62 protein-coding genes, 1 pseudogene and 1 other annotated feature (1 of these 64 only partly in view) are annotated in these 57,671 nt (G+C 30.4%); of the genes and pseudogenes, 60 read left to right on the top strand and 3 right to left on the bottom strand.

Annotated features, from left to right (window positions below; all coding sequences use genetic code 11):
- The 50 genes and pseudogenes from KQI42_RS13970 to KQI42_RS14215 all read left to right on the top strand — a co-directional run.
- Positions 1 to 682, top strand: partial view of a hypothetical protein gene (locus KQI42_RS13970; RefSeq protein ID WP_216520828.1) — the 3' portion only. Its footprint begins 80 nt before the window's first position; the window shows 682 of its 762 coding nt (coding positions 81-762); its start codon lies beyond the left edge, outside the window; the stop codon is at positions 680 to 682.
- A gap of 314 nt (positions 683 to 996) precedes the next feature.
- Positions 997 to 1,533: a GNAT family N-acetyltransferase gene (locus tag KQI42_RS13975; protein WP_216520829.1), complete on the top strand. Its 537-nt coding sequence runs from the start codon at positions 997 to 999 to the stop codon at positions 1,531 to 1,533.
- 284 nt (positions 1,534 to 1,817) lie between these two features.
- Positions 1,818 to 2,255, top strand: coding sequence for an NUDIX hydrolase (locus tag KQI42_RS13980; protein WP_216520830.1), 438 nt, complete (start codon positions 1,818 to 1,820; stop codon positions 2,253 to 2,255).
- 400 nt (positions 2,256 to 2,655) lie between these two features.
- Complete coding sequence (locus KQI42_RS13985; RefSeq protein WP_216520831.1) at positions 2,656 to 4,422, top strand: S41 family peptidase; 1,767 nt, start codon at positions 2,656 to 2,658, stop codon at positions 4,420 to 4,422.
- A 227-nt stretch (positions 4,423 to 4,649) separates the two neighbouring features.
- Positions 4,650 to 5,231 (top strand): DJ-1/PfpI family protein, encoded by a 582-nt coding sequence (locus KQI42_RS13990; RefSeq protein WP_216520832.1) that lies wholly within the window; start codon positions 4,650 to 4,652, stop codon positions 5,229 to 5,231.
- Between the two features lie 300 nt (positions 5,232 to 5,531).
- On the top strand, positions 5,532 to 6,080 hold the full coding sequence (locus tag KQI42_RS13995) for a GNAT family N-acetyltransferase (RefSeq protein ID WP_216520833.1): 549 nt from the start codon (positions 5,532 to 5,534) through the stop codon (positions 6,078 to 6,080).
- A 249-nt stretch (positions 6,081 to 6,329) separates the two neighbouring features.
- Positions 6,330 to 7,154, top strand: a complete 825-nt coding sequence (locus tag KQI42_RS14000; protein WP_216520834.1) for a GNAT family N-acetyltransferase — start codon at positions 6,330 to 6,332, stop codon at positions 7,152 to 7,154.
- A 795-nt stretch (positions 7,155 to 7,949) separates the two neighbouring features.
- Positions 7,950 to 8,744, top strand: a complete 795-nt coding sequence (locus KQI42_RS14005; RefSeq protein ID WP_216520835.1) for an alpha/beta fold hydrolase — start codon at positions 7,950 to 7,952, stop codon at positions 8,742 to 8,744.
- A gap of 323 nt (positions 8,745 to 9,067) precedes the next feature.
- Positions 9,068 to 9,352: a hypothetical protein gene (locus KQI42_RS14010; protein WP_216520836.1), complete on the top strand. Its 285-nt coding sequence runs from the start codon at positions 9,068 to 9,070 to the stop codon at positions 9,350 to 9,352.
- Positions 9,353 to 9,368: 16 nt separating this feature from the next.
- On the top strand, positions 9,369 to 9,668 hold the full coding sequence (locus KQI42_RS14015; protein ID WP_216520837.1) for a hypothetical protein: 300 nt from the start codon (positions 9,369 to 9,371) through the stop codon (positions 9,666 to 9,668).
- Positions 9,669 to 9,844: 176 nt separating this feature from the next.
- Positions 9,845 to 10,834, top strand: coding sequence for a hypothetical protein (locus tag KQI42_RS14020; RefSeq protein WP_216520838.1), 990 nt, complete (start codon positions 9,845 to 9,847; stop codon positions 10,832 to 10,834).
- Positions 10,835 to 11,046: 212 nt separating this feature from the next.
- Entirely contained in the window at positions 11,047 to 11,529 is a 483-nt protein-coding gene (locus tag KQI42_RS14025) for a GNAT family N-acetyltransferase (protein WP_216520839.1), read from the top strand.
- 195 nt (positions 11,530 to 11,724) lie between these two features.
- Positions 11,725 to 12,540, top strand: a complete 816-nt coding sequence (locus tag KQI42_RS14030; protein WP_216520840.1) for a hypothetical protein — start codon at positions 11,725 to 11,727, stop codon at positions 12,538 to 12,540.
- A 424-nt stretch (positions 12,541 to 12,964) separates the two neighbouring features.
- The gene (locus KQI42_RS14035; RefSeq protein WP_216520841.1) at positions 12,965 to 14,047 is read left to right on the top strand and encodes a hypothetical protein; all 1,083 of its coding nucleotides are present in this window, start codon (positions 12,965 to 12,967) and stop codon (positions 14,045 to 14,047) included.
- 362 nt (positions 14,048 to 14,409) lie between these two features.
- The gene (locus KQI42_RS14040; RefSeq protein ID WP_216520842.1) at positions 14,410 to 14,874 is read left to right on the top strand and encodes a hypothetical protein; all 465 of its coding nucleotides are present in this window, start codon (positions 14,410 to 14,412) and stop codon (positions 14,872 to 14,874) included.
- 222 nt (positions 14,875 to 15,096) lie between these two features.
- Positions 15,097 to 15,993 (top strand): GNAT family N-acetyltransferase, encoded by an 897-nt coding sequence (locus KQI42_RS14045; RefSeq protein WP_216520843.1) that lies wholly within the window; start codon positions 15,097 to 15,099, stop codon positions 15,991 to 15,993.
- Positions 15,994 to 16,325: 332 nt separating this feature from the next.
- Positions 16,326 to 16,769, top strand: a complete 444-nt coding sequence (locus KQI42_RS14050; RefSeq protein WP_216520844.1) for a GNAT family N-acetyltransferase — start codon at positions 16,326 to 16,328, stop codon at positions 16,767 to 16,769.
- Between the two features lie 310 nt (positions 16,770 to 17,079).
- A complete protein-coding gene (locus tag KQI42_RS14055) occupies positions 17,080 to 17,517 on the top strand; it encodes a GNAT family N-acetyltransferase (RefSeq protein ID WP_216520845.1) in 438 nt (145 codons plus the stop codon).
- Positions 17,518 to 17,723: 206 nt separating this feature from the next.
- Positions 17,724 to 18,677: a phosphotransferase enzyme family protein gene (locus tag KQI42_RS14060; protein WP_216520926.1), complete on the top strand. Its 954-nt coding sequence runs from the start codon at positions 17,724 to 17,726 to the stop codon at positions 18,675 to 18,677.
- A gap of 262 nt (positions 18,678 to 18,939) precedes the next feature.
- Positions 18,940 to 19,623, top strand: coding sequence for an HAD family hydrolase (locus KQI42_RS14065; RefSeq protein ID WP_216520846.1), 684 nt, complete (start codon positions 18,940 to 18,942; stop codon positions 19,621 to 19,623).
- A 107-nt stretch (positions 19,624 to 19,730) separates the two neighbouring features.
- On the top strand, positions 19,731 to 20,012 hold the full coding sequence (locus KQI42_RS14070; RefSeq protein ID WP_216520847.1) for a hypothetical protein: 282 nt from the start codon (positions 19,731 to 19,733) through the stop codon (positions 20,010 to 20,012).
- A 24-nt stretch (positions 20,013 to 20,036) separates the two neighbouring features.
- A complete protein-coding gene (locus KQI42_RS14075; RefSeq protein ID WP_216520848.1) occupies positions 20,037 to 20,543 on the top strand; it encodes a GNAT family N-acetyltransferase in 507 nt (168 codons plus the stop codon).
- A gap of 117 nt (positions 20,544 to 20,660) precedes the next feature.
- The gene (locus KQI42_RS14080) at positions 20,661 to 20,879 is read left to right on the top strand and encodes an NUDIX domain-containing protein (protein ID WP_216520849.1); all 219 of its coding nucleotides are present in this window, start codon (positions 20,661 to 20,663) and stop codon (positions 20,877 to 20,879) included.
- Between the two features lie 375 nt (positions 20,880 to 21,254).
- Positions 21,255 to 21,800 carry a DUF6144 family protein gene (locus tag KQI42_RS14085; RefSeq protein ID WP_216520850.1) on the top strand — a complete coding sequence of 182 codons (546 nt, stop codon included), beginning with the start codon at positions 21,255 to 21,257 and terminating at the stop codon, positions 21,798 to 21,800.
- 303 nt (positions 21,801 to 22,103) lie between these two features.
- Positions 22,104 to 22,580 (top strand): NUDIX hydrolase, encoded by a 477-nt coding sequence (locus KQI42_RS14090; protein ID WP_216520851.1) that lies wholly within the window; start codon positions 22,104 to 22,106, stop codon positions 22,578 to 22,580.
- A 317-nt stretch (positions 22,581 to 22,897) separates the two neighbouring features.
- Positions 22,898 to 23,752, top strand: coding sequence for a DUF2268 domain-containing putative Zn-dependent protease (locus KQI42_RS14095; protein WP_216520852.1), 855 nt, complete (start codon positions 22,898 to 22,900; stop codon positions 23,750 to 23,752).
- Between the two features lie 302 nt (positions 23,753 to 24,054).
- On the top strand, positions 24,055 to 24,576 hold the full coding sequence (locus KQI42_RS14100; protein ID WP_216520853.1) for a cyclase family protein: 522 nt from the start codon (positions 24,055 to 24,057) through the stop codon (positions 24,574 to 24,576).
- 54 nt (positions 24,577 to 24,630) lie between these two features.
- Positions 24,631 to 24,795, top strand: a complete 165-nt coding sequence (locus KQI42_RS14105; protein ID WP_216520854.1) for a hypothetical protein — start codon at positions 24,631 to 24,633, stop codon at positions 24,793 to 24,795.
- A 283-nt stretch (positions 24,796 to 25,078) separates the two neighbouring features.
- Entirely contained in the window at positions 25,079 to 25,537 is a 459-nt protein-coding gene (locus tag KQI42_RS14110; RefSeq protein WP_216520855.1) for an NUDIX hydrolase, read from the top strand.
- 51 nt (positions 25,538 to 25,588) lie between these two features.
- A complete protein-coding gene (locus KQI42_RS14115; RefSeq protein WP_216520856.1) occupies positions 25,589 to 26,533 on the top strand; it encodes an amidohydrolase family protein in 945 nt (314 codons plus the stop codon).
- Positions 26,534 to 26,816: 283 nt separating this feature from the next.
- Entirely contained in the window at positions 26,817 to 27,476 is a 660-nt protein-coding gene (locus KQI42_RS14120) for a CPBP family intramembrane glutamic endopeptidase (RefSeq protein WP_216520857.1), read from the top strand.
- 192 nt (positions 27,477 to 27,668) lie between these two features.
- Positions 27,669 to 28,226: a GNAT family N-acetyltransferase gene (locus KQI42_RS14125; protein ID WP_216520858.1), complete on the top strand. Its 558-nt coding sequence runs from the start codon at positions 27,669 to 27,671 to the stop codon at positions 28,224 to 28,226.
- Between the two features lie 341 nt (positions 28,227 to 28,567).
- On the top strand, positions 28,568 to 29,392 hold the full coding sequence (locus KQI42_RS14130) for a GNAT family N-acetyltransferase (protein ID WP_216520859.1): 825 nt from the start codon (positions 28,568 to 28,570) through the stop codon (positions 29,390 to 29,392).
- Between the two features lie 123 nt (positions 29,393 to 29,515).
- Positions 29,516 to 30,076, top strand: coding sequence for a YdcF family protein (locus tag KQI42_RS14135; RefSeq protein ID WP_216520860.1), 561 nt, complete (start codon positions 29,516 to 29,518; stop codon positions 30,074 to 30,076).
- A gap of 132 nt (positions 30,077 to 30,208) precedes the next feature.
- The gene (locus tag KQI42_RS14140; protein WP_216520861.1) at positions 30,209 to 31,201 is read left to right on the top strand and encodes a MerR family transcriptional regulator; all 993 of its coding nucleotides are present in this window, start codon (positions 30,209 to 30,211) and stop codon (positions 31,199 to 31,201) included.
- Positions 31,202 to 31,271: 70 nt separating this feature from the next.
- The gene (locus KQI42_RS14145) at positions 31,272 to 31,955 is read left to right on the top strand and encodes a DUF1905 domain-containing protein (RefSeq protein ID WP_216520862.1); all 684 of its coding nucleotides are present in this window, start codon (positions 31,272 to 31,274) and stop codon (positions 31,953 to 31,955) included.
- 233 nt (positions 31,956 to 32,188) lie between these two features.
- Positions 32,189 to 32,332, top strand: a pseudogene (locus KQI42_RS14150) (IS982 family transposase); the annotation flags it as partial.
- Positions 32,333 to 32,739: 407 nt separating this feature from the next.
- On the top strand, positions 32,740 to 33,450 hold the full coding sequence (locus tag KQI42_RS14155; RefSeq protein WP_216520864.1) for a hypothetical protein: 711 nt from the start codon (positions 32,740 to 32,742) through the stop codon (positions 33,448 to 33,450).
- 27 nt (positions 33,451 to 33,477) lie between these two features.
- A complete protein-coding gene (locus KQI42_RS14160) occupies positions 33,478 to 34,233 on the top strand; it encodes a hypothetical protein (RefSeq protein WP_216520865.1) in 756 nt (251 codons plus the stop codon).
- A 58-nt stretch (positions 34,234 to 34,291) separates the two neighbouring features.
- Complete coding sequence (locus KQI42_RS14165) at positions 34,292 to 35,644, top strand: SMI1/KNR4 family protein (protein ID WP_216520866.1); 1,353 nt, start codon at positions 34,292 to 34,294, stop codon at positions 35,642 to 35,644.
- Between the two features lie 301 nt (positions 35,645 to 35,945).
- Positions 35,946 to 36,593, top strand: coding sequence for a VanZ family protein (locus KQI42_RS14170; RefSeq protein WP_216520867.1), 648 nt, complete (start codon positions 35,946 to 35,948; stop codon positions 36,591 to 36,593).
- A 55-nt stretch (positions 36,594 to 36,648) separates the two neighbouring features.
- A complete protein-coding gene (locus tag KQI42_RS14175; RefSeq protein WP_216520868.1) occupies positions 36,649 to 37,494 on the top strand; it encodes a DUF5655 domain-containing protein in 846 nt (281 codons plus the stop codon).
- Between the two features lie 315 nt (positions 37,495 to 37,809).
- A complete protein-coding gene (locus KQI42_RS14180) occupies positions 37,810 to 38,277 on the top strand; it encodes an HD domain-containing protein (RefSeq protein ID WP_216520869.1) in 468 nt (155 codons plus the stop codon).
- 101 nt (positions 38,278 to 38,378) lie between these two features.
- Complete coding sequence (locus KQI42_RS14185; RefSeq protein WP_216520870.1) at positions 38,379 to 38,846, top strand: NUDIX hydrolase; 468 nt, start codon at positions 38,379 to 38,381, stop codon at positions 38,844 to 38,846.
- A 156-nt stretch (positions 38,847 to 39,002) separates the two neighbouring features.
- On the top strand, positions 39,003 to 39,443 hold the full coding sequence (locus KQI42_RS21835; RefSeq protein WP_281420465.1) for a J domain-containing protein: 441 nt from the start codon (positions 39,003 to 39,005) through the stop codon (positions 39,441 to 39,443).
- Positions 39,444 to 39,519: 76 nt separating this feature from the next.
- Positions 39,520 to 39,684 carry a hypothetical protein gene (locus KQI42_RS14195; RefSeq protein ID WP_216520871.1) on the top strand — a complete coding sequence of 55 codons (165 nt, stop codon included), beginning with the start codon at positions 39,520 to 39,522 and terminating at the stop codon, positions 39,682 to 39,684.
- The gene (locus tag KQI42_RS14200; protein WP_216520872.1) at positions 39,653 to 40,627 is read left to right on the top strand and encodes a phosphotransferase enzyme family protein; all 975 of its coding nucleotides are present in this window, start codon (positions 39,653 to 39,655) and stop codon (positions 40,625 to 40,627) included. The genes KQI42_RS14195 and KQI42_RS14200 overlap by 32 nt, the downstream gene beginning before the upstream one ends.
- A gap of 520 nt (positions 40,628 to 41,147) precedes the next feature.
- Positions 41,148 to 41,897, top strand: coding sequence for a phosphotransferase family protein (locus tag KQI42_RS14205; RefSeq protein WP_216520873.1), 750 nt, complete (start codon positions 41,148 to 41,150; stop codon positions 41,895 to 41,897).
- Positions 41,898 to 42,607: 710 nt separating this feature from the next.
- Entirely contained in the window at positions 42,608 to 43,174 is a 567-nt protein-coding gene (locus KQI42_RS14210) for a GNAT family N-acetyltransferase (RefSeq protein ID WP_216520874.1), read from the top strand.
- Positions 43,175 to 43,244: 70 nt separating this feature from the next.
- The gene (locus tag KQI42_RS14215) at positions 43,245 to 44,543 is read left to right on the top strand and encodes a B12-binding domain-containing radical SAM protein (protein ID WP_216520875.1); all 1,299 of its coding nucleotides are present in this window, start codon (positions 43,245 to 43,247) and stop codon (positions 44,541 to 44,543) included.
- A gap of 219 nt (positions 44,544 to 44,762) precedes the next feature.
- Here KQI42_RS14215 and KQI42_RS14220 read toward each other — a convergent pair whose 3' ends face one another.
- From KQI42_RS14220 to KQI42_RS14230, 3 genes are read right to left on the bottom strand one after another with little or no spacing between them, the layout of a single operon-like run.
- Positions 44,763 to 45,527, bottom strand: coding sequence for an ABC transporter ATP-binding protein (locus tag KQI42_RS14220; RefSeq protein ID WP_216520876.1), 765 nt, complete (start codon positions 45,525 to 45,527; stop codon positions 44,763 to 44,765).
- A complete protein-coding gene (locus KQI42_RS14225; RefSeq protein ID WP_216520877.1) occupies positions 45,493 to 46,392 on the bottom strand; it encodes an ABC transporter permease in 900 nt (299 codons plus the stop codon). Before KQI42_RS14225 ends, KQI42_RS14220 begins: the two co-directional genes overlap by 35 nt.
- A gap of 37 nt (positions 46,393 to 46,429) precedes the next feature.
- A complete protein-coding gene (locus KQI42_RS14230; RefSeq protein ID WP_216520878.1) occupies positions 46,430 to 47,422 on the bottom strand; it encodes an ABC transporter substrate-binding protein in 993 nt (330 codons plus the stop codon).
- A gap of 90 nt (positions 47,423 to 47,512) precedes the next feature.
- Positions 47,513 to 47,751, bottom strand: a binding site (T-box leader).
- 334 nt (positions 47,752 to 48,085) lie between these two features.
- Here KQI42_RS14230 and KQI42_RS14235 point away from each other — a divergent pair.
- The 10 genes from KQI42_RS14235 to KQI42_RS14280 all read left to right on the top strand — a co-directional run bounded on the left by KQI42_RS14235 (position 48,086) and on the right by KQI42_RS14280 (position 57,654).
- Positions 48,086 to 48,637, top strand: a complete 552-nt coding sequence (locus tag KQI42_RS14235) for a GNAT family N-acetyltransferase (protein ID WP_216520879.1) — start codon at positions 48,086 to 48,088, stop codon at positions 48,635 to 48,637.
- Positions 48,638 to 48,915: 278 nt separating this feature from the next.
- On the top strand, positions 48,916 to 49,380 hold the full coding sequence (locus KQI42_RS14240) for a GNAT family N-acetyltransferase (protein ID WP_216520880.1): 465 nt from the start codon (positions 48,916 to 48,918) through the stop codon (positions 49,378 to 49,380).
- A gap of 225 nt (positions 49,381 to 49,605) precedes the next feature.
- A complete protein-coding gene (locus KQI42_RS14245) occupies positions 49,606 to 50,238 on the top strand; it encodes an MBL fold metallo-hydrolase (protein WP_216520881.1) in 633 nt (210 codons plus the stop codon).
- A gap of 427 nt (positions 50,239 to 50,665) precedes the next feature.
- Positions 50,666 to 51,277 carry an NUDIX hydrolase gene (locus tag KQI42_RS14250; protein WP_216520882.1) on the top strand — a complete coding sequence of 204 codons (612 nt, stop codon included), beginning with the start codon at positions 50,666 to 50,668 and terminating at the stop codon, positions 51,275 to 51,277.
- 144 nt (positions 51,278 to 51,421) lie between these two features.
- Positions 51,422 to 52,666 (top strand): S8/S53 family peptidase, encoded by a 1,245-nt coding sequence (locus KQI42_RS14255; protein ID WP_216520883.1) that lies wholly within the window; start codon positions 51,422 to 51,424, stop codon positions 52,664 to 52,666.
- Positions 52,667 to 52,762: 96 nt separating this feature from the next.
- A complete protein-coding gene (locus KQI42_RS14260) occupies positions 52,763 to 53,227 on the top strand; it encodes a class I SAM-dependent methyltransferase (protein ID WP_216520884.1) in 465 nt (154 codons plus the stop codon).
- 200 nt (positions 53,228 to 53,427) lie between these two features.
- Positions 53,428 to 53,919: an HXXEE domain-containing protein gene (locus KQI42_RS14265; RefSeq protein ID WP_246566604.1), complete on the top strand. Its 492-nt coding sequence runs from the start codon at positions 53,428 to 53,430 to the stop codon at positions 53,917 to 53,919.
- A 525-nt stretch (positions 53,920 to 54,444) separates the two neighbouring features.
- A complete protein-coding gene (locus KQI42_RS14270; protein ID WP_216520885.1) occupies positions 54,445 to 54,612 on the top strand; it encodes a hypothetical protein in 168 nt (55 codons plus the stop codon).
- A 711-nt stretch (positions 54,613 to 55,323) separates the two neighbouring features.
- Entirely contained in the window at positions 55,324 to 56,685 is a 1,362-nt protein-coding gene (locus tag KQI42_RS14275) for a YjiH family protein (RefSeq protein ID WP_216520886.1), read from the top strand.
- Positions 56,686 to 56,697: 12 nt separating this feature from the next.
- Positions 56,698 to 57,654, top strand: a complete 957-nt coding sequence (locus tag KQI42_RS14280) for a threonine ammonia-lyase (RefSeq protein WP_216520887.1) — start codon at positions 56,698 to 56,700, stop codon at positions 57,652 to 57,654.
- The last annotated feature ends 17 nt before the right edge of the window (positions 57,655 to 57,671 follow it).

Raw genomic sequence — 57,671 nt, forward strand, 5'->3', positions numbered from 1 at the left:
GAGTGAACCAATTTTTCATTTCTTTCCCGAATTGCTAAAATTCAAAGGCTCGTTTGATAAGAGTAGTGATAATAAGGATATTGTTGAAGAGATCTCAGGAACAGTTTTTGAATTGTATAAATCAAGAGAAAAAGAAATACAAATTAAAGTTATCTCATATCAAGAAAATTGGAATCGTTACGAAAAACTAATTAATGAGCGTTTCTCTTCAATATTTCAATTTGATACTGGTGAGGTTTTCAATAATCTAGTATGTAATATAACATTGAATCCCATTAGTCCTAGATACTTAAAGAAGCATATTTTTGATGTGTTTTATATGAATAGTGATGAGGGTTCAATAGGTTCTGCATTACATGAGATTGCTCATTATCTATGGTTTTATTTATGGAATCAAAAGTATAAGGATTCATATGAACAATATGAAGCTCCTAGTCTAATTTGGATTTTAAGTGAGGCTGTAGTAGAACAGATTCTAAGTGATGAAGAGTTTAATAGAATTAACCCTTATCATCAAAGTGGAAATGCCTATCCTTACTTTTACAATATGATTATTACCGGCAGACCATTATATGATTATCTAGATGAAATATATAAAAACAATTCCATAGATAAATTTATGGATAAGAGCTATCAATTTATGGTTGAAAACGAAGAAGAAATAAGAAGTCAAATACTATAAAATCAATTTATAGTATTGAGGTTAATTCATAATATTTATATTATGTGCAATAAAGAAATGAGATAGTGTTGGGGCATCACTTAACACAGCATGATCGTTTGTGCTAGTGGGACAAGCTCTGGAGTAGGGCTAGCACACACGCTTTTGTTATGACGATAGATATGGGGGCGGCGTGTCGGTCATTCAAAAACGTTAGAGTACAGATAGTGCATTACCGTGCATTCATGCGGGAATTTGATAGGGATAAACTATATTGTATTTCTATTTCGTATATGTAAGATTTTGAGAACTTTATATAAAACGGAGGATAATTTATGAAAGATTTATTTTTAATTGAACCTAATATAAAATATGAAAAGAGTTTTCAAAATTATGCTCTAACATACAAAAAAATAAATGATGAACATTATTTTAATAAATATAAAAAAGCATTAGAAAATTTCCGGGATTATTTAAACGACTTGCACAACTATTCTAAGGGAAATGACTTATATCAAGGGGAGGTTATAACTTCAACATTCTGGTTAATTGATAAAAAAGAAGTTGTAGGAGTAGTGAGAATTAGACACCAAGAGATAGAATGTGCTGGTCATATAGGCTATGATATATCACCAGATTGTAGAAATAGAGGTTATGGTTTTCAAATTTTAAAACTGGCATTGGAAAAGGCTATAAAGATAGGAATAGAAGAAGTAATTTTAACTTGTAATATAGACAATATAGCCTCAAAGAAAATCATAGAAAAGAACAACGGTAAATTATTAGGAACTATTTTTGATGAAGAGGAAAATGAATATCTGTACAAATTTAGTATTACATTAACAACTAACTTTCTTTCACTTTATTCTTAAAATGGGTAATAGATATAGAAAAGTACTATTCATAGTGGGATGGTTAATTTGAATAAATGAAAATAGGGTGGAGACGGAACTGCAACTAACAAAGCATTCAAGTTCGCTTTGGCTAAAATAGGGTTAAGCCTACGAAGAGGCCAAAGCACACCTATTGAATGCATAGACGTTAGTTGAAAGAATATGCTAAAAAGTTATCATTACGTTATAAAGTCTGTTTAAAGGGATATTTTTTATGAATGTAAGGAGGAGAATATGTTAGATTACATTAAAATTTAAGGAGTTTGGTAGGGAATATACCATTAATTCTTTGTCCAGCCGGGGTTATAATACTAGATAATGAAAAGAGGGTATTACTACAACATAGAACTGATAATAATACTTGGGGTATTCCAGGTGGATGTATCGAGCCAGGTGAAACAGTAGAGGAAGCAGCTAAAAGAGAAGTATACGAGGAAACAGGAATAACTGTAGATGAAATTGAGCTATTCAATATTTATTCAGGGGAAGAACAACATTATACTTATCCTAATGGGGATGAAGTATATTTCATTAACATTGTGTTTATTACAAAAAGGTTTCAAGGAGATATATGTTTAGATGAAATAGAAAGTAAAGATGTAAGATTTTTTCAAATAGATGATATACCTAAAGAAATTACTCCCGCCTGTATACCTGTTTTACGTGATTTAAGGTGTAAAATTGATACATATTTTAATTGAAAGAAATAAGTAAGATAATATATATAAGAATAAATTAAGCTTAATGGAGCGATATTGAGTATCATTTCCTTAGAAGTAAAGCAAATAACTAGAAAAAATGGTGATATATTTCGCAAAGACCGAGGGTAGCATATTCCATCAACTAACAGGGCACTCGAGTTCGTTTTGGCATTAAAAAGACTGCGAAAGTACATTCCTTCACCAAGCTAGGTTTGGCTAAGGTTAAGGAACGTTTTGAGTGCAAGACGTTATAAGAAATGGCGATAACGGAGTTGTTATTTGAGGGCTGATTGGATGAAAAATAAGATATCACACATTTGTAGATTTATGTGTTATTAGATGGGTAGTCGCCTGACTGTACAGATTATTATTGGATACTTGAGGGGGAGGGGGAGTAAAATTGAAAGAAGAAAAAAAGAAGTATTGGAAATCAATAGTATTATTTAGTTTATTTTTTATTTGCTTTATCATTAGGGGATGTTCACCATCAAAAGATATTCATCAAATTGAGAGAGATAAGGACCAAGAATTTGACAAAGGAAGTGGGATATATTTTTCGAGCATTTCTGAAAAAAAGACCATGGATCTTGCTAAGCTCTGTAAGGTATGGGGAGTTGTGAAATATTATCATCCTGAGGTTATATCTGGAGATGTTAATTGGGATTATGAACTTTTTCGTGTTATGCCTTATATTCTAGAAGAAGATTCAGATGTTAATTTAATTCTCTATGAGTGGGTTCATTCTTTAGATAGCAAAACCCTTTTTGGAGATATAGATCAGCAATACCAATTTCCGGAAGATTACATACAGCTCAGTCCATCTACAGATTGGTGCAAAGACGAGAAATATCTAGGAAAGGATTTGAGTCTTGAATTATCGAGTCTTTTAGATTCTAATATTTCAGAACGAGAAAATGCATATGTTAGTTTTAAGGATGATTCACCCTATCCGTTTATGGAAAATGAAAATTCATATCCTAGTATGAAATTTGATGACACTGGCTACAGGCTACTTAGTTTATTTCGTTATTGGAATATTATAGAGTATTATTATCCTTATAAAGCTGTTATTGGAGAGGATTGGGATCAAGTACTTCTGGAATTTATTCCTAAATTTATACATGGATCAGATTATGAATCCTATCTACTGACAATAGCAGAATTGACAACTAGAATACATGATTCTCATGCTTATTTGATGGGTAAAAATGGGAATGTCATTTCTAATTATTTTGGAATGTATAGGATTCCTGTAAACTTTGTTGAAATTGACAATCAAATTGTTATAAGTAAAATAATCTATAAATGTGGACTTGAAATTGGAGACATTGTACTAAAAGTTGGCGACAAAGATATAGATGAAATATTAGAGAATAGAAGAAAATATATATCTCAGTCACGAGAGGATACTGGAAGTTTACTTTTTCTTGATTTATTTAGAACTCATGAAAAGAATACTGATGTTACTGTAATTCGAAAGGGAAAAACAATTGATGTAAATGTAAAAGGTAGTCAAAAAGATATTAATGTCGGTGTGGATACTAAATCACAGGAGATAGAAGACGGCAAAATCTATTATATAAATGCTGGACTATTGAAAAAAGGCGAGATTGACAAGATTATGAAGAAATGGTGGAATACTAAAGGTTTAATTGTAGATCTTAGAAACTACCCTTCTAGCCCACTTACTTATGAATTAGTAAAATATCTAATACCTTACGAAAAAGAGTTTGTCAGGATGTCATTTCCTAATCGTGCAAAACCAGGTGAATTTTATTATCTTGATCCTTTTGTCTCAGGGAAGCCAAAAGAAACAAACAATGAGATTTTAGATGATGAGGTCTATAAGGGTAAATTAGTGATTCTAATAAATGAACATACTATTAGTCAAGGAGAGTTTGCAACTATGTCTCTCAGAAATACAGAAAATTCAATAGTTCTTGGTAGGCCTTCAGCAGGGGCTGATGGTGATGTGCGTCTCTTTACTCTTCCAGGAAATATAAGGTCTACCATAAGTGGATTTGGTGTATACTATCCAGATAAAAAACCTACCCAAAGAATAGGAGTACAACCAGATATTTATATGGTTCCTACTATAGAAGGAGTTAGGGAAGGTAGAGACGAGTTTATTGAAAGAGCTATCGAAATAATTAAAGAAAGTTTTTAATAAGACGTATCATTTATCTTATGTGAAGGATTATAGCGGAAAAGATGTTGTCACTTCTTATAACAGAGGCTTATCGACATTGGAAAGTAATTATCATAGGGAAATTTCGACATCAATAAGCCTCAAAACGTTATGTGACATTAAACACTAGTTTTTAAAGAAGAAATTATTTATATATTGAAGTATTTGGGGACTTCAATAAAACATCTATTTTGGAGGTGAAAACTATGAAAAAAACAGCTATTCTTATTTATAGCCAGTTTTGTAATTTTGAATTTAGTGTTGCATTAGAGATGCTTGCAATGGCAGGTAAGTCTATTACTATATTTGCAAAATCATTAAGTCCATTGAGAAGTGAAGAAGGCTTAACTGTAATTCCAGATAAAACAATTAGTGAAATAAATATAGAAGAATATGATTCATTGTTGTTGACTGGCTCAGCAGACATAAGAGAGGCAATAGAGGATGAAACTATTTTAGCATTCATTAAGAAATTTGATGGTGAAAATTTTATTATTGGAGCAATATCTATCGCACCACTTTTGTTAGTCAAAACAGGAATGCTTAATGGCAAAAAGTTTATGGCAGGCATAAACAAAGAAGAAATTTATGAGGAGGGTTTTTCAGAAGAAGATTTAAAACAGATGATTGGATGGGATGACAATATAGAAAATCCAGTACCCGAAGGATATATAAGAGAAGGAAATATAATCACATCAATATCCTATAATTTTATAAAGTGGGCAATCGCTTTTGGTAATGCAGTTGGAATAGAAGTATATCCAGACTCTTTTGGGGTAAGTATTTAGATTTTGGCATAATCTTATAGCTCTTGGTAACTTTCGTATGCAACATCATATAACACGGTATTTGCGTAAAGGTGCACTAGGTGCAATCTTAGAGTGTTGAGCACCACATCCATTCATCAGGAGCAAAACTCCACCAAGGGGTAATGATCTAGGGTTCAGCCCAGAGATGTCGCAAATACGAGGGCATTATAGGAAATAGTGATATCGGAGCTATTCTCTGATGTCTATAAAAAAATAAGGTGATACGTAATAGTAAAATGTTGAATGAAAGAATGATTTTATTTTGTGAGGTGAGTAAATATGGAGTTGACTTTAAAAACTGATAGATTGTTATTACATCAAATCACTGAAGAGGATTTTGAGTTTCTTATTAAGTTAGAAACACGACCTGAAAATAAAAAGTATGAGATGGAGGGGATTCCTCAAAAAGATAGTATTATTAAAAGATGTAAAGGGTTTATCGAAAGTACAAGAGGGTTACCTGAAGAAGGTGCAATAAGATATATTGTTTACAATGAAAAAAATGAAATGATTGGTGATGTTTCTTTAACTTGTAATTGGGAAAAAACAAAAGAATGGGAAATCGGATATGCATTTCTTAGTGAGTATTGGGGTAACGGCTACGCCACAGAAGCGGTCAGAAGCGTGATTAATTTTGCTTTTAAAGAACTGCGTATTCATAAGTTAATGGCTTTTATTAATTCCGAAAATACAAGAAGTGTAGCTTTAGCAAAACGTATAGGTATGGTGCAAGAAGGACATATGCGTGAAGCAAGACTTATTGATGGAAAGTGGAATGATGAATTTGTGTTTACTTTATTAGAAACAGATCTAGAGCCTGAAGCATAGTTAGTATAACCTGTAAGCTGCAATCTTTTTCGTATTCTTTATTTTATGCGAAGGATCATAGGAATAAAAGACATCATTACTTCCTAATAACATGGTATTTGTATAAAGGTGTACTAAGAGGGGTGATGTGCACTACATCCCTTCAGCGGCAGCAAAGGAGTATTCCTTTTGTGGGCTAGTTCAGGGACGTCGCAAATACTAGACGTTAGACGCAATTATTTTAGCTTTGATTGGAGGCATAGCATTAATATGAAAAAGATAGATAGCATTACAGATGATTTAAAGAAAAAAATATTAGAATTCCTGTATCATGATGAAATGTATAATGCTATATTGATTGAATTAATTCAAAATAATACGGATAATTTAGGTGAATTATATGTTAATGAAGCCAAAGAAGGAATAGCTGATATTTTACATATAAAGAATGATGGAAATTCAAATTTTACCAACTTTTCATATACATCGAAAAATGGGTTAAAAGATATTGCATGTAAAATTAAGGGATTAAATTACAAGAAAATTTTATTGGCAGGAAAGTTGGAAGATGTAAATAGTTTATTGAAAATATTAGAGTATAAAAGATCTATAACTCCTAACCTTTTTTATAAATTAGACATTGAAAAATATAATAATATACATGTGCAATATCAAGGTGAAATTAGACTTGCTAGTTTGAGTAGTGAAGATTTGGAAAGAGTAAAATATTTTACATCACGGTTCTTAGAGGCAGAAACAGAAGAAGAGATTAAAGCAATAACTAGCACTGAAAAAATATTAGCGAAAATTAAAGCAGGGGTTTATATACTAGATTATAAAAATAACGCTATAGGAATGGCAAGATTTATAGGAAAAACTGATAATTTTACAGAAATCACAAGTGTTTATGTTGATAAGGCTTATAGAAACAAAGGATTTGGGAGAGAGTTAATTGGACATATGATAGAGCTTACCATTCGAGAACAAAAAGCTCCAGTATTAGTAACATCAGCATTAAACGTTTCTGCAATGAAAACATATGAATCCATGGGATTTGAAAGACAAGGAGAATATGCATATGAGTTTCTAGATTAAAGCAACTGCGTCTAACAAAAGATTAGCAGACATCTCTTCATTAGGTACGAAGCACCGACTACGAAAAAAAGCTCTGAAGGTTCAGTTCAGAGACATAACTAATCCGAGACGTTAACTGAAAACAATACAAGAGGGTCAGTGTTACTACTGGCTGTTAGCAATATTGTAATTGAGTGTCATCTTATATAAATAAATAATATTCAATTATATATTTAACTAATAAGAAAAGTGGGAATAAAATGGTTTATGACAACATAAATAAAACTATTACTATTGTGAGGCTATTTTTAAGGATATTCAAAAAATCGGATGCTGAAACTGTTACCAAACTATGTAATAACTACAATATATAAAAGTACACTCACACTACCGTATCCATATACAATTGATTGTACTTTGCCATGAACAGAACATCATATTTATAACTTTAATGCTGATAAGTCATATGAATTTGCTATTTGTGATAGGCAAACAGGGACTTTATACGGTGCGATAGCATTATCTAATAATCAACGTTTTGAAAATGGTGAAATAGATTATTGGATTGATGTATTCTTATTAAGTCATGCTCACCATATTTCTTCATCAGTGCAAGCGCGCCAAGGAGAAAGATTTTAAGGGGCTAGTTCAGGAACATCGTAGATGCGGGGCCGTTATAGGTGATGCTTTTGAGCGTCTTATTTAATAAAAAGAGGGGTTGTAAAGATAGATAATATATTCTAGAAGTTATTTATGGGTGTATTTGTGTTAGAATGTGTAATAAAGAAAAGTTATTATTTACTGAGGAGGTAAATCATGATTCATAAAATCTTTCAGTCAAAAAGAGGAGAAGTGCATTACTGGATTAATCTACCTCAGACGAATACTAATTGTATTGTATTTTTACATGGTATGACAGCAGATCATTCTATGTTTGATAATCAAGTTAAATATTTTAATACTATGGCTAAAACATTAGTTCTTGATTTACCATTACATGGAAATTCCAGACCATATGATGATTTTTCTTATAAAAATTTAGCAGAAGATTTATATGAAATTCTCGAAATGGAAAATGAAGATAATATTATTATTGTTGGGCAATCTATGGGTGGTTATTTAGCTCAAGAATACGGGATATTATTTCCAGATAAAGTGAAAGGGATGGTTTTAGTAGATACAAATCCTTATGGACATCAGTATTATTCTAAATTGGAACGTTATCTTCTCTCAATGATGGGAATATTATCTAAGCCGTTTCCATATCAGATGTTGTTAAAAAGTATAGCAAAGAGGTCTACGACGACAAAAGAAGCTTACGAAAACATGCATCAAGCTATTTCAAAGCTTAATAAGAAAGAAATTATTAATATTATGAATCAGGCGTATAGGGATTTTTTGAAGAAAACAGATACTGTCACTTTTAATTTTCCTGTTTTGCTTGTTGTTGGAGACAAAGATACTACAGGTAATGTAATTAAATATAATAAAATGTGGGCTAAGAATAATAATTATTCATTAAAGTATATAAAGAACGCAGCTCATAATTCTAATGTGGATAATCCAAAGGAATTTAACAAAATATTAGAGTCTTTTCTTCACAAATTATAAGCATTAGTTTATTAGACTATAATCCAATCAAAACACATCATTTATTTTATATCAAGTCTATAGTAAAAAGCATCATCACTTCCTATAACAACGTATTTGCGTGAAGGTGAACAAGGGCACAATCTTAAGTGATGTGCACCACGTTTTCACTAGGAGCAAAGCTCCACTATGGGGTAGTACTCTGGTGTTCGGTTCAGGGATGTCGCAAATACAGGGATGTTATCTGACAAGCCATGTTTTATTAAAGTATAATAATAGCTATATAAATTGTAGATGTTAAATGAGGGATGTTAGATTTAATACTAAAGTAGAGGTGTTAATTAATGAATATTCAAAATGAAGCAAATAAAAAATCATGGTCATATAGGGCATATGAGTTTTGGATAAAAAATACAGGTTTACCGCATGAAGTTGCTATTGACATGAAAAAACAACCTGAAAAATATTTAAGAAGACACTTGGAATTTCTTAGTGAGGTAAGTGGAAAGAAGATTATAAATCTTCTTGGATCAAATGGGAAAAAGGCTATACCGTTAGCTATACTTGGGGTTGAAGTAACTATTGTTGACATTTCTGAAGAAAAGCTATACTTGGAAATATCTAAATGATGATTTTTATAACACAATGGTTCATTTTAGAAAGGATATTAGTGATATAAGAAATAAAAGAATTAAATCGGTAGAGGAATTAAACAAACGAATCTCTGAATATTGGATGAGTCCTTATACTGATGATCAGATTAAGAATGAAATACCAAAATTGAAGCATTTTAGACTATATAGTTTTGGGAATGATATTTGGGGCATAATACATGATTGTTTTGGCAAGAGTGCAGTCTTTGACACTCTGAAAGAGCCAGGGAAATTTCCTATCATGTATAATAAATCATTAGATAAAATTGGACATGGGGAATTTAAAATTTAATATTCACTCTTTGGAATATTATGAGTCATTAAATATAAGGGGGGATTCAAATGATTTGGAGAATGAAAGAATTAGAAAAACTTTTAAACTTGATTGACTATAATCAATTGTGAGATAAGTTTACAAAAACAAAGTATGCAATATATAATGATAAAAATTTCTATATTAATGATAACGTGGGAATAGATATTGACTTAATAAAAAAGGGTTCATGTTTTGTTGGAAATGTAGATGAAAGATTTATGGGGAATACTGCCATTTCAATTAACAATAATTATGTAGCAATTTGGAACGAAGATACTATCTCTAAAGATATTGATAATGTAAAACTAGCATCACTCATTATCCATGAAATGTTTCATGGTTTTCAGTCTGCAAATGGTGAAAAAAGGTTTCCTAATGAACTATTAGGTGTTGATTATCCAATTACAATTGAGAATATTAATCTACGGATGTTGGAAAGACAGTATCTTCTAGGTGTAAATATTGAAAATAATAAAGAAAAAAAGATGGAATTACTAACTTTGTATTTTAAAGTCAGAAATAAAAGAGAAAAGCTTATAGGAAGTATCATAGAATATGAAAAAGCCATAGAAAGCGTTGAAGGAACAGCAGTATATGTAGAATATAAAGCACTTACTCAGTTAGCTTCAAATAACCGAAATTCAATTTTAGAAGAATATATAAAAGGATTTACAGAAATAAATGAAGAAAATCTAAAAATAAGACACAGTACATATAATCAAGGTTTGTTATTAAGTTTAATTGCAGACGAATATATACCAAACTGGAAGAGTAAGCTTGATAATAGTGAATTATTTCTAAGTGATTTCATTAAAAGTGAATTAGAGATAAAAGAGGTAAGAGAGATAAATATCGAGTATAAACATGGAAATCTAAAGGAAATTGAGCAGTGCATTATTAACTGGGAAGAACAAAGAGATAAAGTATTTGATGAGTTCGAAAGAAAATGCAAGCTAAATAGTTTGGAAGAGGGGTTTCAAGTAACAGGTCTTGATCCTATGAATATTGTAAAAAGAAATCAAGAAATCATACATAAAAATTTTTTAAGAGTAAAGATAGGAGAATGTGAACAGATAATTAAAGGACCAGTTAGGGCAGTAATTGGAGATCATTTGTTTGATGTAAAGAAAATTGAGTGGTAATAATAACGTTTCATAACATTATATTTGCAAAGGTGCATGAGGGTATATTCTTAGGACGATGATGCTGTACTATATCCATTCACTGGGAGCATAGATTATCAGGGAAAGTACTTTAAAATTCGTTTCAAGTAAATCATAAATATGAAAACCTTAGATGATATTGCGTGCTAGTTTAATAATATAGAGTAGGATTATAAGGAGGAAGTACAATTATGATAGAATTACGTAAAATTACATGGGATAATTGGGAGGAGTGCATTAATCTAAAAGTTACTGAAGAACAGGATAACTTTATAGCATCTAATATTTATAGCATGGCACAATCGTATGTAGCTTTATTAAATGATGAGCTACCGCCTATGACATATGCCATTTATAATGATGATATAATGATAGGTTTTGTTATGCTATATCATGAAACATCAGAGGAAAATGAATATGGCGATGAAGAGTGTTATGGTGTGTGTAGATTTATGATTGATAAACGATACCAGGGAAAAGGTTATGGCAAGGAAGCATTTGCTAAGTCACTTGAGTTAATTAAAACTTTTCCACAGGGTGAAGCTTCAGCTGTTTATATTTCTTATTATCCTCAAAATATTGTAGCTAAGAATCTTTATGCAACATTTGGTTTTGTAGAAACAGGTGCAGTTAATGATGATGGTGAATTAATAGCAAAACTAAATTTAAGATAGTACAAGTGTAAATAGTATGAGGAAGCAAGTATTGCAAATACAAAAACGTTAGGAGACACTTCAATATCAAGAAAGGTTTTAATTATAAGAGATGGTAGATGTAGGGAGGCACTGTTATAAGAGGATATTTTCGAATATGAGGTTTGGGAATACAAGAGTTAGGAGAAAGTTTTAAATGCGGAGGTATGAAGATAAATGAAATTAAATACTGAAATAATTGAACAATATTTTTCTAATAAATCGATAAATAACATGATAGATCATTGGATATTTAGGTCGATAGTTCCAGGAAAACATATGTATCAGGAACCACTCAAAGAAAATTATGATAGACTGAAAAATATCTATGAAATGTTATTGAAATCATTAAGAGATTTTAAACCCTTAAATTCACAGTTATGGGAACAATTCTTTGGAGAGTACAATGCTTTATCAGAAGATGTAACTGTATATATTATAGTCGGCTCACCTGATCCATATGATTCAATGATTAGACAGGATAAAGAAGGAAATAAATGTATAATTTTTGATTTAGAACGAATACGCTCATATTCTGAAAATGATGATAAAATTTCAGAAATCATTATGCAGTTAATTACTCATGAGATAGCGCATATTTATATAAAGAAGAAGTATCGAAGTTCTAGTATTGAAGATTCAATTTATGAAAATTTACGATATATTGTTTTTAATGAAGGTATTGCGCATTTCTTATCTTTTGACAAAGAGGTTTTATCAACTGATTGGTACACTAATGAAATGATGGAGAGAAAAGAAAAGGCATACTCAACCTTACTTAATGAAATGAAAAATAATTCTCAAGATAGGAAAGATGAAATATTGGCTAGGGCTAATAGTGGAAAGTATTGGGACAAGTTTGGTGCTATTTCAGGACTTTTTGCTATTGTAGATTACTATAATAGTCATAATAAAGATTTGATATGTTTTAGAGAAATCTTTAAAGAAGGACCTGATATACTTTTAGAAACTATTAATGTTAGTAATAAATAAGTTCGAGGTAAGTAGCTTCGCCTAACAATGTATTTACGCAAGGGTGCACTAGTGTACCCTTTTATAGTAATGAGCACTACATCCATTCACCGGGAGCAAAGGGGGGAGTACTCTGGGGTTCGGTTCAGGGATGTTGCAAATACTTGGACGTTATAGGAAATGGTGATATCGGGGTTGATTTTGGGGTCTTGTTTGAAAAAAAGAGATGTTGAAAAGATAGATAATATATTTGAGAAGTTATTTATGATATATTTGTAAAATATTATGACATACAGATGTCATATTTAATGTGTTATTATGGAAAATAGATAGCAGGTTTTAGTAGTTGACGATATTGAATTTTGGTTTGAAAAGGCGAGATATTCTTTATATATATGGATATTGAGTAGAAACAATAATGAAAGCCTGTGAAAAAGGAGGGTGTATGATAGTAGAGAATATTTACTGGATACAGGAATGGGCAAAAGTGAGGCAGGCTGAGGTTGTACGATTACCTGATAGCTTTGAGATTCATGATAGCTTTTTAAAGCATATGTCAAAGGAAGAGTTTGATTCTGCATTTAAAGAAGTATGGAATATGTTTACTAATATATATGGTAATATTGCTAAATTCCCAGAAGTCTTTGGAATGCCTTTGCATAAATCAGTGGAGTATAAGTATTCTACTAAAGAGGCGAGAGAGTCGAGAAGTGCAGCATATCGTCCACTTAAGCTCCTATTTTATCTTTTGAATGCTGGTGATTTGCATAACGGAACTATTATTTTAGATGTAAATAAATTCAAAGCAATAAATGATGTTAAAAATATTCCTATAATTTTTGAAAGACTGAGTGATTATGGTTTTTATTTTGATGGTTTAAAAAATTATAAAATTGCAAGTGAAAGCATCTATATATTATATCCTGATAATGCACAGGTTTTAACTGTACTGAAATCAATGGCGGATAAGGTTCATATAACAAACCGAATTAATGATTTTCTTAGTTGTCATTATAAATTGTTTCAAGATGATACGAATACTGTGAATTATGGACATGGTGCAGATATAATTGCTGACAAAATGCATACAAAGCAGGAGAAAGAATTTGTTTATGCTATGGATGCCGTGCTTAGTGAAATGGGTTATTATGCCGGGTCTAGAGAATCGAACGAAGGGCCTGGTTATGCTTACTATAGTAAGGAAAGTGAAATAAGAAAAAAAGGCCCCTACCATTACTTAATGTCATCGAATAAAACAAAACTCTTTTTGTATCTTCGTATTAGAAATGTATCAAAATGTATAGATTATTTAAAAGAGTGCCCAGACTCTGTTAAGCAAATTTTTTTATGGAGTGATACCGGATGCTCGAATCGCATAAAAGGCACATGTATATATGGGCAAGAGTATGCAATAGATGGGAACACCTACTGGAGATGTGGTTGTTGCAATGCGCCCTTTTATTTTAGCCCAATTATAAATGATATTCCACATTATATAAAATTAGTTGAATTAGGTCTGAAAAAATAGAGTGTATATATCAACAGGATATAATTTATTTGTTACGCAATTTGCTTATAGTATCAAATAATTTAGTCAGACTTTACTCGAAGTGTAGTGGCAAAATTACGTATAACAAAATGTTGCCGTCCGCCTTGGCTGGTGGACTTTTTTGTTATAGAAACATGTAAAATTATGGTTTATAATCTATACATAGGTAAGTTGATGGAAGACGCCAAGGCATATTCCAAAACCTAAGATAGGAGCTATCTAAGGTTTTGGAACGTCAGCAACACGGAACGTTAGTAGAAACCTTAACGTCTGGATCGGTTTCTGAGGTCAATCATTTAGAAATATAATTCGTAATTATTGAATAGTGTGAGGTTAGGAAGGTGAGAGGAATTAGGGAAAATATAAGCAGAAAGAAAATAGTGATCATGATTGTATTAGTAATAATATGTTTTCTGTTAGTAGTAGGTAAAAATAGCAATCAAAAAGCAGTAGAAGGTATAGTAGAATTTTCAGGGGAAGGTAAGTATTGGGAAGCTATATATATTTTTAATTCAGATAGATATGAAGAAACCCATACAAACTATTTTAAATTAGTTTCAAAACAAAAAACGTTAATCCCAAAAAACAATATTAACATTAAAATTATTTCTACAGATGGTATCATAACTGGGAATTTAGGTGATATGGATGTAAGTGAAAAGATAAACGACGATGGATTTCAAGAAATATTATTTTTAGTAGGTACAGTGAATCAAACAACTTTTTTGGGAGATAAATATAAGTTGCATATAGAGTTTCAAAACAAGGTAGATACGATTAATTTAAAATACGAGCAAAGTAAATAAGGTGTATTGATTCACAATTTTAATATTTTTATGACTTATATAGTAGGGAAAGGTATTTTCTTAGAAAAGATAGTTAAGGCACCTACTAACAAAGTATTCCTGTTCGCTACGCATATTCTACAACATAAGTTAATGGTTACTGAGCTTGAGAAACATCAGGAACACGAAACCGTTATATGAAAGGAACGCAAAACACAATAGTAAACATAAGGAGAGATTTCAATGAATGTTAAGATACGTAACTACAACTCCAAAGATGCTAATGACATTAGTGGTTTTAATTTTTTATTTAATCTGTCATATCAATTTAATGCAGATTTCAAAGCAGAAAACATTTTTTGTGCAGAGATTAACAATCAAGTTGTTGCATCTGGTCATTTAGAGCCAACAGATTCCTGTGAATACCTTAATAAAGAAGGGAAAGACTCGAATTATATTCATCGTTTTGCAATTGATACTGATTCTAATGGATATGATCATATTGAATTAGATATTTTTAACCGACTTGTTGATAGAGCACATGATATCAGCAAATCGTATCCAAATAAACGAATACAAATTAGTCATACCTGCTCTCATGATGATCTTAAATCAATCAATTTTTTACTATCTAATGGATTTTATCATTCATTAAATTATTTAATTATGAGACGCGATTTAACAAATCCACTGCCAGAGTACAAGCTTAATAAAGAGATTAAAATAATGCGATGGGCCATGGAAACAGTCGAGGAGAGAAAACTTTATTTACAGTCTGAGAAAGATGGTTTTGATGGAGAGTCTTGGAGCATGGCTAGATTGGATTGGTTTATGGCCGGATCAGAATGGGATACGATTACAGCATTTTGTAATGGTAAGCCTATTAGTAGCTGCATGACTTGGGGAATATCTTCTGAAAGAAGTGCAACTGAACAAATATTTACACATCCTGAATGGAGAAGGCAAGGAATTGCATTTGGAACAATAATTGAAACTCTAAAATTTCTAAGAGATGAGAAGAAAAAAAGTGAAGCGACTTTGGGAGTTATAGGTAGCAATAAAGCAGCAATTAACCTTTATAAATCATTAGGATATGAATTAATTGATATTCACTTACTTATGGTTAAGGATATTTCGTGAGTAATTCGAAGAAGGCGTCCCCTTCATATAATACCGTATCTACGCTGCAGGCTTTGCCTTTGGTTCGCAAGATATGGAAGCGAATAAGTAAATTCAGCTCACAATCCTGCGAGGCTAAGTCCGTTGGACCCAGTCGCATTCGCTCCCTTAAGCCTCTCAGGTTCGTAGATACAAGAAGGTTATAGGAAATAATGATATTGGGGTTTCTTTTTGGGTCTTGTTTGATAAAAAAGAAGTGTTGTTAGTTTGATAATATATTCTAGAAGCTATTTATGACGTATTTGTAGAAAAATATGTAGTAAAGATAATTTATATTTTGCGGAGGTGTAAAATTGTTTTTCGATACAACAGATCTACAGAATCAAGAAATCTATTTGCGTCTATATAAAACTGCTGATGAAAACATCGAGAAAGGATATGTTCCTGCATATTATTTCAAAATTGTTAGATGTGCTGATGATACTGAAGTAGGTCAGTGCGATTTACGCATTGGTCATAATGATAACACAAAATATGGTGGAAATATAGGATATGAAATTTATAAATCTTTCAGAGGCAATCATTACGCCTCAAAAGCCTGTAAGTTGTTATTTCTGTTAGCAAAGAAGCACAAGATGGATGAAGTTATTATTACATGTTCACCGGAAAATATGGCATCCAGAAAGACCTGCGAATACTGTGGTGCTGAACTAATCGATATTATTGATGTGCCAATACGTCATCAGCTGTATAAAATGGGGCAAAGAAAAACCTGTCAGTATATCGTAAGATTATGAATATTAGCTTTGTGTAGACTGAAACAAAATTAAGAAACATTTTTATATTATGCTAAGGATTATAAGAGTAAAAATATCATTATTTTTTGTAACAATGTATTTGCGTAAAGATAAATAAGGGCACAATATTTAAGTGATATGTACCACATTTCTTTACCCAAAATGGATATTTCTTTGCAGGAACGTCGCAAATACTAAGACGTTATACGTATCTTAAGAGCGTTTTAACAGTGTCGTAGAAAAATTAAAAAAGAAATAAAGAAAAAATGTATATTAAATTCATAGAGTAGATTATTGAGAGTGAGAATAAATGAAACTAATTTTTAAAATAGTAGATAAAGAAAACTGGGAAGAGTGTGTTGATTTAAGAGTATCGGAAGAGCAAAAGGATTATGTTGCTTCAAATTGGTATTCCATATTACAGTCTAAATTTGAGGAGGAACTTTATCCATTATGTATTTATGATGGAGAAGTAATGGTTGGCTTTTTAATGTATGGTTTGGATCCCGATACAAAAAGAATAGAAATGAGTAGATTGATGATTGATCAAAAATTACAAGGTAAAGGTTATGGGAAAATGGCTGTATTGAAATTATTAGATTTAATAAGAGAAAAATACGGTAAAATTAAATTTTATACAAGCATTGAACCTAAGAATATAGTTGCAGAGAAATTATATGAAAGTCTAGGATTTAAAAAAACAGGTGAAATAATGTGGGATGAAGAAGTAATGGTAATTCAATTATAAAAATATTTTATAAAAAATCTTTATAATTAGTTTCCATGTGTATTATAGTATTGGAAAAGTTGATGCCTATGCTGACCCAGGAAATGATGTAGAAGTAAAGAAAATTCATATAAAGTGAGGTTAGTAAAGATGAAAATAGGATTGGTTTCTTGTTCACTAGTACAAAGAATAAAGGAGGGGGTATAGCTTATGATTGATAAAGTTGTATTAAAAAAGTAGTTAACAAGTTAAATGGTGACTATTCAAGTTTAAAATTACTAGGTGGGTTTAATGATAGTGTTTATGAAGTTAAAGTTAATGATAAAAGTTTTGTAATTAAATTTTTCTTAATGTCTCAAACTAATAAGTCTTTAATTAAAGGAGAATTGGACTGGATTAATTATCTATCAGAAAACGGAATGAATGTAGCTAAACCAGTTTTTTCAATTCAGGATAATTTTATTAAAGAAATTAGTGAAAATGCTTATTCATATTATTATGTTATATTTGAAAAAGTAGAAGGACGTTTTATTGATGAAGAGGGTTGGAAAGAAAATTTAATCAAAAATTGGGGACAAGCAATGGGAAAAATGCATAACTTGGCTAAGAACTATAAACCATCGTGTAACGGTAGTATTAAAAAGTGGATAGACAATGATATTTTAACAGATCCACCTAGTTTAATAACAGATTTAGTTCTAGATAAATGGAATAAGTATGTAGAAAAAATAAAATCTTTACCAATTTCTAAAGATAGCTATGGGATTATACATAATGACTTACATCATAAAAACATATACTTTAATAATGGAGAAGTTATATTATTTGATTTTGGAGACTGTGAATATAATTGGTTTAGTTATGATATTTCAATTTCTTTATATCATGCCATTCAGAGAATTCCATTAAATCAAGAGGAATATAGATTAGATTTTGCTAATAAATTTATGAAAAATTTTATGATAGGATATAAGCTAGAAAATAGCATAGATTATAGTTGGCTAAAGGAAATAGAGTTTTTTCTAGACTATAGACATATATATTCTTATTTATATATATTGAAGCATTTAAATATTAATGATACTGATAATAGATTGAAGGAATTTCTAGAGGAAATGAAAAACAGGATAGAAGAGGGACTTCCATATCTTAAAGGATTAAACTTAGAGCAATTTATATAACACCCTATCGCTTATGTTTTTTAATATGAGATAAGCACTATTGATGAATTTCCTGCAGAATTTGTCTTAGTAGCAATTCTACCTTATTTAGTTTATGACAGTGATTTTATGATAAATGAAATGTTCATGATGAGGTGGTTTAGAGACAAAGGTGTTGGTGAGTCTAATAAGCATTTAGGAAACTAGATGCTGCTTATAACGTCTACTGATAGAAAGAAGATGAATAAAAATAAGTACATTATAAATGAGAGGGTGTGTATTGATGAAATATAAAGCAATTTTTTTTGATAGAGATGGAACGTTGACATATGGTAATAAGGAAAAAATGAAATGGTATAAAGAGATTGTTGGAGAGTGGTCAAAAAAGAAGTTTGAATTAGATTATGATAAAGTGATGAGATTGTTTGAGGTTGCCTGTTATCCAAAACAAGGATTAAAAAGTATAGATGAAGAAAAAGTTTTCTGGAAAAGGTATTATGAAGAATTATTAAAAGGAGAAGGGATAACTGATTCAATAGAAGAGAAGGCAGAATTGTTACTTTCTGAGCTTTGGTGTAATAATGAGAGAAGTTTGTATGATGAAGTTATAGAAGTGATGGAGTATTTTAAGAATAAAGGCTATAAGATAGGAATAATAAGTGATACTTCACCGTCCCTACAAATTACTCTGGAGAATTTGGGGCTTGGGAAATATATAGATAGCTATACATGTAGCGATTTGGCAGGGGCTATGAAACCGGAACCACTAATATATAATACAGCATTAAATTCTCTTAAAGTGACAGCTTCAGAAAGTATCTATGTTGATGATTATGATATTGAGGCTGATGGAGCAAGAAATTTGGGTTTCACATCATTTTATTTAGACAGAAGTGGAAATAAAGAAGACGAATGGACAATTAAATCGCTAAAAGAAATTATTAATTATGTAGAACAGCAAAGCTAGTAGAAGTAAGGATTTTATATTAATTATATTAGTAATTATATAATTGATGAGTTTTATGAGTTCATTTATTAATAATACGTGCTATCCGTATAAGAAATAAAGAGAAGGTGAAGAACATTATTTGTTCAACTAAATATTTCACTATTATATATCATAGTAATGATTCAGAGTTTAGACATTGTATAGTTGAAAACATTGATGGTTTTTATATAGAATTATGCAATAATTTCAAAATTTCTGTATCTAATAGATTTGATTTCAAAATAATTGTTTCAAACTCAATAGATGATCATATAAATCATACAGGTAAGACTAATGAAGATTATCAATCTTGGATGGTTGGATGCTTTGATTTAAATAAAAGAAAAATATGCATTATAAATGGATAACTAATTGTGTAGGGGGATTATTTGATGGAATTAAAACTTAAAAATCTAACACTTAGAACTGTAACACATGATGATTTAAATGAGGTTGCAAGGATGTGGAATTTTGAAAAAAGAGATATTTCATTAGAAGAAGCAACAAAAGCAATAAATTGGATGAATGAAAATCACAAGCAAAATCAGTTACATAAAATAGTTCATGTGTGTTTTGCCATATTTGAAAATAACATTAATAGAATAATTGGATGGTGTGGTCTGGATGGAAGGAATAATGAAAATATAATCCATATTTTTTACTTAATTGATAAAGACTTTAGAAGGCTAGGGTATGCAACAGAATGTGCAAAAAAAGTATTGGAGTATGGTTTTATGAAAATGGAAGTATACAGGATTGATGGAGGATGTGCTAAAGAGAATATTGGGTCACAAAAAATACTTGAAAAAATAGGGATGAAAAAAATTGAAAATAATAAGGAAGACTCACTTCACTATTATATGACTTCTAGAGACTATACAGATATATATTGTAGATAATTAATCGGAAATGAACTATTGATTTTGGCTAGACCAAGTGCAACCATTATAAATAAAATGAGATAAATCTTATTAGTTAAATATTAAGACAAGTTATAGGACATTCTGGCCGTGCTTATGGAATTAGGGGAATCGGTTGAAGAATGTATTAGAAGAGAAGTAAAGGAAGAAATCAACATTGAGATAAAATCATTACAATTGTTTGGTGTATTTTCAGGAAAGGAACTTTTTGCAAAGCTTAGAAATAGATTTGATAAACAACCCTGCGAGGCTAACTATGCTAACGCAGTTGGAACCGTTGTCATCTTAAGCCTCTCGGGTTCGAGAATACATTAACTTTATAAGATATGGCGACATCGTGTCGTCATCTGAATCACGGGGCAGAGAACTCCACATAACATTGCTTCTGCGCAAGGCTTCGGTAGAAAGTAGGCATAAGACAAAGATAGTGAAATTGCTAGATTTTAGGTAATAGAAAGAACGGCTAGTCTCACCACACTCACTTCGGCAAGTGGCGAAACCACCCGGATCTGGCTCACTGGGTGCAAGCACCAGCAGTTCGCTTATCGCCTTAAGCCTCAGCAGCGTCGCATAGAAGCTGTCCGTTATATAAAATTTGGATCGTAAGGGCGCCCAGGCTACAGCCATCGGGCGTAAACAAAGCATAAAAATGTGTGTGTAATTGTAAAAAAATACTATGAGGTGATTAGAATGGCAATTTTTAAATTTTATCAAATTCATCGAAGTATTAGAGAAGTTTTAGGAGAAGAGATGAGTATAAAAATTTTTCCAGAATATGCTATACTTCCAGATAAAATGCCTGCAAAAGAACAAGCAGAATTAGGAAGAAAAATCATGGATAGAATGGACAGATTGCTTGATGAAAACACTATTAAAAAAATAAGGCAAATGCATACTTGTAATCCATCAAAAGAACAAGTGGCTAAAATAAAAGAACTAAAAGAAAAAACTAATAGCTTTGATGAGTTTTTACAAGAATACTCAAAGTTCTTAGCGCCTGGATATGTTAGAAAAGATAAGGATACACTTTATGTATCATTTGGCTTAGAAAAATGTGTATGTGGAATGTTTAGAAAGTTAGAAACCTATGAGCCTATATCTAAAACATGGTGTGAATGTTGTAATGGACATGTAATTAAAACATATAGTATGATTTGTGACAAAATGGTATTTTCAGAAATTGTGGAGACTATTGTTTGCGGGGGAAATGACTGTATATTTAAGATGGTAATCTAATATAAACAAGTTAGTATTAGTATATGTTAAATACTACTAAATACTATTACATATAGACATGTTAAGCCTTAATCTCTGCCGTGCATTTGAATAAAGAACAAAATTTTGTATAACATTATGTTTGCGCAAAGGTTATTAATAAGTATTCTAATAACTCATCAAAAGCAGACTTTTTAATAAAGTATGTACTTAATAGCTGTGAATGCGAAAAATATTTAGTATAACTAATAAAGTATTAGTGTTAATAGAATTAAACAAGAAAGATATTTGAGTTATAATTTACCAACTAGAGGGGGAGATATTATGAATTTTCCAGTACATATTGTTGCTGTAGGGGGATTAATAGAAAATGATGAAGGAAAAGTACTTATGGTGAAAAGTCCAGATAGAGGATGGGAGATTCCAGGTGGACAAGTTGAAAAGGGAGAAACTCTTACTGAAGCATTAAAAAGAGAGATAAAAGAAGAAACAGGAATAGATATAGAGGTTCTTAACTTAACAGCAGTTCATTCTAATATAGGAGAGATAATTCAGCGTGATGCAAGCCCTATTGCTAGTATTGTAAGTTTTGGATTTACTGGTAAAGCAATATCAGGCGAATTAACAACAAGTGAAGAAAGTCTTGAAGTAAATTGGTTTGATAGAGATCAAATATTAGATGTAATTAATGAAGATTTTACAAGAGATAAGGTAAAATGTATGTTAGATTATAAGGGAAGAGTTGCATATGTTGTATTCTCCCGTAATCCATATATTCTTCATGAAGTACAGTATATTTAGTAATTAGGTGAAATTTTCTTATTTTATATATTAAAAGGCAGTAATATAAAACATATTTGAGATTAACAGAAGTAGTTCTACTTAAATTACAGCGGCTAAAACCACGTATAACAAGGCACTCAGGCTCTCTTTGGCTGCAAAAGAGCCAAGCTTTCGAAGAAGCCAAACTACATCCTTTCATCAGGCCAAGTCTGGCTAGATGAAAGGACGGCTTGAGTGCAAAACGTTCTGTGAAATACCACGCGAAAGACAGTGCGTCCCGCACGGATTAAGCAAGTATGTCTTTGTAGAAAAAATATATAACATGGAAGAATATAATGAAAGTAAAGCTCATTAATACATTAGAGAGCGCGAGAAACTATGTTAAAGAAGTTGAGAATGGTAATACAAATTTTGAAGAATCATGGAATGAATATCTTATTAAACCATACTGGCAGGAACTTTCTCAATGGGCACCTTTTGATTGTTCATTTATGAAGCCAACTCCAATAGAGGATGTAGAAAAACTAAAAAAGCAGCTAGACATTTTTCAAGAGATAAACTTTGAATACCTTGAAACTGAATTTACAAGGATTAGTAATACACTCTTAAAACAAGATGATGATACTATTGTTATAGCTTTTCATCCATTAGATGATGAGAATTTAATAGTTAAGGATCGTCAAAATGGCGTAGTTGGATCATGTGTATTTGGAAATATAATTATCAATATTAATTCATTAGCTAAAGATTATGAGAAGTGGATACCTTATGTGATGGCGCATGAATATCATCATAGTGTATGGGGACATAATTGGTATGTCCTAAGAGGAGATGCAAAAGGTAATTTATTAGAATACTTAATAAATAAAGGACAAGCGGATGCATTCGCAAGGAGCTTATATAATTCATTAGAACCTAAATGGTTAAATACTTTAACAAGTGAACAAGAAAATTTATTATGGAAGAAATATACCTTGGTTTTAAACAGTACTGATAGATCCGAACATTCAAAATATATGTTTGGAGACAAATCCATAGGGCTTCCATGGTGTATAGGATATTATTTTGGGTATGAAATAGTAAAATCTTATTTAAATAATAATCCTGAAAAAAGTTTCAATGATTTAATTGATATAGACTCAGATGTTATTTTTACCAACAGTAGATTTTATAAATCTGAGTTTTTTTGATTAAGACTGCCACGTCTTAAGCTCTTGCTTCGTGGGGCGTGGTACTTTATAGAACAATGTTTCTGCACAAGGGTGTTAGGCAGCAAAGCCATGAAGCGTGTCTCACCACATTCCTTTACTAGATGCAAACACCACCAAGGGGTATTCCTTACGAGTCTAGTTCAGGAACGTTGCAGACGCTGGACGTTAAGTGACACCCCTAATATCAGGGTAGGACTCTAGGGAGAATTAATTCTGATTTATTTTAGTTAAACATTAGTAGAAGAATGTGAAGTAAAGGGGAAATACTTAGGAGGTTAATTATGAAAGTCATTGATTTATCGATGCCATTATATACAGGTATGGATGTTTTTCCAGGGGATCCAGAAGTAAAGATTGATGTAGTACATACATATGAAAGAGATACATGGGAGTTAAGACATCTGAATATGGGTTCACATACAGGAACCCATGTTGATGCATATTCTCATATGCATGAAGGTAAAGAAACATTGGATGAGATACCTATTGAGAGGTTTTTTGGTAAGGCACAAGTCGTTGAATTATGTCAGGATTGGCCGAGAGAAGTAGGATTATTTTTTATAGAAGAGATAGGAATAGAAGAGTTAAACAGAATAATTGATTTAAATCCAGGATTTGTAGGTGGAAATATAACAGAAGATCTGGAGAGAGCTTTATTAGATAAAGATATTATTACTTATACTAGATTAATTAATTTAGAATTAATACCAAAAGGGAAAACATTTATGTTTTATGGACTACCACTAAAGATTAAATCCGGTGATGGTTCCCCAGTGAGAGCTATTGCTATCATTGAAAATTAGTATTTATTTAAATTGGATTATTTAGGAGCGTATAGATATATTTTTAGATAGAGGATGTATTGTATATTTGCAGATTTATGTGAAGTAAAGGATTATTTATATATTATTGAATCAGAAAATTTAGTATCAGTTTATTCAGCATCAGCAAAATATGATATTGTTTTATTGTTTAAAGCTAAGATTTTAGAAAAAATGATTGGAAACCAAATAGAGAAATAACAGAGATAAATTTTTTGAGAAAGAAAATCTTCCTTCTCAAATACATCCATGGAACATAAAGAGAATAAATGGTATTTTTGAAGGAAAAACAAGTAATATTCATATTTTTTACTGATTGAAAATAAAAAGATAGGATTATACTTCTGCTAATTATATGAAAACAATTTTTATATTAGATAGTATAAGGGCTGTCACTGTACATAACACAGCATGGTCATTGGTGTTATGAGGATAGCATTTAGTAGGAATTAAAAATAGATTGAACAAAAGGGTGAGGTACACTATGGCAGATTATGTTAGAGAACTAAGGAAACTAATAGGTTCGCAACCAGTTATTTTATGTGGGGCAGGTGTTATCATAATAAATTCTAAGGGAGAAATATTGTTACAGCGTAGGATGGATAATGATTTATGGGCGGTTCCAGGAGGCGCAGTGGAATTAGGAGAAACTGTGGAAGAAACAGCTATCCGTGAAGTCTTTGAAGAGACAGGGTTAAGGGTCAGGAATCTTAAACTATTAGGAATATACTCTGGCGAAGATACTTATTGCAAATATCCTAATGGAGATGAAGTTTATTGGATTACTATGGCATTTATGAGTAATGAGTTTGACGGTTGTATAAGACCTGATAATTATGAGAGTAAGGAATGTAAATTCTTTAGTATAGAAGAGCTACCAGAAAACTTATTTAATATAGATAGATTAGTTTTAAATGATTATTTGAAGAGTATTGGAGAATAAAAGGTAAAGATTTGTCATGCTTAAAATGAGTTACCAAAAAGGGGGCATTTTGTGGAAAAATCAGAGGAAAAACTATTTAAGGAAGGGCTACAAGAAGAAAACTTAGTAAAAATAAGGAAAGTATCTAAGGGAGATGTACATAACCATTGTGGCTTAGGTATGAGATTTTCGACTTTTAACAAATGGGCTGGTGGTAATGTAAAGAGACCACCTAAGAAAATAGAAGGACTTAAAGGATTAGATAATTATATTTTTAATGAAACTATGAAGTATATCAGTGAAAAAGAAGATATAGCGTTCTTAATAGAAGAAACCGTAAAGGAAGCCATAGAAGATGGAGTAAAAGTACTAGAAGCTAGTATAGATTGTCATGAACTGATGCGTTTTACTGAAAAGAATGAGTTTTTTATAATGATATCTCATATTAGGAACAAGTATAATAAATATATAGACTTTAGACCAGAAATAGGGATGCCTAAAAATATATCTGATGAAAACTTAGATAAGCTTTTAATACCTTGTATAGAGAGTGGAGTGTTTAAATCCGTAGATTTATATGGAGATGAAGCTAAAGATGACTTTGAAAGATTCAAGGGTTATTATAAATATGCCAAAAAGAAAGGTCTTAAACTTAAAGTTCATGCTGGAGAATTTCATGACTATAACAATGTGAAAAAAGCAATAGAAATACTAGAAGTAGATGAGATACAGCATGGAATTGGAGCTGTTTCTAATGAATATATAATGGATCTAATAAAAGAAAGAAATATTAGATTAAATATATGTCCAAGTAGCAATTATATATTAGGAGCAGTTAGAGATATGGCAAAATATCCTGCTAGAAAATTATTTGATAAGGGAGTACTTTTTACAATAAATACAGATGATTTATTGATATTTGATAGCGGAGTTTCCGAAGAATATTTGTATTTGTTTAAACTAGGGTTATTTAACGTAGATGAACTAAATGAGATAAGAAAGAATTCATTACTATAGGTATATAATATGGGGTCTATATATTAGAGAACATGGTATTATGACAGAGAAAAGCACTATAGCTTTCCACAACAGTGTATTCTTATGAGGATATGTATATATATCCATTTATTAATAGAAAAACTATATCAAAGAGGTATGGCAAGGGTATTGTAAATACATGGACTTTATCTGATGCACCAATATCATAGCAGGACTTTGGATAGATTTAATTTTGATTTATTTAGTTAAACATTAGTAGAATTATATGAATTAATTTGCAATCATAAGGGGAGATGTTGTAATGAATAATATTGATAAAAAGCAATTTACTTTACTTTGTATCGCTCCAATTCTCTGTACTTCGATGTTGTTATTAATGCCGTTCTTAACTAATAAATTAGGAAGAACTATAGGATATATTGCAGGATTTTGTATTTATTGGTTTGTATTTTGCCTTCCAATTTCTTTATATTATTGTAATGGATTTAGTGGATTAAAAGAAATCTATTCTCAAAAATCAGATATTAAGATAACAATGAGAAATATATATTATTTATTAGCATTTATACCTTGTATAGCTACTTATTTTGTTGTATTTAAAGAATTTGCTCCAATAGCGGGATTTAAGGTTTTAGCTATAGTTTTATTATATGCATTAATAAATGGAACTCTTGAAGAAATGTTCTGGCGTGGAATTTTTAATAAAGTTTTTGATAATATTTTTTTAGCATACATATATCCGACCATATTTTTTGGTGTTTGGCATATAGCATTATATTTCTTAAAAGGAATAATATATCAAGGTGGATTTGCTTCATTAGTCGGTGGCTCATTTTTTATGGGATTGCTATGGGGATTGGTTGCTTATAAAACAAAATCGATTAAAGTTGTAACAATTGCCCATATAATAACTAATTTTTTTGCTTTTACAGGTTTTGTTTTTGAAAACTGGTTTGGTTAGTTGTAATGGAATAATCTTATATAATGGGATATGAAAAAAATAAGATAATGTTGAGATATTGCTTAATATATTGCGACTGTTGGTTGATAGTAGACAAGTGGATTAGTATATATACCTTTACTATTACTATGATTTGATATATGAAGAAAGACGTGTCAGTAATGTAAAACATTTATGAAAAAGAGGGAAGATATGATAAAAATTAGATACGCTGAGATTAAAGATGTTGAAGGTATGGTTGATGTAAACTTTAAAACATGGAGAACTACTTATACAGGCATTATAAATGAAGATTTTTTATTAGAAAGAGAAAAGAAAAGAGAAGATAGAATAGAAAGAAGCAAAAATAACTTTGGTAAGCTTGGAGTAGAAGGTAGAAAAGTTTATAAATGTGTAGCAATAGATAATGAAAATATAGTAGGTATAGTAACTTACGGTAAGTGCAGAGAAGAAGATAAATTTGATTTAATAAATTCTGGAGAAATTTATGCTATTTATATTCTAAAGGAATATCAGCAAAGAGGTATAGGAAAAAAATTAATAGATTTTGCCGTAAAGGATTTAATGAATGAAAACTATAATAAGGTTGTAATATGGGCATTAAAAGATAATCCTAGTGTAGAATTTTATAGGAAAATAGGTGGGGATAGCAGATTAATGAGGAATATAAAAATTGGGAATCAGCTACTAGAAGAAATAGGATTCGTCTATGATGATATGGCTGAACTTTTAAACAGCACTAGAACTTAGTATAAAGAAGTTGAATTAAATAATAAAGAATTAGCAACTAGAATAGTAAATATATAGATATGTTAGCCACTGGTCAGAGGTATATAGATGTATCTTGATGAGATTGTAAAAGAGAAAGGGACGAAGAAGTTTGAATTAATACAGTATTTTGACTTGGATAATCTCCTATTATCTAAAAAATTATTCTTATACTTAGGGCCTGGCAGAAGGTAGAATTGCCAAGGATACAAGCACCAACAGCTTAACTATTGCCTTGAACCTCAGCAGCGTTATAGAAATTATATGGGATTAATACAAGTTAATTATAGAAATATAAAGATAAAAAGGAAGGGGTCGATGAAATGATTTGTGAATTAAATAAAAGCCAATTTTATAGATGTAACGACATTGTAAAACAAAGCAGGAATATTGAAGGTAAGGCAATTATAGCAGGCATTAATCCTGGAAGAATTTTTGTTGATGATCTTAAGACACCAAAAACGGCTATGATTTGGCAGGGAAATTTAGATGGTTTCATTTTTATTGGTGATTCAAGAAATGATTCATTTAACAAGGAAATTAATAATTATATTAATAAAGTAATCAAGCCACAAGCAAAAGCACTTGGTATGGAATGGTTTGAATGTATAAGTGACAATCCAAATTGGTATTTAACTTTCGAAGACGAAATTTTTAGTGATAGGAAGTTAAGTTCATGGGATCAGTATGTTTATTCTTTGACCTTACATGATTTTAAATCCGTTAAAAAACCTGAGATTGATCAACAATATATAGTGAAAAAGATATCGCCTGATATATTAAACGATAAAAAACTTCAAAACTTAGGATTTTTAGAATCAAAGATAAAAGAATTCTGGGAAAGCCAAAACGATTTTTTTGAGAATGGATTCGGATATTGTATTCTACATAATAATTCAATTGTCAGTATATGTATGACAGGATTTCGTTACAAAGAAATTCATGGAATTGATATTGAAACTGTTAAATTACATCGAGGAAAAAATTTAGCTCAATACGTCGCATATTCATTTGTAGAGAATTGTTTTGTTAATGGATTTACACCTTATTGGGATTGTATGGAAGTGAATTATCCATCTAATGCAGTTGCGAAAAGACTAGGTTTTAAAAGAAAATTTGAATATAAGGGATATGAGTTTGAATTATAAGATGACTTGAAGGCATTTCAAAAAAGGTGCTGTATCCTATAACAAATTGTTTACGTATCGGGGGATACGTTGTGAGCACAGAAACGTTAGGTGCAATAGCTAAAGAAAATGGAGGTTATAAAAATGAGTTATCCATTTGATTGTATAAGTGAACTAGTTTTTATAGAAACAGGAATAAAGACTGCAGATATAATTTTAGTACCAGGAGGAAGCCACCAACAATTAATGGAAAAGGCATCGGAATTATATAAGCAAGGATTAGCACCCTATGTATTGCCGAGTGGACATTTTAATCCTAAAATACCAGAGTATAGCTTAGAATGGGAATTTCTAAAATCAACAGGAGTAAAATTAGATATACCAGAAGAAAAGATACTAAAAGAAGATCAAGCAAGACATACCTTTGAGAATGCTGAATTTTCATGGAAAGTAATAAAAGAAAATAATTTATTAGTAAAAAAGGTTATCTTGGTTTGTAAGGCATATCATTCAAGACGTGCATTATTAACATACCAATCAGTATTTCCAAAGGAGATAGAATTTTTTGTTGCATGTGTTCCAGATAAAAGAGAAATTAGAAAAGATAATTGGTTCTTAGATGAAGAAAAAATTAGAATCGTTATGGGTAAAGTCGTAAAAATAGGTAAATACTTTGAGCCGTATATTAAAAGGTTTCAGGAGTGAGAGATAAAAACTGATGCTGCTCAATTGTAGAAAATATAGAAATAAGAGAAATTTATATTTTCATGAGAATTCTATTGACTTTGACGTCGTGTCGTACCTTATACTTATTTATTAAGTAAGGAGGAATTTATTATGGAATTAAAAACAATTAGTCAAGTTTCAAATGCCTTTAAGATTTCTACAAGAACACTTCGATATTATGAAGAAATAGGGCTTTTATCCAGTTCTAAAAAAGATGGATATGCATATCGTAGTTATGATGAGGAGGCAATTTTACGTTTACAACAAATTATCATCTTGAGAAAGTTGCGTATTCCATTAAAACAAATTGGTGATATATTGAATAATGAAGATGTTGTTCAAGCAATTGAAGTATTTAAGCAAAATATAACTAATTTAGAAAATGAAATAACTGCATTATCAACAATCAAAGTGATTCTAAATCGTCTTATTGAAATTTTACAGAAGAAGACCAACCTTAAATTGAAACTTGGCATATTAAGTGATGATTATATACTTGATGCAATTGATTCCTTATCCTTACAAAAAATTAGTTTTAGGGAGGAAAAGTCAATGGAAGATTTAAACAAGGCAGCAGAAAGTTTATCAACACTTAAAAATATTAGGATTGTTCATTTACCACCATTTACAGTAGCTACAAGCCATTATATTGGTGAAAATCCTGAGGAAAATGCAGAAAAACAGTTAGGAGATTTTATAAAAACAAGCAATCTATATGAAATTAAACCAGATGCTCGCGTATTTGGATTTAATCACCCATGTCCATCTAATGATAGACCTGACTATGGATATGAATTTTGGATCACAATTCCTGAAGATATGGAAGTACCAGCCCCTCTTAAGAAAAAATATTTTAACGGTGGGCTATATGCAGCACATATGATTACTTTTGGAAACTTTCATGAATGGGAATGGCTATCAAATTGGGTTAATGTCAACAATCCTAAATATGAGGCAAATTACGCTGATGATGGTGGAGAATGTATGGCAGGTATGCTAGAGGAATCTCTTAATTATCTATATCGTTATAATCGCAATTGGTCACAAAATGATGAACATCAACTTGATTTATTGTTTCCAATAAAATTAAAAGAACAAAAATAGAATATGAGGGAGGCATCTACTCCCTCGTTATACTATTGTATATTCGAAAATAAATTTTAGGAGGACAAAGATGAAACACTCATTTAATATAATAATGCCGGATTATGATAAAAATAGTAGAGTTTTTATTGAATTACCTTTCAATGTATGGGACTTATTTAATAAAAAAGGTGCAATGAAGGTTAAGGGAAGTATAAATAACGTACCCTATGAATGTGCCCTTATTCCAAGAGGAAATGGCATTTATTTATTTCCGATAAACAAAAAAATAATACAGAAGGCAAGGGCAAGTGTTGGAGACACCTTGAATGTAACTATGGAGTTAGCTGATAATAATAAAAATGAAGATAACAAACAAAAAGTTAATGAAGTAAAGAAATATAGAAAAATTGAATCAATAAATTATATGCAGCAACCTAATAGTAAAGCCTGTGGACAAGCATGTATTGCTATGCTTGCAGGAGTAAATATTGAAGAAGTGATAAAGGTTATGCATACTAAAGGATCAACAACTATTGGACAACTAATTGAGGCTTTAGATTACTATGAAATAAGACATTCTGAACGCAATAAGAGAATTTCTAAGAAAAATCCAAATTATTCAGAAACATGTATTTTAACAGTTCATATGCCAAACTATAGTCATTGGGTTCTATATTTTAAAGGTAAATTTTATGATCCAGAATTTGGAGTGCTTGAAGAGTGTCATCCAGATGGTAAAATAACTTCATATTTGGAAATATACTTAGAGTGAAAAAATTGATAGATGATAAAAAATAGTAAAAGATTGTAAGATAAATAATAAAGAAGGTAGGCATAGAAATATCTTTAAGCCAAAATAATGTTATATCTTAGAGTAAAGAATGATTAAGTATCGAAAGATAAGTTAACTCGTTGTGCTAGTTAAAAATTATAAATAGAAAAACTCTAGTCATTATGTTAACCTATCAATAAAAACGCCAAATAATTACGATAGGAGGAAAACATATGCTAGAGCTTAATAAATATTCTATCAATAAGATTGAAGATTTAAAAGACTTTATTACTGTAGTACTTGTTATTATTGATGATATTTACCATGAAATGACTCCAACACATATTAAAGAACGCCGTAATATCAACAATCTGATATGTGCTATATTATTTCTTATTTGATAACTAACATTTTTGTTTAAAGTTTCTTCATTTAAAGCCATTTTCATAATCTGTGAAAAATTAATATTTTTATTTCTATCTTTTTTCCTAACCTTATCAATTGCTTTTTTAAAAGTAATACTCTTTCCATTTACCCATGTTTTTAACATATGGATATCCTTTGATTCATTTACTTTCATGTCTATTTTTGTACTTACTTTATTGTTTGATAGAACGTAGCAGGTTAAGTGAAATTATGGTATTATTATTGATAATATAAGTTTTTATAATTATGATATTTTGATATTGATTATCATAGTAGTCAGTTCACAAGTACATAAGTTTTATGATGTATGGGGGGCTTGCTAGAGTAAGACTTTAAAAGTATATTGGAGTGTAATTCTATGTATTATTGGAATCAAGATAATTTTAAAGGACTAAAAGATATTGCTGAAAGATATAGTGCTAAAAATGATTATGAAGCTTTTGCAAATTATTGTTTTTTAAAAGAAAAGGGTTTAAGAAAACAAGCTCATATAGCTATTGAAGATTTTATATCATTAACCAAACGTAAGAGTATAGAAGAACAGAGGGAAATTGCGAGAGAACTTGTTTCTTTAAGTTATTTCAATAAAGATGTCCATCAACTTATACCTCATCAACTTCATCAGTTCTTGATTGTAATACTCAAAGACTGGGCTGAAAAGGAAACTGGTGATGTAAATCCTTATCGTTGGCTTGGTTATCTCTGTAGAGATTTGGATTTCTATGAAAAAGCCATTATAATTAGTCCAACAGATGAGATTTCAATCATTGAGTTAGCTAAGGGGACATTGAATAATGTTGATTATCAAACACATCATTTATCTGAGACAAGGTTTATAGGTGAGATTGAAGATGCTAGAATCTCTTTAGAAAGTGCGTGTAAGCTTATTGAGAAGCTAGAGCCAGGACAGATTAGAGATAGTTTGCACGAAAGGTATAATTATTTCAAGAGACTCATTGATACATGGGAGGAATACAAAAAAGAACAACGTGAAACATCCTTTCCGGAATGGTGCAAAACCAAAGGGGAAAATTTTAATTTCTGGACAATCGTGTATTATAATAAATGACTACTAGGGTTTTAAAAGGAGGGCAATGTGAACTGGGAACGACCATATTATAAGAAAAGCTATAATCCATTTGTATTTTTTGTAGTGTTTGGAGTAACGAACGACAACCTGAAGATATCTCGTTCAAAGCACAGAGTTGAAGAAATCCCTAAAGGGCTTGAGATACAAAAATATTCTAAATATGAGCATAAAGAGTATATTGAAGGATTCTACCAAGATTATTTAGGTAAGTATTTAGAAGAAAAATCAGGAGATTTATATAAAAATGTCTCTGGCGCTGAACATTGCTTAGTGATTAGGGGCGAAATAGAAGATGATTTTACACTTAGCTATATAAGGAATATTATAGGCATAATTCAATGTTTGTGTGAAGAAGGTGCGATTGCGGTTCTTGATTTGCAAACATTTAATTGGTATAGCGATAGTGAATGGGGGAGCATTTTCTTTAATAATGATGAATTTAATCCTTTTCACCATGTTGTAATATTATGTTCACAGATAGATGATAAAAATTATTGGTTGCATACCAGAGGAATGAGAAAGTTCGGCAGACCAGATATCAGCGTTATTAATGTTTTGAAGGATGACATTAAACCGTCATCACATGTTATCAATCAGATTATACATTATCAAGCATATGGTGCAATAATGTCAGAACACGTTAAAATTAATATTCAAGAACATAACTATACGATTGATGGAACTTATACAGAGGACTTCGAAAATTATGATTTTAACAATGCCTTTTATGTGTTTGATTGGAGTAAGGTGAAGCAAAACTAACATTTATCATCTCAAGCATTTCTACTTCCCCGGAAACTAAATGAAAAGGAGTATAAAAATGTACAATTATAGCGTTATTCTTACTAAATGGAGAGAAATACTGAAAAAAGTTAGTGATTTTGGAGGAGACGCTAGAGAGCTCATCATTGAGCCCTGCGCAACTCAACAAGAGATAGAGGATAAAGAAAAAAGCCTTGGATTTCCTTTACCTTCATCATTTAAAGAAATATTACTGCACTTTTCAAAGCATGTTGAATTTAGATGGTTTCTACCTGATAATGCAAATTTACCAAACGAATTTAAAGAAATATTCGCTGGTGAAATAGGATGGAGCTTAGATTGGATTGAAGATTTGACACCTTTTGGATTAGAAATTGAATCTCATGAATGTGTGGATTTAGATTTAAAGCATAAATTAAAGTTTTACGATGTTGGTAATGGAGATATTTTAGCTTTTGATATGGGATCTGGAGTAGAACCAAATATAGTATATTGGAGCCATGAGGGGGAAGGGGTTTTTTATATCGCAGAATCTTTCACTTCCTACCTTAATAAGATCACTGACTTATATGGAGTAGGAAGTGAAATGTGGCAGATGCAACCTTTCGTTGACGAATACGGTATAAATTCGAATGGATCAAAAGCAAATAGATGGCGGAATTGGTTTGATACTTTTTCCTCCATTTCAATAGATGTAGCAAGAAGTGATTTGGATAGTTTGATTAAATATGTTGAGTTTCATGGGAAAATTGGTAAAGAAGAATTAAAAGCTTTAAAACACTATGAAAAAAATTTAGTGCTGGAAAAAGTCCTTGAAAGATTAAAAATAGTAGATGAGTGTCAAAAAGAAATATTAATTCAAGTTATTGGAGAGGTTTTAGGGATATTTGTTGAAGATTGGGTCAGATTGCTGTGGAAAGATACTATAGAAATCAAACCTGAGTTTAGGTCTTATCTTACATCGAGATGCTTACCGATGCAAGAAGGATTAAGTATAGTCACTTCTTATGTTGAAAGTTTATTTGCAGAAAAAGTAAAATATTATGAAGCTAGAAAGCATCTATGTTATTTTAGGAATAACAAGATAATCCAATGGATAAAGGGATATATATCAGATACCACAACAAAAGATGATTGGTATCACTTATTTGCATGCTCTCAACCAACATGGGGAGACATTAAAGAGTGGCTTATGCTTGGTGGAAAATATAGGATGATAGCTATTAACGCCTTGGAATATATGACTGACTCATGGTCTTCTACTTATATAAAAGATAATTATAAAGTTTGTAATCCGCCAACTATAGAAGAGGCAACCAGCTTTTTGGAGGAAGAAAAAGAGAAAGAGATATTGAAATCAAAGAAGAGGGTTTTTGATAGAATTATCCAACATTTAAATTTAATTTTATAGCGCTTTGTGGCTACAAATCGTATTAATATTAATTAGAGGTGTATTAGGTGCTATTAATAAGACCGAGTTCTGATTTGAAAAATAAATATAATGAGAACGTTAACATAATATGTTGGGGTTTTTCTATTTATAACTATTTTCAATTACATTAACTAGCACAACGCATTAATCTATATAATTTTAATATATTTAATAAAGATATGGGACTGTTATTAGGAAATTAGAATTAACGTGTTAAAAGCGATGACAGTTGTTTTGCATAATATTTATTGAAGAATACAGTGACAAGGAGAGAGACTGTATGTTTAGAATTTTAGCTATATTAATAGGAACCTTTTCGGGTATTTTGATTGTATTTTTTATGTTAGCTTTATTTCAACTATTGTTTGAAAAAAATAAAGTTACTGTTGGGCATAAGCTCGGAACTTATATATATACCTTTTTTGTAGTTGCTATATTAGTAGCCACTGGAGTACCCTCTTTTGATTCAATACATGTGGATGTGACAATTAGTTACGTACCTTTTCATAATATTATAGGAAACTTTATTCAGTATTTGCTGAACTTAATTTTATTTGCTCCCTTCGGTTTTTTGCTTCCAATGTTGTGGTCTAAGTATCAAACATCTAAGAGAACGATATTTGCTGGATTTGTTTTTTCATTGTTGATAGAGATTTCACAACTGTTTTGTTATCGTACAACAGACATAGATGATCTGATTATGAACACTTTAGGTACAGCACTTGGTTTTATGCTCTTCACTATTCTTTCAAAGAAAAAACCTGGCCTAATAAAAAAAGTTTGTTTAATGGAAGATATTTCTCATGATAGAATAATAAAATTGGAAGAATATATTATTTTCGGAATGATAATATTAGTTATGTTTTTTATCCAGCCATTAATTGCAAATAAAATTTGGAGTATTGTATTGAGGAGATTAAAAGTATGATCTAGTTATATGTATATATTTCGTCAAAGTTAATTACAGAAATGGAGGATATTAGATGGCTTTATATAAATTAAATCAAGGTAAATTAACTTATATTGAAGAAGAATCATTTAAGTTAGAGAAAGATATTCAGAATTTATGTGAGAAGAATTTAGAAGAGATTTTCGGTTTAAAGTTTATATCTTCTGAGTTTTCAATAGGTAACTTTAGAATTGATACATTAGCGTATGATGAAAGTTCAAAATCTTTTGTTATCATAGAGTATAAAAAAGAGAAAAATTTTAGTGTTATAGATCAAGGATATGCATATTTATCAGTAATGTTAAATAATAAATCAGATTTCATTTTAGAATATAACGAAAAAGGTAAATGTATATTGAAAAGAGATACTGTTGATTGGTCACAGTCTAAAGTAATATTTGTATCACCATCTTTTACAACTTATCAAAGACAAGCTACTAACTTTAAAGATTTACCTATTGAGTTATGGGAGATAAAAAAATACGCTAATGATTATGTAAATTTTAATTTTGTTACTACCTCTGGGGCTAAAGAATCAATAAAGACGATTTCTAAGGGAATTGAAGAAATTGAAAATGTGAACAAAGAAATCAAGGTATATACAGAAGAAGAACATTTAGATAATATGACAGAAGATATAAAAGAATTATATGAAAAATTTAAATATGCAATACTTAATATTTCACAGGATATTGAAATAAAGCCTGTTAAAAGATATATATCATTTGTTGCTAGGAGAAATATAGTTGACGTATGTCTTCAAAAAAAGGCCATTAAAATGTGGATAAATTTAAAAAAAGGTGAATTAGATGACTCTAAAAATGTTACTAGAGATGTGTCAACTACGGGACATTGGGGAAATGGAGATTATGAAATTTAAATTAGTGACGATGAAAATTTAGAATATATTATTAGCTTAATAAAGCAATGTTACAAACTGAATAGGAATAAGTAGTAATATATGATAATACATTAAGATTATCTGCTAATATGAAATAATTAAATATCTTACAAGTTAACCATGGCTTGTTTTAACGGTAGCTCACTATGACTATGTATTTCGAACTATCAGATTAAAATGAGTAAGATAATGAAAACTTATCTGTATAGAGATGAAGAGAAGAGGATAAATTTATACCCAAAGTTGATGTTTTTTTGGAATTGTTGATAAAATGATAATTAAAAGGAGGAATTTATGAATAGATTAGAAATTGTTCGACATATTGTTGATAAGATTTTAATGGATCAATCTGATTTAGAAGAAAGACGTTGTGGGTATGTTCACTTATATGGTGTATCTGATATTTGTAGCTTACTTGCATTGAAACGTGGCTTAGATGTTGAATTATGTGCAATTGCAGGGATGCTCCATGATATTTGGAGTTATAAAACTGGATGTAGTGTGGATCATGCAAAATTAGGTTCTATTGAAGCGAGAAAAATTTTAAATGAGATTAACTGTTTCAGCGAAGAAGAAATTGATATTATTTGTAATTCAATATTCAGCCATAGTAATAAACAAGATATAGATAATGCTTATAGTGAAATACTTAAAGATGCTGATGTACTTCAACATTATTTATATAATACAAATCTTGATATTAATGAGAATGAAAAAGATAGATTAAATATGTTATTTAAGGAATTAGAACTTAATCCATAGTTCTCATGATTGATATTTTGATACATTAATTTTAATAATTGAAGTTTTGTATCTGTTTTTTTACTAGAAGGGGAATTTATAAATAAAGAGGGGGGATTGCTATGGCGGATTATATAGGGGATTTAAGAAAGTTAATAGGTACTAGACCAATAATTATGTGTGGAGCAAATGTCATTTTATTAAATGAGAAGGAAGAAATATTACTACATCATCGTGTAGATAGAGATTGGTGGGGATTACCAGGCGGTGCTATGGAACTTAGTGAAAGTCTTGAGCAGACTGCAGGTCGAGAAGTATTTGAGGAAATAGGAATAACTTGTGGGAAACTTAAACTATTTAATATTTATTCAGGGAAAGAACTATATTATAAATATCCAGATGGAAATGAAGTATACAATATAACCGCTACATATATATGTAAAGACTATTCTGGTGAAATTATGGTTGACTTAACAGAAGGAAGAGATGCAAAGTTCTTTCCACTAAATAATATACCATCAAATTTAAGTTCACCAATTAAAGGAATTATTGAAGAGTTTATTTTAAAGCACCGAGAATTAAAGGTATAGGACAACACCAAAGGATTCTTATTATTTTTATAGGAAATTCGTAATAAAAATATTTGTTGGATGAGTGTGGACCATTATACTAAATTCAATGAGCTGGCATGCTGTCTTTGATAGAATTTAAGCGTTTGAGAGTTCAGAGATAAGGACGTGATTGGAATGGATGTTGGTAAGCTAAAACATAAGCTGAGACAATTGAAAAAAGTGGAAGATAAAATTCGTTTTGAGCACGTTTCAGATACGATTTCTAAAAAGTATGTGTGGGATGAATATTTTTCTACAAAATCAATTAATGATTTGAAAGTTAAGTATCCTATCTGTAAATTGATTGATTTTGATAAACAGGAACTGAAGGAAGTTTTTGAGGAGTATTTTTGCAGTGTATATTTTCGTAAGTACAAAGATATGGGGTTAGATTTTGATGAAATTCAAGATCCTAGGGTTTTAGATTATTTTGGGTTAGCCCCTGGAGCTTCCAGTGATGATATAAAGAAGAAGTTTAGAGAGTTAGCAAAAAAATATCATCCTGATTGTGGAGGAAGTAATGAGAAAATGATTGAGATATTAGACGCTTATAATAGATTAATAAATAAGAATTAATTATATTTTGCTTTTATGGATTGACAGAGGCTGATCTCCTTGGTAACTTCTAAGAATATATAGCATGAATGTTCCTATGAATTATGGATACATTAAGGATACTATTAGTGGAGATGGACAAGCAATGGTATTAAAAAGACTAAAGCATATTCATTCAAGACGTGCATTATTAACATACCAATCTATATTTCCAAAGGAGATGGGAAGAAATGAATACTTTATTAGAAGAAGCTTTGAATAATTATAAAATTCTAGACCCTCAAATTGAATTTATACGACATAATGAAAATGAGACATATAAGCTGAAAGATACAGTATCAAATAATCAGTATGTCATGAGAAGACACAAACCAAACACTGACTTTTCGTTGGATATTTTCGGAGATAAAAAACATTCTGTTGATTTATTGATAAGTGAAATGAATATTTTAAAAGCTATTAGTGAGAGTACTGAAATATTAGTTCAAACTCCTATCAGAAATAATAATAGTGAATTCGTAACAGTATTAAGTGATGGAACTCCAGTAACACTTCTAACATGGATAAATGGAAATACTGTTGAAGAAATAGAGCTAACTGATGATATTTTATATAAAATTGGTGAAATGGTCGGTAAATTTCATAGATTCTCAAAATCTTGGTCTAAAAGTAAGAGGCTACATAGGTATTCTTACGATAAAAGCTTATTAATAAGAGTAATTTCAAAGATTAAAACAGGAATAGAATTGAATGTTCTTTCCAACGAGCAGTTTAAAATAGTAGAAAATACTGTTAATGAAATTATTAATCGTATGAATGAGTTGGATTTACAAAAAAATTCAAAAGGCATAGTACATTCTGATCTTTCAAAATCAAATTTAATAGTAAACAATGGACAAATAACGCCTATTGACTTTTGTTTGTGTGGTAATAGCTATTATTATATGGATTTAGGTTCGTTGTTTAGTCACTTTGATAAACATGAACAACAAAGTTCCATAATTAATGGTTATAAAAGTATTATTGATGAAGATATAAATGCAAAATACATAGAAACGTTTTTCGTATTTCAAATAATCTTATATATATCTACACACATAGAAAATGCTGCTAGATGGGATTGGTTTAATGATGCTTTTAACAGATGGTGTAAGAAGTTTTTTATCCCTTTTTCTAATAATATAGCTTTTATTATTATTTCATAAATTATATATTTCGAAGTCCTTTATAATTGCTCGTATTGTTTATATTATGTAAAATCTTTATTGTGGAGGAATATTTGAGAGTTATATCTGACTCTATTAAGTGCCTACCTTCGTATAATAGAGACTTAGCAACATCGGAAGTAGTTATCTAGGGAAAGGTCGACATTGCTAAGTCTCAGAATGTTATAAGAAATGGCAATATATGAGTTGTTCTTTAGAATCTTGTATGATAAAAATTCTGATGCTACTCAATTATAAAATATAGTGGAGCAAGGATAGCTTATATTTTCTATAAGAGTTTTATTGAGTTTTCCGTTGTTATCTTTCAAATATTTTTAGAATTTTCGTAAGAATACTTTTATATTATAATAAATTGGAGTTGATATTGTGTTAGGATTAAAAAATTGTACTTAGCATATATTCATGCTAAAATTAGAATAAAATAGTAAATTTATTAACTACATAAAAAAGGCTTAGTACTAAATCAATGCTTGATTTATATTATGCGAGGTGATATTGAATGAATTTAACTACTCAAATTGCAAAAGGAAATACTGCAAGTATATATTTACATGAGGGCAAAATTATCAAGGTATTTAATGATTATTTGCCAAGCACAGAAGCTTTATATGAAGCAACTAAACAAAAATATGCGTATTCATGCGGGTTACCCGTTCCAAAGGTCTTTGATGTGATAGAAATAGATGGAAAGCAAGCTATCATCATGGAATATATCGAAGGAAGAACAATAGGAGATATCATCTTTAAGGACATGGAGCAGGCAGAATATTATATGAGTATTGCTGTTGATATACAGCGAAAAATACATGCAATCGATGCAGATTCTATTGAACCTATGTCTGAAAAATTGAGTCGACAAATACAGTCTGCGGATATACTTGGAGATGAACGAAAAGCTATTTTACTTCAAAGATTGAATACAATGCCAAGTGAGAAAAAACTCTGTCATGGAGATTATCATATATTTAATTTAATAATGACAAATGATAATATGACCATCATAGATTGGGTTGATTCAAGTGTCGGCGATATTCGAGCTGATGTATATCGTAGTTATCTGCTCTATTCCCAAATTTCAATGGAATTAGCGGATTTGTATTTATGCCTTTACTGTGAAAAAAGCGGCTTATCAAAAGATGAGGTGTTTTTATGGGCACCAATAATTGCTGGAGCAAGGCTGTCTGAAAATGTATCAACAGAAAAAGCCGAACGTCTTTTAGAAATAGTAAATAAACATTGTTCATTATAAACATTATCTTATTAATCAGAATATAAACTTCTACCTTTTCGTTATATAGATTCTCTCGTATCCTATGTTTAAAAGTATTATTCTATTTTTAATGGCAAGATTTCTATAAATAAAAATTTCAGCCCTTACTTGAATCGACCTGTGAACAAATAGGGTTTTTAACGAGTTCGAAGAAAGATGAATATACTTATGAAAATGTCATTTTACACCGATATGAAGCGAATTATGCTGATGATGGTAGCGAATGTATGAGAGGATTGCTTAAGGAATACCTTAATTACGCTTACCATTGGAACATTAACTGGGCAGAGAGTGATGAACATTAACTTGACGAATTATTGTTTCCGATAAAATTGAAAAAACAAGAGTAAGTTATGTTATATATCAAATAAGCATTATTTTTGAAAAATTGATTACAAAGCTATATCGTATAGTTCATATTATGTGAAAGATTATAAAGGAAAAGACATCGCTACTTCTTATAATACAATGCTTGTATGGTGGTGCACTAGGGCATATGCTTAAGGCATTGTGCAACACATCTTTTCAGAGGAAGCGAAGCTCCATCAATCTGGGTTTTTAGGGTTCAGCTCAGGAACGTCGGAGATATGAGATGTTAGGTAAAACTTTTTACAGCAACAGGTATTAAATATCTCATCTATAATTTATAGTAAAATCTTAAAACAAAAAAATTTAAAGGAGCTTTATAAATGATAGGCAATAATAATTTGAATTTTCCTAAAATAGAAACGGATAGATTAATATTAAAAGAAATTAAAGTTAAAGATGCAGCATCTATTTTAAATATATTTTCTAGTGAAGAAGTTATGAAATATTATGGTCAATTTCCAATGAAGTCTATTGAAGAAGCTAAAAACTTAATTACAATATTTGATGAGAATTTTGAAAACAATAAAGGAATAAGATGGGGAATTTTACTTAAAGAAGAGAATAGGATCATAGGAACCTGTGGTTATCATAATTGGAATAGGAAGCATTCAAGAGCAGAGATAGGCTATGAACTATCTATGGACTCATGGGGAAAAGGATACATCAAAGAAGCTTTAGGAGCAATAATAGGCTATGGTTATGAAGTTATGAATTTAAATAGGATTGAAGCAGTAGTATACCCTGAGAATAAAGCTTCAATAAAAAGTCTGATAAATCAAGGGTTTAAAAAAGAAGGAGTATTAGAAGAGTATGCATTTTTTAGAAATGTTTATCAAGACTTAATAATGTTTTCATTATTAAAGAAAAATTGGGTAAAGAAACAATAGTTCTAAAACTCAAAGTTAGTAAGACTTTATCTAATAGAAGCTTAATGACTTGCAGTGAGAGGAGAAGACCATGAAAAAAACAATATTATTAATTACACCAGAAAATAAGGAAATTAATAAATTTAGAAAAAAACAAGTTAACAACTTTGTTCAAATTACTATGCCTTATTTAGCAGGGTTTATAGATGAATCGAAATATAATATATCCATTATTGATGAATATAATCAGAAGATACCTTTTAACGATGATTTCGATTTAATAGCTATAACCGTAAATACTTCTAATGCTTCACATTGTTATAAAATTGCATCTAAATTTAGAAGTAAGGGGTGTAAAGTTGTTTTTGGTGGTCCTCATGCAACATTAATGTCTGATGAAGCAATAAATTACTGTGATTATATTATAATCGGAGAAGCTGAAGATACATGGCCTCGGTTTTTAGAAGATTTTTATGATAATAAAGCAAAAAAATTATATAAAACTGAATGTATAACGTCGTTGAAAGGGCTTCCTATACCAAGAAGAGATCTTATTAAAGGTAGATATCTAACGAAAGGAGCAGTTTTTGCTACAAGGGGATGTCCTTATAACTGTAGTTATTGTAACTTAAAACAAATTTATTTTAATTCCTTCAGAACTCGCCCCATTGAAGAAGTTATTGATGATATAAGAAGTATGAATAGGAGGTATTTTGTTTTTTGGGACGATAATTTTTTTGGAGATATAGAATATGCAAAAAGATTAATGAAGGAATTAGCTAAGCTTAATAAAAAATGGGCAGCTCAAGTTACATTGGAAAGATGTGAAGATGAAGAACTTTTAAGATTATCTAGAGAGTCTGGCTGTATCTATTTTTTTGTTGGTCTAGAATCATTTTCTGAAATGAGCTTGGCAAGTGTCAATAAAAGAATTAATAATGTAGATAGATATAAGAGGATAATACAATTAATTCATAAGAATGGAATTTCTATGCAAGCAGGTATAATATTTGGTTTTGATACTGACACGAAAACTGTGTTTAGAAAAACACTTGAAGAGTGTAATAGTTTAGGCATTGATGGAGTTACCGTAAGTATATTAACTCCACTGCCTAAAACACCTTTATATGAACAATTAAAGAAAGAAAATAGATTAATTTCAACGGATTGGATATATTTTAATGGAAAAACAAGAGTAGCATTTAAACCTAAAAATATGACACCTGAAGAATTGTTTAATGGATATATGTGGTTTAGAAAAGAATTTTATTCTATGAAATCAATCATAAAAAGATTATTAGTTTCGAAAACAAACATAATCTACAACTTTATAGTAAATTTAGGTTATAAGTTCTCTATAAAAGAAACAAAATTTTATAATATGAATTAAATATATATGGTACTTAATAATACATTAAAATAAATGTGCTATACCACCTCATCGAAATCTAGAGAAGAGATATTCAGTGTATTTTCAGATAATCTCATGGAAAGGACGTTTCTGGGAATAGTATGTTAATAGCTTTTAAAAGCGTAGAACGGAACCGCACGTACAGTGATGTGAGCGGAAGGGAAAATTAATTAATTTTCCCTTCACTCAATTGTTCATCTAAGCCACTATCTGATCAAGTTTTGCCCTATATATTTCAATTAATTCTTTTTCAGTTACATTGATACTTGGCTTATCTAACACTATTTGTCCTTTATCTAGCATTATGATCCTATCTGAATATTCAATTGCATCTCTCATATTATGTGAAATCATTATTGTTGTAATGGAGTATTTCTCTATTAGTTCCTTTGTTTTCTTCATTATTACATTGGATGTCTTTGGATCTAATGCTGCTGTATGTTCATCAAGTAGCAATAAATCTGGAAGTTTCATAGTAGCCATTAACAATGAGAGTGATTGTCTCTGACCACCTGATAGAAACTTTACCTTAGTATCTAACTTGTTTTCAAGTCCTAAGTCTAAATCCTTTAATAACTTCACATATTTATCTACATTACCTTTCTTTATTAGCTTTTTCAAAGTGAATTTTTGCCCTTTTTTATCTGCTAAGGACATGTTTTCTAGTATGGTGAGAGAAGGTGATACACCCATAGACGGATTCTGATATACTCTTCCTATATGAATTGCTCTTTGTTCTTCTCTTAGCTTTGATACATCTTTTCCCTTTATTAATATTTGTCCCTGATCTATTGGAATACTTCCACCTATTACATTGAGGAGAGTAGATTTCCCACATCCATTAGAACCAATTATTGCTGTACATTTATTTTCTTCTATTTCTAAATTAAAATTATTAAAAATACTTATTTCATTATCTGTTCCTATATTAAAACTCTTTGATAGGTTCTCGATTCTTAACATGTTTTCCCCTCCTCTTTTTTATACTAATATTTAATAGATCAACTGCAAAATTATTATAGGATAGAAATACTATTACGATTATTGCATTTATTGCTCTAAGGTCGTTAGGGGATAAGCCTAAGTCTATGGCAATGCCACCAATAATTTTATAGATTATTGCTCCCAATATTGCTCTTGTTGTATTTTTGATTCTATTTGAATTCTTCTTTATAGTATCTCCAATTATGATTGAAGCAAGAGCAACTACTATAATAGAGCTACCCATTGTTATATCTGCAAAACCTTGTATCTGAGCCATCATTGCTCCACTTAAAGCAACTAGACCATTAGCTAACATAAGTCCTATTATCTTATATTTATTGCTATTTTCTCCAAGAGATTTTACTAAAGATTCATTATCTCCAGTTGCTATTAATAGATATCCTGCTTCTGTTTTTAAAAATTGGTCAAGTAATATTTTTATCAGCAATACAATAATTGATAATATTACTAGAGAAGAACCTAAATCAAAGATTGAACCATAACTAAATAGTGGTATATTAGCTTTTCCATTTATTCTAAGATTAACGGAATATAATATAGTCATGGTCAATATTCCAGATAGAAGAGGCTTTATTCTTAACTTTGTAAAGAGGGTTGCAGTAAATAACCCTGCTAAGGTACCAGAGACAAAAGCCATTAATGTACTAATTATAGGATTAACTCCTATTGAAATAAACTTAGCGAATACAAAAGCTCCAAGTGGGAAAGTTCCTTCTACTGAAAGATCTGCTATATCCAATACTTTATAAGTTAAAAATACTCCCATAGCCAAAACTGCAAATATAAGTCCTTGTTCTAAGGATGTTATTATTAATGAATTCATTTTTCAACCCTCCTATTTTTGATTTCTTATTTTGATTTTATTCTCCAGTCTTAACAGCATCTTTGAATAATGGCATATTTCTATCTAAACCTAATGCTTCTAGGGTTTTTATATTTACTGTTGTTACAGTTTTTTCAGCTACTTCAACAGGGATATTTGAAACCTCTTTTTTGTCTACAAGTATTTCCTTTGCCATAGATGCTGTTTGCTTTCCCAATTCATAGTAGCTAAGTCCATTTGTTACTAAAAGTCCACCTTTTACTTGTGTTTCCTCAGCTGAAACAGATATCATTTTATTTTCTATAAGTTTCTTAGATACTAATTCTACAGAAGAAGCTATTAAATTATCGCTAAGGTTATAAACTGCATCAACTTTATTTAATAGTGAATCTATTGCTTGAGGAAGTTCATTTACATTACTTATGCCAACTGTTATTACTTCAAGCCCCTCGGCAGGTGCTAGTTTTTTTACTTCTTCTATTTGAATTTCAGAATTAGCTTCAGATGTGTTATATAATATTCCTATAGTTTTTATGCTAGGGTCAATTTCTTTAAACATCTTTAATTGAGAAGCTGTAGGTGCCATATCAGATGTTCCCGTTATATTTCCACCAACATTTTTCCAATCTGCGACTATTTCTGATTTTACTGGATCAGTTACTGCACTAAATAGTATTGGAGTATCTTTTGTAGCTTGCTTAGCAGATTGTGCCGCTGGTGTTGCTATGGCATATATTAAATCAACTTTATCCTTTACAAATTTTTGAGCTATACTAACTGTATTTGAAATATCTCCTTGAGCATTTTGATAATCTATTTCCGCATTAACACCAAGTTCTTTTAGTCCATCTTCAAACCCTTTTCTTGCATCATCCAACGCTGGATGTTCTGTTAATTGACTAATTCCAATTCTATATATTTTTTCATCTGATGTATTATTTGCTTGACTTTCCTTTGAACTACATCCTGATAAAATCATTATACCTACTATTAGCATTGCTATTAGACTGCTAACTTTGCTTTTTTTCATTTAATTATCCTCCTTTTAATATTGTACTAATTTAATTTTAGGTAATAAAAAAATCTTTCGCTCCTATAAACACAGCTTTTTAGCTATGCTTATAGGGACGAAAGATTATATCCGTGGTACCACCCTAATTATGACAAAAAAGTCATCACTCAATCAGACCCAACAGTCCTATCCCCTATAACGATGGGCTTTCGGATTCGTCTACTTGATTAATCGTTGAACGAATCTGCTTAGGAGTGAATATTACATATCTTCTTAATGTTGGCTTTCACCTTTCCCAACTCTCTGTAAATAAGCTTCGATATCTTTCTCTCCATCAGAGCATTTTTTATGTTAGGTATTATAATAATACTTTAGTATAGTAATGTCAACATATTTTTAAAAAATTTCACTAATTTATATATGAGGTGTAGTTTAGATTGGGGACAGAATTTTTTGGAAATGTTCTTTAGAAAAGGAAGGAATCTGGAGAAGTTTATGGAATAAGTAATTATTCATAAACTTGGAATATGAGTAAAAATAAGAACTGGATAGAATGACAAAAGATTTATTATGAAAAAGATAGTATAAAGAAACTTCGAGAATATAAGGAAAACTTCATCTAATCAGGCATGGGAGACACTAGATACGGGGTTGCATGAGTAAATTAATGGAGGCATAAATATGACTAAACAAGAACCATATAATAGCTTAGAAGAATATAAGAAAAAAATTTTAACAAGCTTACCATTTAATGTAGATATTTTTACTATTAGAGAATTAAATCGTCAAGATATTGACCTATATGTTAGTTGGCCAGATTATCCACCACCATATGAAATGTTTAATACATCTTTAAAGAACAAACCTCTCACAGAAAGAGATAAAAGGTGGGAGAGTTATTGTCAAAATAATAATACTTTAAGCTTAGTAGTTGAATATAAAGAAGAGATGATTGGAAAATTCTCTTTACTCGAAATTGATTGGAAAAAAATGAGTGTAAATAATATGAGTATTAGATTGCATCCACAATGGTGTAATAATGGAAACGGTACTAAAATATTAAAAGGTATTTCTAATTGGTGCTTCGATAATGGAATAGTAAAAATAAAATTTGATGTACTGAGTACAAACCAACGTGCAGTAAAGAGCTATAAAAATATAGGATATAAGATTATTGATAAATTTGAGCATGGAAATGCAACTTTCTATTGGATGGAACTAAGATCAGAGTAGAATAGTATCTTTACTATCAATGTGTATAGGCACAAAAATTTATCGAAGAAATGGATAATTAATAAATTATTCAGATGGTCTTAACAAATCATTGTATTTATGCTGAAGGGTCGTTTCTATAGGGGAGAGCCACACAGGTTTGGAAAAGTAAGATTATCATCTAGATTTTTTTAAACATTTGTCATACTAAGGCGTTATAAGAAATACCGATATCTAGGTTATTCTTTGGAATTTTATTTGATAAGAAGCAAGAATAATTTATATTAGGTGAGGATTAAATGAATAGAGATTATAAAATTATTTCAGTAAATGAAAATCAAAAATTAAAACAGAGATTATTAGATTATGTAAAAACATCGGGATGGAGAGTTTTTCCTTTCTTTAAAGAACAGTTAGAGATCGGATTGGATTCGATAGATGGTGTTCAACAGACTTTTATTCTTATGCGTAAAACAAAAATAATAGGGTTTTGTCAGTTTATTAAGTATGAGTCAATTAATAATCAAAGCTTGACACCATGGATATCTACTCTATTTATCGATGAGGAATATAGAGGAAATAGATTGAGTGGACTACTTATTGAAAATGCAAGAAATTATGCTAAAAAGTTAGGCTATGAGAAATTATATCTTTCTACGGATCATATTCAGCTCTATGAAAAATTTGGTTTTAAAGAAATAGGACTAGATATAGATAAGTGGGGATATCCAACAAAGATTTATGAGATAAATACTGACTACTAAGGCAAATGAGAATAATTTGTACTTTCAGTTTAAGGACACCGCAAATACGAAACCATTATTTGAAAATTCAGGTCTATTGAAGATTTTCTTATACGACTAGAAATTTTTGTACTACTATAATAAAGAGCAATATAACGAATCGTAATAATAGATTATATTCAATATTTGAAATTAATGAATAAGTGCTTATATAAAATTAATTGACTAAACGGGAGGAATGATATTATGAGAATTCAAAAAATAAAAAATAGAGGGACTTTATTTACATATACTACTTCTTCGGGGTGGGATCTAAATGTTCATTTAATTATGAGCGAAAAATATAATTACATCATTGATACAGGATTAGGATCTTTAAGTATCAATCCAATTAAGGAATATATAAAAGATAGTAATAAACCTATTATTGTGATAAATACACATTATCATTGGGATCATATTTGGGGAAACGGTTCATTACGAAATTATATAATTATATCTCACAAATTATGTAGAGAAATGATTGAATCAAAATGGAAAGATATGATGCATAAAAATAAGCAGTATTGTTATGGTGAAGTAGAAATGAATCTTCCTAACTTAGTTTTTGAAAAAGAACTTTATTTTCCAGAAGATAAAATAAGGATTATATATACGCCTGGACATACTATAGACTCCGTAAGTGTAATAGATGAAGAAGAAAAAGTGATAAATGTAGGTGATAATATTGATGAAATTATTCCGAGTATTTATTGTGAAAAAGATCTATATATTGACACTCTTTTAAAGTATAGGAATATGGATTTCGACACTTGTATATCAGGTCATAATGTGATTTTAGGGAAGGAAATTATTGAGAAAATATTGAGCATACTTTAATAATTTTAATCATATTTACAGAATAAAGTTGTTCATTGTCACACAGGATGTTACAAAATAAGATATTTTTAGATAGCGAAAAAAGAGCGGAAGAGATTAGGATAATCTGCCGTAGATAGAAAGAAAGAGACTTCAAACATCAGATAAACAAAATGTTGCTATTTGATTTAGTTTAAGAGTACCTTGAATAAGGACGAGTATCGAACTAAAATATATCTTTTAAATAAAGAAAATTTTGAGCCATCATCAGCAAGGTACATTTCCAAGCCCAAGTGTGCTTTCTCTGGAGCTTGAGAACATCAGCAATCTAAAACGTTATATGATATTGTATATCGAAGAACGTTTTAATTTTGTTTTAAATTTTTTAGGTACAATTGTAGAATAGTATGATACATAAGAAAAACAGATAGATATTAGGGGGATATCGATGGATTATATAAAACAGATTATTGAGTTTACGCCTGCTAACGAACAAGAAAGCCAAGATAAAAAGATAATTCTTGATTATATAGAAAAGTTTCCATGCAATATTTTATTAAGAGAAAATGAATTCGCACATATCACAAGTTCGGGATTTATAATGAACAGAACGTTAGATAAAGTGCTAATGGTTCATCATAACATACGAAATACTTGGGCTTGGACTAGTGGACATGTTGATGGTGATACAGATTTTTTACGCGTTGCAATTAAAGAGGCAAAAGAAGAAACAGGTATAAATGATGTGAAAGCTTTTACAGAAGATATTGTATCTATTGATATTTTACCTGTATTTGGACATATGAGAAGAAATAAGTATGTTAGTGCACATCTACATCTTTCAATAGCGTATATTCTCATTGCGAGTGAAAAAGAAACGCTCATAGTAAATGAAGATGAAAATAGTGATGTCAATTGGTTTGCTTTGGATAAGTTTACTGAAGATTATTTTGATGTTAGTGATGTTTATTTATATAACAAGCTAATTTATAGGGCTAAACAAATTAAAAATAATAAAGAATTACATACTAATGGAATGTACCCTTATTTGCAGCAATAGCCTAAGCTAGGATCATTACAAGATTTCATCGGATATATTAATAATGTTTTACTGAAAAAGATTAAGTTTTCTTTTGGGTATCTAGTATAAGATCAAGAAATAACTAATAAATGTTGCAACTATATTATATGGGGGGAAATTAAGATGAAAAAGTTTTTTTGTCTATTAATGATAATGGTGGTTTTACTGGTTGGATGTAGTCCAACTAAGGTAATAGAAACAGAGTTACCAGAATCATCAGAGCAATCGGAAGAGTATAAGACTTTACTTTCACCAAATAATAAGTTGGGAATTGTAAGAAAGCCTTATGCAGCAGATTATTCTTTCATTAATCCAGGAAAAATGACTGAGTTGCCAAGCTATAATCCAGATTCAGATGAGATATGGCAGATAGATTTAAGAAGTAGTGATTTAACAAACCTTGATTTATCGGAAAGGTTTGAAGATTTAATTTATGCTGATTTTGACAGTAAGACTCAATGGCCTGATAAATTACCTGATGGCTTCGAACCGAAGATGATAATGGAATTAGGGAAAAATCCTGGCTTAGGATTAAGAGAACTCCATGAAAAAGGAATTACAGGAAAAGGAATTGGTCTAGCAATAATCGACCAAGGGTTGTTAGTTGATCATATAGAGTACAAAAAACAATTAAAAATGTATGAGGAAATTCACTGTTCTGATGAAAATGCAGCAATGCATGGACCTGCAGTTGCATCTATTGCTGTGGGCAAGACAGTTGGAGTAGCACCTGAAGCCGATCTTTATTATATTGCCGAAACCCATGGAGTTTACAATGAGCAAGGGGAATTTGATTGGGATCTTTCTTGGCTTGCAGAATCTATAGACCGTATTGTTGAAATTAATAAGACACTGCCTGAAGGGAAAAAAATCAGAGTTATATCAATTTCTTTAGGAATAGGAGGAGAGATGAATGACTATGAAAAAGTATTTGATTCGATTGAAAAGGCAAAACAGGATGGAATATATACTATATATGTAGAAACTGATCGATATTTGGGACTTGATCGTGACCCTCTAAAAAACCCAGATGATGTTAATTCATTTGCAAAAGGAAGGTTCTGGAAGAATATTAGATATAATAATGATAAACTTTTAATTCCTATGGATTCTAGATGTACTGCCAGTCCTACAGGGGTTAATGATTATGTGTTTTATAGGGATGGTGGTATGAGCTGGGCAGTACCTTATGTTGCAGGATTATATGCATTAGCTTGTCAAGTTAAACCTGATATTACACCCGAAATTTTCTGGAGTTATGCATTTGAGACAAGCGATACAATATCTATTGATAACAGTAATGAAGAACAACTTGGAAAAATAGTCAATCCAGTAAGATTGATTGAAAACATTGAGAAAATGAAATAGAATTGAAGATTTTCTCTTAAAAGAACTCTAAATTTATAGATATAATTTTGATTACAATCATGAGTATTTTTAAAAATTAGGAGTGGATAATGAAAAATGGGAAGAACAGCACAAGCTTTAAATATGATATCAGATGGGATAAAAGGGAAAAAAGTTTTAGAAGTTGCATGTGGATGTGCAGAATTTTCTATTGAGGTAGCAAGTGTTGCTGATGAAATACAATGTATAGACTTAGATAGTTTTAGACTATTACCTGAGATAGAAAATCATCCAAAGATTATTTTTAAACAAATGGATGCTACTAAAATGGAATATGAAGATGGATATTTTAATTCCTGTATACTGTATAATGCTATAGGACATTTAACGGACTGCATGGAAGAAATTTTTAAAGAATGTATTAGAGTAACAGCTTCTAATGGCAATATCTATGTTATTAGTTCTTTTAAAATGGACAGAGCTGCTATTGAAGATCAATTAATTCCATGGTTACTATCTAATAACATTACATATATTTTAACAGAAAAATCACCGTTTATTTGTGTGACTATTAAAAGATAATTTTATAATATCTTTTAACCGAGAGTAAAGTTCTGTTAGAGAGAGTATTTCTTTAGAATTCAATAGGGATATGGCAAATACAAGTACGTTGTGAAATCTTATGAAAGAAAGTCAAAAATCAAAAGTTTATTTAGATTGGATTTTTAGATAGAAAAGTGTTGTTTTCAATGCTAAATTATACTTGAAGGAGATGGTGATATTTGTTAGAAATATCGAGTTTGTTTCTATTTTTTCCTCTAGCAATTACATTACATAATTTAGAAGAAGCCCTTTGGTTACCACAATGGTCAAAATATGCACAAAAATTTCATGCACCTGTAAATAAAGATAAATTTCACTTCGCTGTAATTGTAATTACCTTATTAGCATATTTAGCTACGTGTACTTTTATGTTTTTACCTCAAATATTAGTATGTAAATATTTTTACTTTGGTTTTCTGGGAGCAATGATTATTAATGCTATTTTTCCTCATTTAGTTTCGACTATTATATTAAAAAAATATTCTCCAGGTTTAATAACAGGAGTTTTTCTAGTGATACCATCTAATGTTCTTATAATAACATATTCTATATACAATAAAGTAATTAGTTTTTATAAGATAGTATTATCTACAATTGTAGTTGGTACAGTGTTGTTGATTATGATTCCTATTTTGTTTAAGTTAGGAAAAAAATTTATAAGTTATGAGTAGCTTGAAAGATATCGAGGATATGTCTGTATAAAGGGGATGTTACGATGAGATGAATTTAGTCTAAATTAAGCTCAAAATAAATCTTAGGATGAAAAGATGAGCCACTCATGTTTGTAGATATATTTAAATTGAAAAATTCTTACTGTAAGACATCTGTGTTTACGGTACATAGTTCGTATTTAACAAAGGGAATCCTACTTCTATACATCAGATAAAATAGTTTACCATCGTAATAATAATACGTATATGTGGAATTGAGAATGGAAAAGATAATTGTGGTTATTGCAACGATTATCCATGTTCAAAACTTGATGTTCCATTTAAAAATTCTCCAAAGAATAAAAAAATATTAGATCAAATAAGAGATGGATTACAAGAATCGATATGAGTAAAGAGTTCATGCAGTTCTAGAGCCAAATGTTAAAGAAAGGGTTTTGAATATACCTAATTATATTTCAGAGGCGATAAAAAGTAATCTAATTGTGTAAGTTTGGCAGAATAAAGCTCCATAAAATATTTATAGATTTGGAATCAGGAGAAAAACTAGTACTAAATTTAGATGGAGAGGATATAGATGATGACGGTGATGAAATTAAAGAAGCCATTGAAGAATTTATAAAGGTAGAAATTGTGACTAAATATATAGAAACAGTAACAGACAAAGAATTAGAAAAACAAGGTCTAAATAGATAGGTGATAGCAATAAAATTAGAGAGAATAGAATAGAGATTGGAACAAGGTAGATGGCAGATGGCTATCTATCTTGTTTATATAAAGATATTCCTAAGCTTTAATTGATGAATATATTAAAATTGGAGGAATCTCGGAATTAAAGATTTGGCCTATTCTATCGTTGACATTTACACTATATTGCCTTACAATATATATTTATATACATTTTTAATTTTTGAAATTATTTTAATATTGGCAAAATTGGCAAAAAATATAAAGGAGGGATATTTTAGTTATAGCGCTAAATAATATCAAAAGACTAGATATTAAATGTCAAGAATTAAATTTAATTGTTTTGCTTTATGGATTGTAGAATGTATGTCAGAACCCGTCAAGAGTAAAGTCATCTGTTTGGATAGATTAATCGCATATACAGTATAACCTAAATCCATAAGATAGGAATATAGACATACTCAATAGTGATCAGTGACTTCTATATCAATTCGCTTTACAGAAACAACCTCGTTAGACATTCAGTAACTAGGTACTATCTAGCTCATTTGCATATGACTGTAAAGAATAGGCTTAACCACTTCGTAGGAAGACCATGCTTCAATGAGGAGAACTATAACCTCTATCTGTACAGCTATTATCCCATAAAGAGTATAGGATAGAAAAGACAATACACTACAGTAGAAACACTGTAACTATATTATACACGGAGGTTAGAAAATGAATAATTTATACGAAAAGAAGAAATACTCACTTAACGATTATCTTAAGTTTATTATACCTTCTGCTTTAGGGGTATTGCTTTTAATGTTTCCATTTAAGTATGAAGGAGAAACAACTATCGTGGTTGCTTTGCTGGCAGGAAAAGTGACAGGTGGATTAGAAGATATATTGCCTACTATAGTATTAATGTTTATAACATTTACTGGAATTGTAACAATTTTATATAAAATATTTAAACCATCTATTATTGAAAATAGTGAATTTTTAAAAGGTATTTTTAATGTATCTAATTTTTGGACAGCAGTAAGAATAGTGGGATTAGTACTTTGTTTTTTAGTATACTTTCAAATAGGACCAGAATGGATTTGGTCTGAAAGTACAGGTGGATTAATATTAAACGATTTAATTTTAACATTGTTTTCAATGTTTTTATTTGCAGGATTTTTATTACCATTTTTAACGGATTTTGGACTTCTGGAATATGTAGGTGCACTCCTTACTCCTATAATGAGACCTGTATTTCAACTACCTGGACGTTCTTCTATAGACTGTATTGCATCATGGGTAGGAGATGGAACGATTGGAGTTGCTCTTACTAATAGACAATACGAAGAAGGATATTATACTGCAAAGGAAGCATCAATTATTGCTACTACTTTCTCAGCTGTATCTATTACTTTCTGTTTAGTAGTATTGAATCAAGTTGGATTAGTTCATTTATTTGGAGTATATTATTTTACTATAGTTTTAGCTGGAATAGCTGCAGCTATAATAATGCCCAAAATCCCCCCTCTATCTAGAAAATCTGATAGCTACTATACAGGGAAAAAGATGGATATTGGAGAAGATGTTCCAAAAGGTTTTACAAATGCTGAATGGGGAACTTACCTTGCTATAAATAAAGCAGAAAAAAGTATAAATGTTAAAAACTTTATTAAGAATGGAACCAAAACTGTTTTTGATATGTGGCTTGGTGTATTACCTGCTATAATGGCTTTTGGTACGATAGCTCTTATAATTGCTGAAACAACACCAGTATTTAAGTGGTTAGGAATGCCATTTATACCAATACTGAAATTATTCCAAATTCCTTATGTGGTAGAAGCCTCTCAAACTATGGTAGTTGGATTTGCTGATATGTTCCTTCCTTCAGTTATAGGAGCTAGTATACCTAATGAGATGACTCGTTTTGTTATAGCTACCGTTTCTGTAACTCAATTGGTTTATCTATCAGAGGCAGGAGCAGTTATATTAGGTTCAAGAATTCCTATATCCCTTAAGGATTTGTTTTTAATATTCATAGAGAGAACTTTAATTACTTTACCAATTGTTACCTTAGTAGCCCATATAATATTCTAGGAGTTGATATTAATGACCATAATCTATGAAGATGTACTAAAGGCTAAAAAAAGAATAGATAAATATATTTACCGTACTCCTTTAGATAGGTCTATGTGTTTAAGTGATGAAGATATGGATATCTACCTTAAGTTAGAGAGTCAACAGGGTATGAAATGTGCTAAGCTTAGGGGTGCATTGAGTAAACTTACAAGTTTAAGCAATGAAGAAATTAAAAGAGGGATTGTGGCCATATCTTCAGGAAATCATGGAGCAGCTGTATCGTATGCATCCTATCTGTTAGGAATTGAAAATGTAACCATCTATGTGCCAGAAACTACTCCGAAGCCTAAGGTTGAAAAGATAAAATACTATGGAGCTAATGTAATAGGAGTAGGAAAAAATTATGATGAGGCTCATGAGATTGGGCTAGAACGTATAAGGGATAGTGATAGTATATTTGTAGATCCCTGTTCAGATGAGGTGGTAATAGCAGGACAAGGTACAATAGCAATTGAAATATTGGAACAACAGCCTCATATTGATACAATCCTCGTACCAATAGGTGGGGGAGGAATAATTACAGGAATAAGTATAGCTGCAAAACATATAAAGCCAGACATAAAAATCATTGGACTTCAAACTGCAGCTTGCCCTGCAATGGTGGAATCTATAAAGGATAAGAAGTTCTACGAAATGTTTCCTACAGAGCCTTCTATATGTGATGCATTAGTTGGAGGAGTAGGCTATATTCCATATAAGATGGCGGAACAATGTATAGATGATATAATAGTAGTTGAGGAAGAGGATATTGCTAAAGCAGTTTCATTTCTAATCAAGAAAGAAAAGGTAATCAGCGAGCCTGCAGGAGCTATAGGAGTTGCAGCAGTTCGCAAAAATTATTCCACTCTTAAAGGAAGAAATGTGGCTGTAGTTATAACTGGTGGGAATATTGATGAGGATCTGATGGTAAAATTATTAAATAAGTAATGATGAGTTCGTTGAAC

Origin of the sequence: Tissierella simiarum (assembly GCF_018917865.1) — a bacterium.
Lineage (GTDB): Bacteria > Bacillota > Clostridia > Tissierellales > Tissierellaceae > Tissierella_C > Tissierella_C simiarum.

Excerpts from the sequence above, each read along its gene's own strand:
- KQI42_RS13975 (WP_216520829.1), top strand. The coding sequence starts at position 997 with ATGAAAGATTTATTTTTAATTGAACCTAATATAAAATATGAAAAGAGT.
- KQI42_RS13990 (WP_216520832.1), top strand. The coding sequence starts at position 4,650 with ATGAAAAAAACAGCTATTCTTATTTATAGCCAGTTTTGTAATTTTGAA.
- KQI42_RS13995 (WP_216520833.1), top strand. The coding sequence starts at position 5,532 with ATGGAGTTGACTTTAAAAACTGATAGATTGTTATTACATCAAATCACT.
- KQI42_RS14000 (WP_216520834.1), top strand. The coding sequence starts at position 6,330 with ATGAAAAAGATAGATAGCATTACAGATGATTTAAAGAAAAAAATATTA.
- KQI42_RS14005 (WP_216520835.1), top strand. The coding sequence starts at position 7,950 with ATGATTCATAAAATCTTTCAGTCAAAAAGAGGAGAAGTGCATTACTGG.
- KQI42_RS14010 (WP_216520836.1), top strand. The coding sequence starts at position 9,068 with ATGAATATTCAAAATGAAGCAAATAAAAAATCATGGTCATATAGGGCA.
- KQI42_RS14015 (WP_216520837.1), top strand. The coding sequence starts at position 9,369 with ATGGTTCATTTTAGAAAGGATATTAGTGATATAAGAAATAAAAGAATT.
- KQI42_RS14025 (WP_216520839.1), top strand. The coding sequence starts at position 11,047 with ATGATAGAATTACGTAAAATTACATGGGATAATTGGGAGGAGTGCATT.
- KQI42_RS14030 (WP_216520840.1), top strand. The coding sequence starts at position 11,725 with ATGAAATTAAATACTGAAATAATTGAACAATATTTTTCTAATAAATCG.
- KQI42_RS14035 (WP_216520841.1), top strand. The coding sequence starts at position 12,965 with ATGATAGTAGAGAATATTTACTGGATACAGGAATGGGCAAAAGTGAGG.
- KQI42_RS14045 (WP_216520843.1), top strand. The coding sequence starts at position 15,097 with ATGAATGTTAAGATACGTAACTACAACTCCAAAGATGCTAATGACATT.
- KQI42_RS14055 (WP_216520845.1), top strand. The coding sequence starts at position 17,080 with ATGAAACTAATTTTTAAAATAGTAGATAAAGAAAACTGGGAAGAGTGT.
- KQI42_RS14065 (WP_216520846.1), top strand. The coding sequence starts at position 18,940 with ATGAAATATAAAGCAATTTTTTTTGATAGAGATGGAACGTTGACATAT.
- KQI42_RS14075 (WP_216520848.1), top strand. The coding sequence starts at position 20,037 with ATGGAATTAAAACTTAAAAATCTAACACTTAGAACTGTAACACATGAT.
- KQI42_RS14080 (WP_216520849.1), top strand. The coding sequence starts at position 20,661 with ATGGAATTAGGGGAATCGGTTGAAGAATGTATTAGAAGAGAAGTAAAG.
- KQI42_RS14085 (WP_216520850.1), top strand. The coding sequence starts at position 21,255 with ATGGCAATTTTTAAATTTTATCAAATTCATCGAAGTATTAGAGAAGTT.
- KQI42_RS14090 (WP_216520851.1), top strand. The coding sequence starts at position 22,104 with ATGAATTTTCCAGTACATATTGTTGCTGTAGGGGGATTAATAGAAAAT.
- KQI42_RS14095 (WP_216520852.1), top strand. The coding sequence starts at position 22,898 with ATGAAAGTAAAGCTCATTAATACATTAGAGAGCGCGAGAAACTATGTT.
- KQI42_RS14100 (WP_216520853.1), top strand. The coding sequence starts at position 24,055 with ATGAAAGTCATTGATTTATCGATGCCATTATATACAGGTATGGATGTT.
- KQI42_RS14105 (WP_216520854.1), top strand. The coding sequence starts at position 24,631 with ATGTATTGTATATTTGCAGATTTATGTGAAGTAAAGGATTATTTATAT.
- KQI42_RS14110 (WP_216520855.1), top strand. The coding sequence starts at position 25,079 with ATGGCAGATTATGTTAGAGAACTAAGGAAACTAATAGGTTCGCAACCA.
- KQI42_RS14120 (WP_216520857.1), top strand. The coding sequence starts at position 26,817 with ATGAATAATATTGATAAAAAGCAATTTACTTTACTTTGTATCGCTCCA.
- KQI42_RS14125 (WP_216520858.1), top strand. The coding sequence starts at position 27,669 with ATGATAAAAATTAGATACGCTGAGATTAAAGATGTTGAAGGTATGGTT.
- KQI42_RS14130 (WP_216520859.1), top strand. The coding sequence starts at position 28,568 with ATGATTTGTGAATTAAATAAAAGCCAATTTTATAGATGTAACGACATT.
- KQI42_RS14135 (WP_216520860.1), top strand. The coding sequence starts at position 29,516 with ATGAGTTATCCATTTGATTGTATAAGTGAACTAGTTTTTATAGAAACA.
- KQI42_RS14140 (WP_216520861.1), top strand. The coding sequence starts at position 30,209 with ATGGAATTAAAAACAATTAGTCAAGTTTCAAATGCCTTTAAGATTTCT.
- KQI42_RS14145 (WP_216520862.1), top strand. The coding sequence starts at position 31,272 with ATGAAACACTCATTTAATATAATAATGCCGGATTATGATAAAAATAGT.
- KQI42_RS14155 (WP_216520864.1), top strand. The coding sequence starts at position 32,740 with ATGTATTATTGGAATCAAGATAATTTTAAAGGACTAAAAGATATTGCT.
- KQI42_RS14165 (WP_216520866.1), top strand. The coding sequence starts at position 34,292 with ATGTACAATTATAGCGTTATTCTTACTAAATGGAGAGAAATACTGAAA.
- KQI42_RS14170 (WP_216520867.1), top strand. The coding sequence starts at position 35,946 with ATGTTTAGAATTTTAGCTATATTAATAGGAACCTTTTCGGGTATTTTG.
- KQI42_RS14175 (WP_216520868.1), top strand. The coding sequence starts at position 36,649 with ATGGCTTTATATAAATTAAATCAAGGTAAATTAACTTATATTGAAGAA.
- KQI42_RS14180 (WP_216520869.1), top strand. The coding sequence starts at position 37,810 with ATGAATAGATTAGAAATTGTTCGACATATTGTTGATAAGATTTTAATG.
- KQI42_RS14185 (WP_216520870.1), top strand. The coding sequence starts at position 38,379 with ATGGCGGATTATATAGGGGATTTAAGAAAGTTAATAGGTACTAGACCA.
- KQI42_RS21835 (WP_281420465.1), top strand. The coding sequence starts at position 39,003 with ATGGATGTTGGTAAGCTAAAACATAAGCTGAGACAATTGAAAAAAGTG.
- KQI42_RS14195 (WP_216520871.1), top strand. The coding sequence starts at position 39,520 with ATGAATTATGGATACATTAAGGATACTATTAGTGGAGATGGACAAGCA.
- KQI42_RS14200 (WP_216520872.1), top strand. The coding sequence starts at position 39,653 with ATGAATACTTTATTAGAAGAAGCTTTGAATAATTATAAAATTCTAGAC.
- KQI42_RS14205 (WP_216520873.1), top strand. The coding sequence starts at position 41,148 with ATGAATTTAACTACTCAAATTGCAAAAGGAAATACTGCAAGTATATAT.
- KQI42_RS14210 (WP_216520874.1), top strand. The coding sequence starts at position 42,608 with ATGATAGGCAATAATAATTTGAATTTTCCTAAAATAGAAACGGATAGA.
- KQI42_RS14215 (WP_216520875.1), top strand. The coding sequence starts at position 43,245 with ATGAAAAAAACAATATTATTAATTACACCAGAAAATAAGGAAATTAAT.
- KQI42_RS14220 (WP_216520876.1), bottom strand. The coding sequence starts at position 45,527 with ATGTTAAGAATCGAGAACCTATCAAAGAGTTTTAATATAGGAACAGAT.
- KQI42_RS14225 (WP_216520877.1), bottom strand. The coding sequence starts at position 46,392 with ATGAATTCATTAATAATAACATCCTTAGAACAAGGACTTATATTTGCA.
- KQI42_RS14230 (WP_216520878.1), bottom strand. The coding sequence starts at position 47,422 with ATGAAAAAAAGCAAAGTTAGCAGTCTAATAGCAATGCTAATAGTAGGT.
- KQI42_RS14235 (WP_216520879.1), top strand. The coding sequence starts at position 48,086 with ATGACTAAACAAGAACCATATAATAGCTTAGAAGAATATAAGAAAAAA.
- KQI42_RS14240 (WP_216520880.1), top strand. The coding sequence starts at position 48,916 with ATGAATAGAGATTATAAAATTATTTCAGTAAATGAAAATCAAAAATTA.
- KQI42_RS14245 (WP_216520881.1), top strand. The coding sequence starts at position 49,606 with ATGAGAATTCAAAAAATAAAAAATAGAGGGACTTTATTTACATATACT.
- KQI42_RS14250 (WP_216520882.1), top strand. The coding sequence starts at position 50,666 with ATGGATTATATAAAACAGATTATTGAGTTTACGCCTGCTAACGAACAA.
- KQI42_RS14255 (WP_216520883.1), top strand. The coding sequence starts at position 51,422 with ATGAAAAAGTTTTTTTGTCTATTAATGATAATGGTGGTTTTACTGGTT.
- KQI42_RS14260 (WP_216520884.1), top strand. The coding sequence starts at position 52,763 with ATGGGAAGAACAGCACAAGCTTTAAATATGATATCAGATGGGATAAAA.
- KQI42_RS14275 (WP_216520886.1), top strand. The coding sequence starts at position 55,324 with ATGAATAATTTATACGAAAAGAAGAAATACTCACTTAACGATTATCTT.
- KQI42_RS14280 (WP_216520887.1), top strand. The coding sequence starts at position 56,698 with ATGACCATAATCTATGAAGATGTACTAAAGGCTAAAAAAAGAATAGAT.